This is a genomic window from Microbacterium sp. Leaf288 (assembly GCF_001422925.1).
GTDB lineage: Bacteria > Actinomycetota > Actinomycetes > Actinomycetales > Microbacteriaceae > Microbacterium.
Genome location: NZ_LMNI01000012.1, coordinates 571,432 through 627,955, shown reverse-complemented (window position 1 = coordinate 627,955; position 56,524 = coordinate 571,432). Strand labels below are relative to the sequence as shown.

At 70.6% G+C, this 56,524-nt stretch carries 52 protein-coding genes and 1 tRNA gene (2 of these 53 running past the window's edge); 27 read left to right on the top strand and 26 right to left on the bottom strand.

The features are described from left to right. The 3 genes from ASF40_RS16425 to ASF40_RS16415 form a co-directional block, all read left to right on the top strand. Positions 1–174, top strand: the 3' end of a protein-coding gene (locus ASF40_RS16425; RefSeq protein WP_056370950.1) for an IlvD/Edd family dehydratase. It extends 1,563 nt beyond the left edge of the window; only the last 174 of its 1,737 coding nucleotides appear in the window; the start codon falls outside the window, past its left edge; its stop codon occupies positions 172–174. Beyond that, entirely contained in the window at positions 161–916 is a 756-nt protein-coding gene (locus tag ASF40_RS16420) for an SDR family oxidoreductase (RefSeq protein WP_056370948.1), read from the top strand. The genes ASF40_RS16425 and ASF40_RS16420 overlap by 14 nt, the downstream gene beginning before the upstream one ends. 129 nt (positions 917–1,045) lie before the next feature. Next, positions 1,046–2,395 carry an MFS transporter gene (locus ASF40_RS16415; protein ID WP_056370947.1) on the top strand — a complete coding sequence of 450 codons (1,350 nt, stop codon included), beginning with the start codon at positions 1,046–1,048 and terminating at the stop codon, positions 2,393–2,395. A 271-nt stretch (positions 2,396–2,666) separates the two neighbouring features. Here ASF40_RS16415 and ASF40_RS21170 read toward each other — a convergent pair. Next, positions 2,667–2,742, bottom strand: a tRNA-Met gene (locus ASF40_RS21170). A 187-nt stretch (positions 2,743–2,929) separates the two neighbouring features. Between ASF40_RS21170 and ASF40_RS16410 the strand changes: the two genes are divergently transcribed. From ASF40_RS16410 to ASF40_RS16390, 5 genes are all read left to right on the top strand, one after another. Beyond that, positions 2,930–3,754 (top strand): DUF4397 domain-containing protein, encoded by an 825-nt coding sequence (locus ASF40_RS16410; protein WP_056370945.1) that lies wholly within the window; start codon positions 2,930–2,932, stop codon positions 3,752–3,754. A gap of 11 nt (positions 3,755–3,765) precedes the next feature. Beyond that, on the top strand, positions 3,766–4,413 hold the full coding sequence (locus ASF40_RS16405) for a class F sortase (RefSeq protein WP_056371578.1): 648 nt from the start codon (positions 3,766–3,768) through the stop codon (positions 4,411–4,413). A gap of 37 nt (positions 4,414–4,450) precedes the next feature. Then, positions 4,451–5,002, top strand: coding sequence for an RNA polymerase sigma factor (locus tag ASF40_RS16400; protein WP_200919506.1), 552 nt, complete (start codon positions 4,451–4,453; stop codon positions 5,000–5,002). After that, positions 4,989–5,765, top strand: coding sequence for an anti-sigma factor (locus ASF40_RS16395; protein WP_056370941.1), 777 nt, complete (start codon positions 4,989–4,991; stop codon positions 5,763–5,765). The genes ASF40_RS16400 and ASF40_RS16395 overlap by 14 nt, the downstream gene beginning before the upstream one ends. Before the next feature lie 169 nt (positions 5,766–5,934). Next, a complete protein-coding gene (locus tag ASF40_RS16390; protein WP_056371576.1) occupies positions 5,935–6,525 on the top strand; it encodes a fasciclin domain-containing protein in 591 nt (196 codons plus the stop codon). Positions 6,526–6,615: 90 nt separating this feature from the next. On the opposite strand, the gene ASF40_RS16385 is transcribed toward ASF40_RS16390, so the two are convergent. Next, positions 6,616–7,149 (bottom strand): hypothetical protein, encoded by a 534-nt coding sequence (locus ASF40_RS16385; protein WP_056370939.1) that lies wholly within the window; start codon positions 7,147–7,149, stop codon positions 6,616–6,618. Beyond that, on the bottom strand, positions 7,146–7,553 hold the full coding sequence (locus ASF40_RS16380; protein WP_056370937.1) for a DUF4383 domain-containing protein: 408 nt from the start codon (positions 7,551–7,553) through the stop codon (positions 7,146–7,148). The genes ASF40_RS16385 and ASF40_RS16380 overlap by 4 nt, the downstream gene beginning before the upstream one ends. Positions 7,554–7,718: 165 nt before the next feature. On the opposite strand from ASF40_RS16380, the gene ASF40_RS16375 reads away from it, so the two are divergent. Beyond that, on the top strand, positions 7,719–8,708 hold the full coding sequence (locus ASF40_RS16375; RefSeq protein ID WP_056370935.1) for an NADP-dependent oxidoreductase: 990 nt from the start codon (positions 7,719–7,721) through the stop codon (positions 8,706–8,708). Positions 8,709–8,790: 82 nt separating this feature from the next. Here the strand turns inward: ASF40_RS16375 and ASF40_RS16370 are convergent, their stop codons facing one another. Further along, positions 8,791–10,398 carry a flavin monoamine oxidase family protein gene (locus ASF40_RS16370; protein ID WP_056370933.1) on the bottom strand — a complete coding sequence of 536 codons (1,608 nt, stop codon included), beginning with the start codon at positions 10,396–10,398 and terminating at the stop codon, positions 8,791–8,793. Between the two features lie 307 nt (positions 10,399–10,705). Here ASF40_RS16370 and ASF40_RS16365 point away from each other — a divergent pair, with 307 nt between their 5' ends. Together ASF40_RS16365 and ASF40_RS16360 are read left to right on the top strand one after the other, a co-directional pair. After that, entirely contained in the window at positions 10,706–11,344 is a 639-nt protein-coding gene (locus tag ASF40_RS16365) for a Rid family hydrolase (protein WP_056370931.1), read from the top strand. 236 nt (positions 11,345–11,580) lie between these two features. After that, on the top strand, positions 11,581–12,498 hold the full coding sequence (locus ASF40_RS16360; RefSeq protein ID WP_056370929.1) for a DMT family transporter: 918 nt from the start codon (positions 11,581–11,583) through the stop codon (positions 12,496–12,498). Positions 12,499–12,553: 55 nt separating this feature from the next. On the opposite strand, the gene ASF40_RS16355 is transcribed toward ASF40_RS16360, so the two are convergent. Beyond that, a complete protein-coding gene (locus tag ASF40_RS16355; RefSeq protein WP_056371574.1) occupies positions 12,554–13,753 on the bottom strand; it encodes a saccharopine dehydrogenase family protein in 1,200 nt (399 codons plus the stop codon). A 163-nt stretch (positions 13,754–13,916) separates the two neighbouring features. Between ASF40_RS16355 and ASF40_RS16350 the strand changes: the two genes are divergently transcribed. After that, positions 13,917–14,810 carry an aldo/keto reductase gene (locus tag ASF40_RS16350; protein WP_056370926.1) on the top strand — a complete coding sequence of 298 codons (894 nt, stop codon included), beginning with the start codon at positions 13,917–13,919 and terminating at the stop codon, positions 14,808–14,810. 1 nt (position 14,811) lies between these two features. Here ASF40_RS16350 and ASF40_RS16345 read toward each other — a convergent pair whose 3' ends face one another. The 6 genes from ASF40_RS16345 to ASF40_RS16320 form a co-directional block, all read right to left on the bottom strand. After that, complete coding sequence (locus tag ASF40_RS16345) at positions 14,812–15,339, bottom strand: DUF1697 domain-containing protein (RefSeq protein WP_056370924.1); 528 nt, start codon at positions 15,337–15,339, stop codon at positions 14,812–14,814. A 27-nt stretch (positions 15,340–15,366) separates the two neighbouring features. Then, positions 15,367–16,692 (bottom strand): glycosyltransferase, encoded by a 1,326-nt coding sequence (locus ASF40_RS16340; protein WP_056370922.1) that lies wholly within the window; start codon positions 16,690–16,692, stop codon positions 15,367–15,369. Beyond that, on the bottom strand, positions 16,689–18,881 hold the full coding sequence (locus ASF40_RS16335) for a glycosyltransferase (protein WP_056370920.1): 2,193 nt from the start codon (positions 18,879–18,881) through the stop codon (positions 16,689–16,691). The genes ASF40_RS16340 and ASF40_RS16335 overlap by 4 nt, the downstream gene beginning before the upstream one ends. 124 nt (positions 18,882–19,005) lie before the next feature. Next, positions 19,006–19,869 carry a helix-turn-helix transcriptional regulator gene (locus ASF40_RS16330; protein WP_442922706.1) on the bottom strand — a complete coding sequence of 288 codons (864 nt, stop codon included), beginning with the start codon at positions 19,867–19,869 and terminating at the stop codon, positions 19,006–19,008. Positions 19,870–19,911: 42 nt separating this feature from the next. Further along, positions 19,912–20,859 carry an SDR family oxidoreductase gene (locus ASF40_RS16325; RefSeq protein WP_056370917.1) on the bottom strand — a complete coding sequence of 316 codons (948 nt, stop codon included), beginning with the start codon at positions 20,857–20,859 and terminating at the stop codon, positions 19,912–19,914. Positions 20,860–20,966: 107 nt separating this feature from the next. Beyond that, positions 20,967–21,458 (bottom strand): heme-degrading domain-containing protein, encoded by a 492-nt coding sequence (locus ASF40_RS16320; protein ID WP_056370916.1) that lies wholly within the window; start codon positions 21,456–21,458, stop codon positions 20,967–20,969. Between the two features lie 174 nt (positions 21,459–21,632). Between ASF40_RS16320 and ASF40_RS16315 the strand changes: the two genes are divergently transcribed. Next, positions 21,633–23,057, top strand: coding sequence for an HNH endonuclease signature motif containing protein (locus tag ASF40_RS16315; RefSeq protein WP_056370914.1), 1,425 nt, complete (start codon positions 21,633–21,635; stop codon positions 23,055–23,057). An 81-nt stretch (positions 23,058–23,138) separates the two neighbouring features. Here ASF40_RS16315 and ASF40_RS16310 read toward each other — a convergent pair whose 3' ends face one another. Next, positions 23,139–24,869 carry a cation:proton antiporter gene (locus ASF40_RS16310; protein ID WP_056370912.1) on the bottom strand — a complete coding sequence of 577 codons (1,731 nt, stop codon included), beginning with the start codon at positions 24,867–24,869 and terminating at the stop codon, positions 23,139–23,141. 184 nt (positions 24,870–25,053) lie between these two features. Next, a complete protein-coding gene (locus tag ASF40_RS16305) occupies positions 25,054–26,076 on the bottom strand; it encodes a helix-turn-helix transcriptional regulator (protein ID WP_056370910.1) in 1,023 nt (340 codons plus the stop codon). Positions 26,077–26,138: 62 nt separating this feature from the next. Between ASF40_RS16305 and ASF40_RS16300 the strand changes: the two genes are divergently transcribed. Both ASF40_RS16300 and ASF40_RS16295 read left to right on the top strand, forming a co-directional pair. Further along, on the top strand, positions 26,139–27,197 hold the full coding sequence (locus tag ASF40_RS16300) for an ATP-binding cassette domain-containing protein (protein ID WP_056370908.1): 1,059 nt from the start codon (positions 26,139–26,141) through the stop codon (positions 27,195–27,197). After that, on the top strand, positions 27,194–28,000 hold the full coding sequence (locus ASF40_RS16295; RefSeq protein ID WP_235560261.1) for an ABC transporter permease: 807 nt from the start codon (positions 27,194–27,196) through the stop codon (positions 27,998–28,000). The genes ASF40_RS16300 and ASF40_RS16295 overlap by 4 nt, the downstream gene beginning before the upstream one ends. 112 nt (positions 28,001–28,112) lie before the next feature. Here the strand turns inward: ASF40_RS16295 and ASF40_RS16290 are convergent, their stop codons facing one another. Beyond that, positions 28,113–29,459, bottom strand: coding sequence for a sensor domain-containing protein (locus ASF40_RS16290; RefSeq protein WP_056370906.1), 1,347 nt, complete (start codon positions 29,457–29,459; stop codon positions 28,113–28,115). A 235-nt stretch (positions 29,460–29,694) separates the two neighbouring features. Here ASF40_RS16290 and ASF40_RS16285 point away from each other — a divergent pair, with 235 nt between their 5' ends. Next, a complete protein-coding gene (locus ASF40_RS16285) occupies positions 29,695–30,135 on the top strand; it encodes a MarR family winged helix-turn-helix transcriptional regulator (RefSeq protein WP_056370904.1) in 441 nt (146 codons plus the stop codon). 7 nt (positions 30,136–30,142) lie between these two features. On the opposite strand, the gene ASF40_RS16280 is transcribed toward ASF40_RS16285, so the two are convergent. After that, positions 30,143–30,421, bottom strand: coding sequence for a hypothetical protein (locus ASF40_RS16280; RefSeq protein ID WP_056370902.1), 279 nt, complete (start codon positions 30,419–30,421; stop codon positions 30,143–30,145). 224 nt (positions 30,422–30,645) lie between these two features. Between ASF40_RS16280 and ASF40_RS16275 the strand changes: the two genes are divergently transcribed. From ASF40_RS16275 to ASF40_RS16265, 3 genes are all read left to right on the top strand, one after another. Further along, on the top strand, positions 30,646–31,395 hold the full coding sequence (locus ASF40_RS16275) for an EAL domain-containing protein (RefSeq protein ID WP_056370900.1): 750 nt from the start codon (positions 30,646–30,648) through the stop codon (positions 31,393–31,395). Between the two features lie 15 nt (positions 31,396–31,410). After that, on the top strand, positions 31,411–34,443 hold the full coding sequence (locus ASF40_RS16270; protein ID WP_056370898.1) for a hypothetical protein: 3,033 nt from the start codon (positions 31,411–31,413) through the stop codon (positions 34,441–34,443). A 94-nt stretch (positions 34,444–34,537) separates the two neighbouring features. Beyond that, positions 34,538–35,056: a hypothetical protein gene (locus tag ASF40_RS16265; RefSeq protein WP_056370896.1), complete on the top strand. Its 519-nt coding sequence runs from the start codon at positions 34,538–34,540 to the stop codon at positions 35,054–35,056. A gap of 154 nt (positions 35,057–35,210) precedes the next feature. Here the strand turns inward: ASF40_RS16265 and ASF40_RS21510 are convergent, their stop codons facing one another. Both ASF40_RS21510 and ASF40_RS16255 read right to left on the bottom strand, forming a co-directional pair. Further along, entirely contained in the window at positions 35,211–35,573 is a 363-nt protein-coding gene (locus tag ASF40_RS21510; protein WP_235560260.1) for a hypothetical protein, read from the bottom strand. Next, the gene (locus ASF40_RS16255; RefSeq protein WP_056370894.1) at positions 35,570–37,189 is read right to left on the bottom strand and encodes a PspC domain-containing protein; all 1,620 of its coding nucleotides are present in this window, start codon (positions 37,187–37,189) and stop codon (positions 35,570–35,572) included. Before ASF40_RS16255 ends, ASF40_RS21510 begins: the two co-directional genes overlap by 4 nt. A gap of 115 nt (positions 37,190–37,304) precedes the next feature. Between ASF40_RS16255 and ASF40_RS16250 the strand changes: the two genes are divergently transcribed. Together ASF40_RS16250 and ASF40_RS16245 are read left to right on the top strand one after the other, a co-directional pair. After that, the gene (locus ASF40_RS16250) at positions 37,305–38,660 is read left to right on the top strand and encodes an ATP-binding protein (RefSeq protein ID WP_082497175.1); all 1,356 of its coding nucleotides are present in this window, start codon (positions 37,305–37,307) and stop codon (positions 38,658–38,660) included. Continuing rightward, the gene (locus ASF40_RS16245; RefSeq protein ID WP_056370892.1) at positions 38,653–39,333 is read left to right on the top strand and encodes a LuxR C-terminal-related transcriptional regulator; all 681 of its coding nucleotides are present in this window, start codon (positions 38,653–38,655) and stop codon (positions 39,331–39,333) included. Before ASF40_RS16250 ends, ASF40_RS16245 begins: the two co-directional genes overlap by 8 nt. Positions 39,334–39,407: 74 nt before the next feature. Here ASF40_RS16245 and ASF40_RS16240 read toward each other — a convergent pair whose 3' ends face one another. Further along, entirely contained in the window at positions 39,408–40,097 is a 690-nt protein-coding gene (locus tag ASF40_RS16240) for a GntR family transcriptional regulator (protein ID WP_200919504.1), read from the bottom strand. An 8-nt stretch (positions 40,098–40,105) separates the two neighbouring features. Then, positions 40,106–40,495, bottom strand: coding sequence for a YccF domain-containing protein (locus ASF40_RS16235; protein WP_056371560.1), 390 nt, complete (start codon positions 40,493–40,495; stop codon positions 40,106–40,108). Between the two features lie 198 nt (positions 40,496–40,693). Here ASF40_RS16235 and ASF40_RS16230 point away from each other — a divergent pair, with 198 nt between their 5' ends. Then, complete coding sequence (locus tag ASF40_RS16230; RefSeq protein WP_056370890.1) at positions 40,694–41,575, top strand: CHAD domain-containing protein; 882 nt, start codon at positions 40,694–40,696, stop codon at positions 41,573–41,575. 79 nt (positions 41,576–41,654) lie between these two features. Continuing rightward, complete coding sequence (locus ASF40_RS16225) at positions 41,655–44,114, top strand: ATP-dependent helicase (protein ID WP_056370888.1); 2,460 nt, start codon at positions 41,655–41,657, stop codon at positions 44,112–44,114. Positions 44,115–44,121: 7 nt separating this feature from the next. On the opposite strand, the gene ASF40_RS16220 is transcribed toward ASF40_RS16225, so the two are convergent. Further along, positions 44,122–44,736, bottom strand: coding sequence for a MerR family transcriptional regulator (locus ASF40_RS16220; RefSeq protein WP_056370886.1), 615 nt, complete (start codon positions 44,734–44,736; stop codon positions 44,122–44,124). Between the two features lie 79 nt (positions 44,737–44,815). Here ASF40_RS16220 and ASF40_RS16215 point away from each other — a divergent pair, with 79 nt between their 5' ends. The 3 genes from ASF40_RS16215 to ligD all read left to right on the top strand — a co-directional run bounded on the left by ASF40_RS16215 (position 44,816) and on the right by ligD (position 47,587). Next, positions 44,816–45,232: a hypothetical protein gene (locus ASF40_RS16215; RefSeq protein ID WP_056370884.1), complete on the top strand. Its 417-nt coding sequence runs from the start codon at positions 44,816–44,818 to the stop codon at positions 45,230–45,232. A gap of 43 nt (positions 45,233–45,275) precedes the next feature. Further along, entirely contained in the window at positions 45,276–46,463 is a 1,188-nt protein-coding gene (locus ASF40_RS16210; protein WP_056370882.1) for an SseB family protein, read from the top strand. Positions 46,464–46,543: 80 nt separating this feature from the next. After that, entirely contained in the window at positions 46,544–47,587 is a 1,044-nt protein-coding gene (gene ligD, locus ASF40_RS16205; protein WP_056370881.1) for a non-homologous end-joining DNA ligase, read from the top strand. 42 nt (positions 47,588–47,629) lie between these two features. On the opposite strand, the gene ASF40_RS16200 is transcribed toward ligD, so the two are convergent. The 6 genes from ASF40_RS16200 to ASF40_RS16175 all read right to left on the bottom strand — a co-directional run bounded on the left by ASF40_RS16200 (position 47,630) and on the right by ASF40_RS16175 (position 55,950). Beyond that, on the bottom strand, positions 47,630–48,802 hold the full coding sequence (locus ASF40_RS16200) for a serine hydrolase domain-containing protein (protein ID WP_056370879.1): 1,173 nt from the start codon (positions 48,800–48,802) through the stop codon (positions 47,630–47,632). A gap of 98 nt (positions 48,803–48,900) precedes the next feature. After that, positions 48,901–49,947 carry an ATP-dependent DNA ligase gene (locus ASF40_RS16195; protein WP_056370876.1) on the bottom strand — a complete coding sequence of 349 codons (1,047 nt, stop codon included), beginning with the start codon at positions 49,945–49,947 and terminating at the stop codon, positions 48,901–48,903. A 111-nt stretch (positions 49,948–50,058) separates the two neighbouring features. Then, the gene (locus tag ASF40_RS16190) at positions 50,059–52,998 is read right to left on the bottom strand and encodes a helix-turn-helix transcriptional regulator (protein WP_056370874.1); all 2,940 of its coding nucleotides are present in this window, start codon (positions 52,996–52,998) and stop codon (positions 50,059–50,061) included. 96 nt (positions 52,999–53,094) lie between these two features. Further along, on the bottom strand, positions 53,095–53,289 hold the full coding sequence (locus tag ASF40_RS16185) for a hypothetical protein (protein ID WP_056370872.1): 195 nt from the start codon (positions 53,287–53,289) through the stop codon (positions 53,095–53,097). Between the two features lie 205 nt (positions 53,290–53,494). Further along, positions 53,495–54,649 (bottom strand): AI-2E family transporter, encoded by a 1,155-nt coding sequence (locus tag ASF40_RS16180; protein WP_056370871.1) that lies wholly within the window; start codon positions 54,647–54,649, stop codon positions 53,495–53,497. Positions 54,650–54,711: 62 nt separating this feature from the next. Continuing rightward, positions 54,712–55,950: an acyl-CoA dehydrogenase family protein gene (locus ASF40_RS16175; protein WP_056370867.1), complete on the bottom strand. Its 1,239-nt coding sequence runs from the start codon at positions 55,948–55,950 to the stop codon at positions 54,712–54,714. A 145-nt stretch (positions 55,951–56,095) separates the two neighbouring features. Here ASF40_RS16175 and ASF40_RS16170 point away from each other — a divergent pair, with 145 nt between their 5' ends. Further along, positions 56,096–56,524, top strand: the start of a protein-coding gene (locus ASF40_RS16170; protein ID WP_056370864.1) for a hypothetical protein. The gene runs 510 nt beyond the window's last position; 429 of the gene's 939 nt are visible here — the first part of the coding sequence; its start codon is at positions 56,096–56,098; the stop codon falls past the right edge of the window.

The following is a 56,524-nucleotide window of genomic DNA, read 5'->3' as shown; positions in this document are numbered from 1 at the left end:
GAACTCGACGACGAGGAGTGGGAGCGACGACGCCTCGCATGGAGGCCGCCGACGCTCGAGGAGCGCGGCTACGTCGGGCTGTACCGCCGGCATGTGCAGCAGGCTCATCTCGGTGCCGACTTCGACTTCCTGCGGGGCACACGCGGAGACGAGGTGCGCGGTGACAACCACTGAGCCCGCCCGCGTCGCCGTCGTCACCGGCGGCGGGTCCGGCCTCGGCAAGGCCTTCGTGCGAGAGTTACTGGATGCCGGATTCCGCGTAGCCGCGCTCGGCAGACGACCGGACGCCCTTCACCGCAGCTTCGAGGCAGCGCCGGCCGCGCAGGCCATGGTGGTCCTCGCGGACGTCACGGACGAGGCATCCGTCGACGAAGCCATGCGGCAGGTCGTCGCCCGCTGGGGGCGCATCGACGTGCTCGTGAACAACGCGGGCGTTCTCGGCCCCGTCGGCGAGATCGACGAGGTGAGCCTCCCAGACGTACGCAACACGCTCGACGTCAACGTCATGGGAGCGGTGATCTGCTCACGCGCGGTCTTCCCCATCATGAGGACCCAGCAGCCGCCCGGCGGTCGCATCATCAACAACGGGTCGATCTCCGCGCACGTGCCCCGTCCGCACTCGACCGCCTATGCGATCACCAAACACGCCCTCACCGGCCTGACCCGCTCACTGGCACTGGACGGCCGCAAGTTCCAGATCGCCGTCGGTCAGATCGACATCGGAAACGCCGCCACCGACATGACCGGGTTCACCGAGCACGCGCTCCAGGCGGACGGCAGCCACCGCACCGAGGCGACGTTCGACGCCCACGACGCGGCTCGTGCCGTCAGACTGATGGCGAGCCTTCCGCTCGATGCGAACGTGCTCTCGCTCACCCTCACGGCGACGACGATGCCCTTCGTCGGCCGCGGATGACCCGGTGACATGAGAGTTCACATCGTGTACCGATGATCGGAACAAACCCGTCGCGATAGCGACCGAAGCGGAAGAGGCTGAAGGGGTCGCGATGTCGCGGCGACTTCACCCGGAATCAAAGGAGATGGCGTGTCGAAGACGAACGTCCCCTCGCTGAAAGCGGCCGTCGACGAAGCGGTCGTGATCAAGAAGGTCACCCGCAAGCTGCTGCCGTTCATCGGCCTCTGTTACATCGTGCTGTACCTGGACCGCACCAACATCGGCGTCGCTGCGCTGCAGATGAACGACGAGCTCGGGATCTCGGCATCCATGTTCGGCTTCGCCGCCGGGGTGTACTTCTGGAGCTACACGCTCAGCGAGCCCTTCAGCAACTACATCCTCACCCGCGTGGGCACCCGTAAGTGGATCACGCGCATCATGATCACCTGGGGCATCGTCACGATCGCGACCGCCTTCGTGAACGGCGCGCCGATGCTCATCGTCGCGCGGATCCTGCTGGGCTTCGCCGAGGCGGGATTCTCGCCCGGCATGCTCTTCTTCGTGTCGCGCTGGTTCCCGGCTGCTCGCCGGGGCGTCGCGATGTCGTGGATCGTGACCTTCATCTGCCTGTCGGGTCTGCTCACCCCGATCTGCACGGGGATCCTTACCACGTTCGACGGTGTCGCGGGCATGTCGGGCTGGCGCTGGCTCTTCATCCTCACCGGCATCCCGGCCGTGGTTATCGGCTTCATCTTCTACGCGATCATCCGCGACCGGCCTGCCGACGCGAAGTTCCTCACGCCGGCCGAGCGCGCGTGGCTTCAGGGCGAGATCGATCGAGAGGATGCTGCGACCCCGGCGTCCACTCACGGCTTCGCCGCCGGCGTCCGCAGCGGCCAGACCTGGGTGCTCATCGGGGTCTTCATCTGCGTGACCTTCTCGCTCAACGGACTGCAGCTGTGGTTCCCGCAGATGCTGCAGGCGCTCGGCGCCCCCACCGCGGCCATCGGCTGGATCGCGGCGGTGCCCTCGCTCATCGCCATCGTGCCGCTCATCCTCTGGAACCGGCACTCCGACCGCACCGGCGAGCGACCGCTGCATTTCATCGCAAGCGCCAGTGTCGCGGCCGTCGGATTCCTGATCGCGGGCCTCGCCGTCAATCAGCCGGCGATCGCCATCGTCGGGTTCTGCATCGCCGGAGTCGGTCTGTACAGCGCGCTGGCGATCTTCGTGACGATGCCGAGCACCTTCCTGTTCGGCGCAGCCCTCGCCGCGGGCTTCGGCATGATCAACGGACTCGGCAACATCGGCGGCTACCTGGGCCCGCAGGTGACCGGCTGGATCAAGGAGGCGACCGGCAGCTTCACGCCCGCCGTGCTCGTCTTCGGCGGGGCGATGGCCCTGGCCGCGATCGTGACAGCCGTTCTCCGGGCATACGGGAAGCGGCGCGGTGCCGCCATTCCCGCGAGCACCGAGGCCCGGCAGCCGGTTGGTTCATAGTCCACCACGACCAGAGTGGTGAGGAACGATAACGTCTCGACCGTCCGCTGGTGCGAGCAGCGGGCGGTCGGGAAGAGGCGTCGGCCCTCGCGGACTGGCTTGTTCAACATCGACGTGGTCTGCAATTCACTACGCCGGACTCACGCTGTTCACTACCTGGCCATCAACGAGCCGGCACATCTGTGTCCGATCTGTGTCCGGCGACAATGGCCGCTGACGTCGGAGCAGCCGGGGACTCCAGTCGTTCCAAGGGGAGCGCCCACCACAGCGTTGGACACGGCGGCGGGAGTCGAACCCGCAACGCACCCGGGTATGAGCCGGTGCCCGGGACCGCCCGGATCGCCGCGATGACCCCACGGTAATCGCCGCGGGCACGGATCGCTCGTCGGTGTCAGAGCGTGTCCGGCGATGACGAGATGTGACACCACTGCACAACTGACAAGAATCCATCCCCGCCTGCATCCGAACCTCCCCTCCTGCCGGAAGAACTCTTCATACACGCGGCGACCGGCCGCTCAAAGAAGGAGGAAGACCGTGCGAAAGAAGGTTCTCGCGGCGATCGCCGTCGGCATTGCCGCCGCGCTCAGCGTGGGCGTCCCCGCGAACGCATCCACCGCAAGCAACGCCGTGCTCTCTGTCCTGCACGGCATCCCCGACACGCCCGTCGACGTCTACGTCAACGGTGCGCTCACCCTCGACGACTTCCAGCCGGGTGACCTGGCGGGTCCGCTGGATCTGCCCGCCGGCGCCTACGAGGTCGCGCTCACGGCACCCGACGCCACCGACGCCGGCTCGCCCGTGCTCGGCCCCGTCACGCTCACGCTCGAGGCCGGCAAGAACTACACGGCGGTCGCCCACCTCGGCGCATCCGGCTCGCCGACGGTGACTCCGTACGTCAACGACACGTCGCCCACGGCGGCGGGGGAGGGACGCCTCACCGTGCGCCACGTCGCGGCTGCGCCCGCCGTCGATGTGCTCGCCGGTGGATCGGCTGTCATCCAGGGGCTCGCGAACCCCGATGAGGCATCGCTGGACCTGCCCGCCGGAACGATCGAGGCTTCGGTGGCCGCGGCCGGCACCACCGATCCCGTGCTCGGCCCGGCGCCCGTCGACGTGCAGGAGGGCGTGCTCACGATCGCCTACGCGTGGGGCAGCCTCGAGGACGAGAACCTCGAGCTCGCGGTGCAGACGATCACGGGCCTGCACTCGGCGCCGGACGGTGTGAACTCCGGGACGGGCGGCCAGCTCGCACAGCGCGACATGTTCCAGCAGTGGATGTGGGCGATCGGCGGCCTCGCGGTCGCGGCGGCGGTGGCGGCATCCGCTCTCGTCGTCGCGCGCAGCCGGGCGCAGCGCTGAAGGGTCACAACATGGCTAGGGCGATCGCAGGAGTCGGAGCATCTCTTGCGATCGTCCTCGCGCTGACGGCGTGCGGCTCGCCCCCAGGAGCCGCCCCGTCGGCGTCGGCACCCTCTGCGACGGCGACGGCGACGGCGACGGCGACGGCCGACCCGACGCCCGCCGTCGAGGTGCCGGTCGCGGCGGCCACCCCGTCTCCGGCCCGGCGGCCCGTGCCGCCGGTGAGGGTGGTCGCCGCCTCGATCGACGTCGACGTGCCGGTGGTGCCGGTCGGCGTGGAGGCCGGAGGCTTCATGGAGCTGCCGGCCGACCCCGCGATCGGCGGGTGGTACCGGTTCGGCGCCGACCCCGCGGCATCCGACGGCAATGTCGTGATCTCGGCCCACGTCGATTCTCCGGCGTACCCGATCGGCCCGTTCAGCCGGCTGCGCGACCTCCCCGTCGGGGACGTCGTCGAAGTGACGGATGCTGCGGGCGACATGCGCAAGTACGCCGTCGAGAGCGTCACCTACTACCCGAAGGCCGAGCTGCCGGTCGATGACCTGTTCGCACGCTCGGGCGCACGCAGCCTCGTGCTGATCACGTGCGGCGGCGAATTCGACTCCCGCACGGGCCGTTACGCGGATAACGTGGTCGCAATCGCGACCCCGATCACGTGAGCCGGCGATGGCGCCGGACGAGACGAGGGGAACCAGCGTGGACGACGAGGAAGAGCGCGAGCTGTGCGGCCGTTTCGCCGCCGGTGACGAGCGCGCCCTCGAGCAGATCTACCGACGATGGTCGCCGATCGTGTTCACGCTCGCGCTGCGGGTGCTCGGCGACAGGGGGGATGCCGAGGACGTGACGCAGAAGACCTTCGTCTCGGCGTGGACCTCGCGGGCCTCGTACGACCCGGCCAAGGGTCGGCTCTCGACGTGGCTCGTCACGATCACCCGGCGACGCATCGCCGACACCCTCGATGCGCGTCGCCGCGTGCGTGAGCTGCAGGAGAAGCTGCAGCGCTTCGCCGTCACCGATGAGCCGTTGTCGTCCGAGATCGATCTCGGAGACCGGATGCTGCTCGCCGACGAGATCGACCGCCTCGAGCCCGATGCGCAGCGCGTGGTGCGGCTGGCGTTCTACGACGACCTCACCCACCAGCAGATCGCGACGCGCCTCGACATGCCGCTGGGTACCGTGAAGAGTCACATCCGCCGAAGTCTCACCCGCCTGCGTGACCGATTGGAGGTGTCTCATGTCACACCTTGACCCCGAGCGTCTTGCGCTGGTCGCGGTCGGAGAAACGCTGACGGATGCCGAGCAGGAGCACCTCGCGACGTGCGACGTCTGCTCGATCGAGCTGGCCGAACTCGAGCACACCGTGGCGGTCGGCCGGTCCACCGTGACCCTGGGCGAGCTCGAGACGCCGCCCGAGCGGGTGTGGGACCGCATCCTCGATGAGGTCCGGTCGCAGCAGCCGGCGGCACCCGATGCGGGCGTCGCCGCTCCTGCCGCCTCCGCGCCGCCTGCCGCCCCGTCGGCCTCTGCTCCCGCGGGCGCGCCATCTCTCGCAGACGAACAGCCGAAGCGCCGCGGGCTGCGAGGCGGACGGATGCTGTTCGCCCTGGCGGCGAGCATCGCCGCCGTCCTGGCGATCGTCGGCGTATGGAGCTTCGTCAGGGCGCCGCAGTCGGTCGAGATCGCGTCGGCGACCCTGGCCGCGTTCCCCGATCACCCCGGCGCCGCCGGCACCGCGCAGGTGATCGAGCTCTCGGACGGGGAGCGCACGCTGACAGTGAACGTCGAGGACTTCGACGAGAGCGACGGGTTCCGCGAGGTCTGGCTGATCACCGCGGACGCCTCGGCACTGGTGAGTCTCGGCGAGCTCGACGGGAAGAAGGGGACGTTCGTGGTTCCGGCCGACGTCGATCTGCGCGAATACGTGCTCGTCGACGTCTCGCAGGAGCCCCTCGACGGAGATCCCACCCATTCCGGCGACTCGATCGTGCGCGGGCCGCTCGAGTTCAGCTGACCCGGCGCCCCTCGGCGGGGCGCCGGGGTGGGATGTGCGCAGCGGTGCGCGCGCGAATCCGGAGCGAAACTTCCGGCCGCTGCATCCGTAGCCGAGTCTTCGGGCGAATACCTCTACGGCACCCTTCGTTCGGACGGTGCCGGGAATCGCATCGAAGGAGATCGGAACCATGAAGAAGTCTCGCCTGGCCGTTGCGGCGGTCGCCGCCCTGGCTCTCGTGTTCAATTCCACGCCCGCGCAGGCTCACGGCGGCTCCGCCCCCGCCGGCACGATTGTGGATGTCGCCGTCGCCGCATCCGGCGGTGGCGCCCCCGACGCCAACCCGTGGGACTACGACATCCTCGTTCAGGCGGTGCTGGCCACGGGGCTCAACGGCGCGCTCGCCGACACGAGCCAGACCTACACGGTGTTCGCACCGAACGACCGCGCATTCCTGCGCCTCGTGACCGACCTCACGGGCACGGCGCCGGCCAGCGAGGCTGACGCGCTGGCCGCCATCACGTCGACGTTCACCACCGAGCAGGTCTCGAACATCCTGCTGTACCACGTGGTCGCGGGTGAGAAGCTCGGCCCGGTGAAGGTCCTCACGGCGCGGTCTCTCACCATGGCCAACGGCGGTGTCGTCAACCCCCGCGGAATCAACCTGCGCGATGAGACCCCTGCCCTCAGTGACCCGCGGCTGGTCTTCTGGGCGATCAACATCCCCGCGACCAACGGCGTGATCCACACGATCGATCGCGTTCTCGTTCCGGCCTCCTGACGGCGGACGGCGGGCCGTGGTGGACCTCGATCGACGCAGGGAAGGCCACCACGGTCGCGCCGCCGAAACCGGCTGCGATGCGGCATCCGTTCAATGTCCCTCGTGGGTGATGACGGGAAGCACGGTGCCGTCGACGTTCAGGAGTGCCGCGCCCTGGCAGGCGCCGAGCGCGGGCACCACCACGACGGTGACCAGCGCCGCCGCAGCGACCAAGCCCCACAGGCTCGACCGCGGGGACGGATGCCTCGTCCCTCGCACGATCCCGCAGGCGGCCGCGACGCCGAGCGCCAGCAGGAGGGCCACCGCGAGGATGCTCGCGCGCCCCGGCGCGGTCGCGAGCAGCGCAACGGCGACGCCCATGCCGACGAAGAGTCCGGAGACGGCCACTCGAGGGAGCGGGGTGCGGTCGAGCCAGAGGCGCGCTGCACCCCATCCGAGTGCCCCCAGTCCCACCCCGACCGAGAGTCCTCCGAGGACCCGGGACAGCGCGTCGGCCTGCACCGCCACGATCGCGGCCGCGCCGAGCGCGACCGCGACGAGCCCGAACCCCCACGCGGCGACCGGCACCCACGACGGCGCGCGGCTGACGCGCTCCGCCGTGGGTTCCCCCGTCGCCGCGATCATGCGGTCGCGACGCGCGATGTCCGCTCGGCGGCCAGGCCGACGCCGAGCAGCACGATGGCGCTCGCGAGGTGCAGGAAGTGGTCGGGCGCGTTGAGCGCGAGGATGTTCGCCGGCGTGCCGACGAGGAAGAAGCCCACGACACCCAGCAGCAGGTACGCGGCGCCGACCGTGACGTTCACGATCTTGGCCGGGCGCGCACCGGCGATACCGGCGATCAGCAGCGCCGCTCCGATGAGCAGGTGCGCGACGTTGTGCAGCGGGTTGACCTCGAAGATCCCCAGGAGCAGCCCACCCTCGGTCGCGATGAAGCTGATGGGACCGGTGACGAAGAACCCGAGAAGCCCGACGAGGAGGTAGACGGCGCCGAAGACCGTGGCGACGATGCGGTTCGGTGACGAGCCCATGAGAGACCTCTCTTTCCCGCGGCGATCTGCCGCGCTGTGAAAGGTCTTCGGGGCGGGTGCCGAATCGGATGGGATGCTGCGGCTGCATCCATGACCGCCCATCGGTCGGAATACATCCTCGAGGCTCGATGACGAGCCTCACGGGAACGGCAGGAGGGGATCGCGATGCGAGCACCGACGGAGGCATTCACTTACCGCTACACCCACTACGGCGACGCAGACGTACTCAAGCGTCATCAGTACCCGATGCCGGCTCCCGGGCCGGGAGAGGTGCTGGTCGAGGTGATCTCGACGGCGATCAACCACATGGACGCCTTCCTGCGCAACGGCAAGGAGGACACCTGGCACGACGACCCGTGGCCGAGGTCGTCCGGCAGTGACTTCGCGGGGATCGTCCGCCGCTGCGGCGAGGGTGTGACCGCGCCGCGGATCGGCGCGGACGTCGTCGGGCACACGCGGACCGGCGCTCACGCGAGCCACATCGTCGTGCCGGCGGACCAGCTCGTGGCCAAGCACGGCGCGATCGAGTGGGAGGTCGCCGGCGGTCTCTTCCTCGCGGGCGCCACCGCGTTGGAGACCCTCGACGACCTTCGGATCGGCCCCTCGGACACCGTCGTCATCTCCGCGGCGGCGGGGGGCGTCGGCAGCATCGAGGCGCAGGTCGCGAAGCACCGCGGCGCCCGGGTGATCGGCACGTGCGGCGAGCGCAATTTCGACTACCTGCGGCAGCTGGGCATCACGCCGGTGAAGTACGGCGAGGGAATGGCGGAGCGGATCCGGCGTGCCGCGGGCGCACCGGTCACGGCGTACATCGACAACTTCGGCAAGGACGGGCGGGAGGTCGCGGAGGCCCTCGATGTTCCTCCCGAGCGCTATCGCTCGAGCGCCGACAGGCGCCAGATCGAGCTGCGGATGCTCCGCGACGACGCCGAGTCCGTCTCGCATGCGACGCAGGTGCTGCAGCGCGTGGTGGACCTCGCCGGCGCAGGGGCGTTCCGCCTCCTCGTCTCGGGCCTGTACCCGATCGAGGACATCGTGGACGCCTTCGACGACCTGGCCAAGCTGCATGCGCGCGGGAAGATCGTGCTGGCCACCCGTCCGGTCACGCGGGCGCGCACACTGCGAGCCCGGGAGGTGTTCGAGCGGATGCCCTGACGCGGGCTCCTCATGGCGCCGACCGAGCGGGGGACTCAGACGATCTCAGGACCGCCTGAGTCCGCCCGCGCGAGGGGTGGGCTCAGCCCGCCATGACTCGGGCGTGAAGAGCCTGCACCGCGTAGCGCGCCGACCAGAATGCGCCGTGCTGCCAAGCGGAGATCTCCGACATCCAGTCACCCGCGAAGTACACGTTGCCGGCGCCGGTCTGGAGCTTCTTGAAGCCCGCGGAGCTCGTGTTGGGGAACGCCCACGCCCCCTCGATGTAGGGCACTCTGTGCCACGCGATCGAGAAGGACTGCTCGAGCTCGGTGCGGTACTTCTCCCCGTGGATCTTCACACCCTGCGCCACCGCACGGGCCTCGCGGTCGCGTGGGCTCAGCGTCGCGTAGGTGCGAGCGGCGTTGCCGGTGTTGTAGTAGCCGACGACGAGACCCTTCTTCTCGCCGTATCCGTACGACGGGTACCAGACGTGCTGCAGGTCCATGTCCGTCTCGGTGATCCCGCCGTAGATGCGGTGGTCGTTCTCCCACCACCGCGAGCGGTACTGCAGGCCGATCTTGCCCGCCGGCGACGCGGCCGAGAACTCGCCGAGCGCAGAGTCGATCTCGGATCCCCAGTTCGACTTCCACTTGCGCATGAGGTGCGCCGGCGCGCTCACGATCGCGAAGTCCGCGTCGATGACCCGCGCCGGGCCGTTCGGCGGCTGGTACGTCACAGACACCCCGGACGCCGTGTTCTCGATGCCGCTGACCGGGGACTGGAGGAGCACGTTCTGCTTGCCTATCGCCTTGACGAAGTAGTCGTAGATCGAGTCCATGCCTCCCTTCGGCTGGAACATCAGCATCGCCTGCTCCCAGTTGATCTCGAACGGGAAGTAGTTGCCCATCCTCGTGCCGAGAACCTCCGAGATCGTGCCAGGGCCGGGCAGGGGAGTCCCGTGCTCGTTCCAGGCCGACGGGTAGACGGAGTAGCCGCGGTTGGAACCGCCCTTGTAGGTGCCGTCAGCCTGGAGAGAGCCCCAGCGGGTGAGGAAGTCACGCAGCCGCTCCTTGTCGGCCGCCGTGATCTTCTGGTCGAGTGCACCCTGATCGGTGGCATGCCGGAGGAGCTCCGAGGTGTAGCCGAACCAGTCGGCCTTGGCGGTGCGGTAGCGGGTCGGATTTCCCGGAGTCGAGCCGGAGTTCTCGTTGTAGAGGTAGGCGTCGGCGTTCGCGTTGGTGAAGACCTCGAAAGGCACGCCGAGCTCGCGGATGTAGTCCATGGTGACCATCCACTGCGCGATGCGTCCCGCGCCGGCATTCATGTAGATGCCGTTGTCCCAGTTCGCCGTCTGCGTATTGCCGTCGAGGTCGGTCTCTTTGTCGCCCGGCCGCAGGGTGAGGGTCCGCCCACCCGCACGGTGGCGCGCCTCGAGAACCGTGACCTTGTAGCCCGCCTTCTGGAGTTCGTACGCGGAGGCGAGGCCCGCAGGGCCGCCGCCCACGATGACGACCTTCTTCGAAGAGCGCCCCGTCAGGGAGAAATCGCTTCCGCTGGGCGGCGTCCACGCCATCTGGGCGGCCTGGGCCTCGGTCGGCGCGAGGCCGAGCGCTCCCATCGTCGCCAAGAGCACGCCGGCGCTGGAGCCTGCACCCACGGCGTGCAGAAAGCTGCGGCGGGAGACGCCGGCCGTTTTCAGAGTTTCCACGTATTGCCCTCTCGATCTCGCGCACCGCCCCGCGACGACAGCCGCCCTGCGAGGCATGATCAGCGCTTCATGTGCACCCGTGGGCAATATGTCACTCCGGTGAATCGCGGCCATTTCCTCGCGTTGCCGCGATGTAAACGCCGCTGGTTCCGGCATGTCACCACGCCGCTCGAATTTCTCACTTCGTGTCACCTTGGGGACTTTCCGATGACATCCACGGGAAACAAGTGAATGCGAGGCTTCAGCGCCATGACGCAGGCGCCGGCACGGCTGGTTCCTTGCCTGGAAACCCGAGGAGACGACCCCCATGAAGACCCGCACCAAGCTCGTACTCGCAGTGGCCATCACCGCGGGGATCGCCGTCCCCAGCACTGCGGTGGCCGCCGACGGGCTGTTCAGCCCGAAGCCGACGGAGGCCTTCACCTTCGTCACCGGTGAGACTCCGTCGATCGCCGACGGCGTGGCGATCGGCAAGAATGTCGCGTGGTACAAGTCCTCGGGTCTCGGGCCCTCCGCTCTCAACACCGCTCCCGGAGTGTCGGCCGAGGCCCGCTACATCCCTGCTGACGTGTTCCCTGGCGGTGTGCTGCCCGCGGGTGTCACGATCACCGAGGCGCAGTCGATCAACGTCCTGATGAGGATCGGCGAGAACCTGAAGAAGGCGGGCCTGTCGTATGAGGACGTGACCTCGATGCGCGTGTTCCTCCAGAACCCCGCCGGCGAGCAGGCGGCGGACTTCGCCGGCTGGAACCGCGGCTACCGTCAGTTCTTCGCGAACACCAACCTGTCCACCGGGCAGCCCCTGCAGGTTCAGCTGGGCACCGCGGTCGGTGCGCCGAAGGTCGTGAACCCTGCGCGTCCGTCCCGGTTCACGATCGAGGTCGAGAACCTGCCCGTGAACGGATGGCTGGTCGAAGTGGAGGTCGACGCCGTCTATTCCGAGTGAACGCACGGCGTGCATTCGCCGTGCCGGCTGCGGCCGGTGTGACCGCGAGCTTTCCGCAGCTGAGCGAAGAGCTCGAACGCGTCGCCCGGCCCGGTCGGTAAGGTCGCGGTCGCGGCGGCCAGGACGACCGCGTCGCCCACGGCACTCACGAGGTTGGGCGACTGGATCGTCGCCAGCAGAGCCGCTCACCGACGACCTCTCTGTGTAGCGTGAGAGCACTGCGGAGAGGGGGACCGGTGCCGTCGACGATCGCGTCGTTCCCTGTGCTGGGCATCGTCCTGGCCGTCGCCTCGGCCGCCGCGCTGGCGCTGGGCAACATGATGCAGGCGCGCGGGGTGCGCAGCGCCGCCACCGGGCCCTTCGGCGCCAAGCAGTTCTTCGCCCTGCTGCGCAACGGCCCGTGGGTGATCGGTGCGCTGCTGATCGGGGGCGCGATCCTGCTCCAGCTGGCGAGCCTCACGTTCGCTCCGCTCATCGTGGTGCAGCCGGTCGGGGTCGTCGCACTCGTCTTCGCTTCGCTGCTTACTGCGCGCGCGACGCATACGAAGCCCTCCGGCACAGAGATGCGTGCCATCGCGACGAGCGTCATCGGGGTGGCGGGGTTCGTCACGGTCGCCGCACTGGTGAGCACCCAGCGCACGATCCACGACAGTCAGCTCATCGCCATCCTGCTCGCGCTCGCCGTCGTGCTCTGCTTCGCGATCATCGTGGCCCTCGTTCAGCGCGGACGCCGCGGGCCCGCCGTGCTGATCGTCATCGCCGCCGGGGTGTTCTCGGGCTTCGTCGCGACGCTGGGCAAGACGGTGATCCTGCGGGTGCAGACGGTCATCACCGAGCAGGATTACAGCTTCGACTCCTCGAACCTGCTGACCCTGGCGTGCCTGATCGGCATCGCGATCTCGGGCGGCCTCTCCATCTACCTGGTGCAGCGGGCCCACACCGTCAATTCCCCGGAAGTCGTCGTCGGCGGGCTCACCGTCATCGATCCCTTCGTGGCCGTCGTGCTCGGCATCACCATCCTCGGCGAGGCGACCGGAGCGCCGTTCTGGTCGCTGCTCGTGCTGGCGGCTGCCGGCGCGGTGGCGGTCTGGGGGGTGATCGATCTCGCCCGGGCGCAGCAGCGGAGCGCGAGCGACGCACCGCTCGGAGGCTGAGTCCCGAACGGATGCTGCGGGCCGAGGTCGCTCGTCGGTCGGGGGCGAGGGGGCGTCAGTGCAACGCTCCTGCAGTCAGGGTGAAGCCGTTGGCGCGGAGCCGTTCGGCCAAGTGCTCACCCATCGCGACCATCGGGGTCAGAACGCCCGCGCGGTCGGGGAGGTCGTCGAGCGCGAGGCTCAGCGCGGACTCGGCGAGCATCACGCCGGTGCCGCCATAGCCGGGATCGTACGGCGCGGCGACCCGCGTGCGCACCGGCTGGCCCTCGACCGGGTACACGTCGACATCGAGGACGAAGCGACCGTGCTCGATCGCCTCAGCGCTGGGTCCGCTGCCTGGAGACGGCAGCACCCGGTCGACGACGGCGCGCGTCGGCGGAAACGCCAGCGCACCCACGAGACCCGCCGTCCCGAGAGCGATCCCCATGGCGCGCGCGAGTCCGGCAGGGCCGCGCCCGGTCGCCACCACCTCCCGGTACTGCATCAGCTGGCCGTAGCTCCACCCCGTCAGGTAGTTGCTGCGCTGCACGATCTGCTGGTTGTACGAGCCCATGACGAACGGCGCCTGCCAGGTTCCGCGCACCTTGCCCCAGCCATTGCCGGCATGGCCGGGCAGACGCACCGACGGCCCCGGCGTGAGCGCGTAGGGGTTCGCGAGGAGGCGGCGGGCCGAGGCATCCGTCTTCGTCTCCTTCAGCTGCTGGCGGAGCGAGTCGATCGTGCCGCCGCTGATGCCGCCGCGCAGCGACCGCACCTTCAGGGTCGCCGCGACGATGGGCACACCGCCGGCGGCGGTGTGGGCGAGCCCGAGGCCGAGGTCAGACGGGATCGAGTCGAACCCGCACGAGTGCACGATCATGGCGCCGGTGGTCTCGGCGACGGCGTGATTGCGCTCGATGCTCCGCGCGACGAAGATGCTCTCGCCCGACAGATCGGCGTACGACGTGCCCGCGCTCGCGCAGGCCGAGGCCACGCCGGCGCCGTAGCGCAGGTAGGGTCCGACGGTCGTGGCGATGACGGAAGTGGATGCTGCGACCCGGCCGACGGCGGCATCGTCCGAGGTGTCGACCTCGATGATCGGCCAGTCGACGCCGAGTTCGCGCGCGACCTCCACGAGGCGTCGGATGGAGCGGCCGGCGAGGGCGATCCGCACGCTCTCGGGGGCGGATCGTGCCAGGTGCCGCGCGGTGTATCTGCCGACGAAACCCGAGGCGCCGAGCAGGACGATGTCGTGGTCGCGGTCATTCGTGCCCATGCTCGGAGCGTAGGCGCGGTGGAGTCGATGCGACACGGGGTTGCTCGTTGGTCCGAGGCGTTTCGGCTCGCAAGCTCGCTCAACGACCGAGGGTCGGGGTCGGGGAACCCGGGGGCGGTGGACTGGGGAGTGGCAGGCTGGGGGTATGCGAGAAGGAGATGCGATGAAGCAGCGCACGCTGGCAGGGCGGCAGGTTTCGGCGATCGGGCTCGGGGCGATGCCGCTGTCGATGAACAACGACAAGGTGTACCCCTCGTTCGACGATGCGGTCGCCAGCGTGCACGCGGCACTGGACGCCGGCGTCACGCTCATCGACACCGCCGACATCTACGCGCCGGACGGCGAGGAGATGGGGCACAACGAGCGCATCGTCGCCGAGGCGCTGCGCACGTGGGACGGCGACTCGTCGGGCATCTTCGTCGCGACGAAGGGCGGGATCACGCTCGGTGAGGACGGCTCCAAGGGCCGCGACGGTTCGGAGGCGTACCTGCGGTCGGCGGCCGAGAAGTCGCTCGACATCCTCGGCGTCGATCAGATCGAGCTGTACCAGTACCACCGCCCTGACCGCTGGCTCGTCTACGGCGACATCATCGCCGGGTTGAAGGCCATGCAGGACGACGGCCTCATCCGCGCGGTCGGCATCTCGAACGCGAGCGTCGAAGAGATCCAGATCGCCATCGACGTGCTCGGCGAGGGCAACCTCGCGAGCGTGCAGAACGAGTTCTCGCCGAAGCATCCGGGAAGCATCGACGAACTGCGCTTCTGCGAGAAGCACGGCATAGCGTTCCTGCCGTGGAGCCCGCTGGGCGGCACGGGCGGGGGAGCGCGCCGGGTCGGCGACCGGTTCTCGGCGTTCCGCGAGGTCGGCGAGGATCATGGCGTGAGCCCGCAGCAGGCGGTGCTCGCGTGGGAACTGGCGCTGGGCTCGCACGTCATTCCGATCCCGGGAGCTCGGCGCGCAGCATCCATCACCGACTCGGCTCAGGCGGCGAACCTCGAGCTCAGCGCGGACGAGGTCACGCGGCTGTCGGAGTCGGTGGGGATCTTCGACGACTGACTCACCCGGATGAGCTGAACCGGGCGACCAGACGGAGGATCGTCGGCAGTCCGCGGGAGGTCGCCCGGTCGCCGGTGAGGCGCTCGAGCACGGGGGTGGCGTTGCCCTGGCCGTCGACGTCGTTGCGCACGAGCGCCCAGCCGGGTCCGGCATCGACGATCTCGCAGCGGGCACGCGTCATGATGCTGATCGCGTCGGGTGCCTGCGTATCGACCGTTCCGCCTCGGTGGAGGGTGAACTCGTACCCGCGGGACTCGTGGGCCGCGCCGTGTTCGCCGATGATCGCCACGAGGTCGGCAAGCGCGATCCAGAGGATGTCGCGCTCGTGGCCCGATCGGGCGGCGATCGCTTCTTCTGCGCCTGCGACGACCTCTCCGGGTTCGTCGGAGTCGAACAGGATCGTGCCGTTGCTCTGGAAGGTCTGAACGTCGGGGCAGCCGGCGTCGGCGAAGCCGGCGACGATGTCGACGGTCGACGGATGGCCGCGCTGACCCTGGTTGACGTTCCGCATGAAGGCGACGCAGCGCATACGCCGAGAGTACGTGCGATGCTCCGGCTACCGGGAGATGCCGTTCTCGACCGCGTCGGCGCGCGAGGCGGCCAGGGCGGCGAAGGCCAGGGTCGGCCCAGGGCGCTCGTGCTGCGCGGCTGCTTCTGTGCGCAGCGCCTCGCGGCCCGGCCACGTGGGATCAGCGAGAGCAGCGATCGCCTCGCTGAGCTCGTGCTCGGTCGCGGTGTTCGGCGCGAGGGCCAAGCCGGTGCCGGAGCGTTCGACCGCTGCGGCGCCGGCGAACTGGTCCGTCGAGAACGCAAGCACGAGAACGGGCACACCCTGCCCGACCGACTCGGTCACGGAATTGTTGCCGCCGTGGGTGACCGCGGCGGCCGCGCGGTCGAGCAGGCGCACCTGCGGCAGGTATTCGCGCACCAGCCAGCCTTCGGGAACCGGCCCGAGAGCGCTCGCCGGAGTCGAGCCGATCGCGATCGCCGCGCGCAGCCCCGTCCGCGCGATCGCCGCCGCCACGCGCGCCAGCACATCGCCCCGCACCGACAGGAAGCTGCCGAAACTCACGTAGACGAACGGCGTGACGTCGCGAAGGAACTCGTCGGTCTCGGGATCCTCGCGCTCGTCGCGGCGCGTCGAGCCGAGGAAGACGTGGGGCGGCAGCATCCGTCCGTCGTCCGCCAGAATGGCGGGGTAGTTGTACAGCACGACGTCGCCGTGAAGGGCGAACGCATCGGCGACCTCGGCGGCTCGCGGATCGAGCGCCCGAGCCGCGGTGTTCCACTGATGCGCGAAGCGGTCGGACACTTCGACGCAGAGTCGGCGCAGCTGCGCGAGCTCGGCGGGGTCGGGGGCGAACACGCGTGGCCAGGCCGGCGGGAAGCCGTAGACCTCGCCTTTCACGGGCAGCGCGGAGGGATGACCGAGCACCACATCCGCGTAGTCGATGCCGGCGGTGTGCAGCGCGAGGCGGGCGCTGAACGCGAGGTGGTCGACGAGGATGGCATCCGGGCGCACCCGATCGACGACCTCGAACGTCGCTCGCGCCCGCTCTTCGGGCCGCCACATCAGGTCGGTCAGGCGCTCGCGGGCCTGGTACATCAGGGTGGGAATCATCCCGCGGCGGGTGGCGTCGAAGAAGCGCTCGAGAGATGCCGCCTCCGCCGTCTGCTGCTCTCGCGTGCGCATCACACCCGCGTTCGCCCCTCTGCCCAGCGGCAGGTCGGCGCGCTCCAGGCCGAAGTCGGCGACGATCGGCGCCGTCGCCGAGCCGGTGGCGACGACGACGCGCTCCCCGGCGTCGCGCCACGCGGTCGCGAGCGTCGCGAGCGGCAGGAGGTGCGAGGCGTAGTCGGGACTGATGACCAGGAGCGTCATGCGAGCTGCTTCGTCGCCTGCGCGAACTCGGCCTCCTGCGCGACGACCGAGGCGTAGATCGGGGCGAGGGTGGCAGCCATCGCCTGGATCGTGAACTTCGATGCGACGACCTCGCGTGCCCGCACCGCGCGGTCCTCGTCGGCGTCGGCTGCGCGGTCCAGGGCCGACGCGATGGCGCGGGAGAGACGGTCGGCGTCCCACGTCGCCGTGAGGAATCCGGTGTCGCCGTGGTCCACGTAGGTCGCGGGCCCGCCGCCGTCGGGTGCGACCACCACGAGACCCGTGGCCATCGCCTCGAGCACCGCGAGGCCGAACTCCTCCTTCAAGCTGGCGCACACGTACACGCCGCCGACGGCCGCGAGCCGCGGCATCCCGAATCTCGCCGCCGCCATCCAGCGCGCGGCGACGTCGTTGGGGCGATGACCGGGAAGAATCAGCCCGCGGCGCGCGCGTTCGTGCGGGGGTACCGCGGCGGCGATGCGATCCAGCTCGCCCTGCTCATCCCGGGACGGATTCTCGAGGTCGCCTCCGATGATCAGCAGGTTCGCGCGATCGGCGAGGGGCGATCGGGCCCACGTCTCGACGAGAGAGGCCATCCCCTTCACCCGGTGCAGACGCCCCACCGAGACGAGTAGCGGCAGTCCGCGGCGATCTGCGTCGAGGCAGCCGAGCAGCGCCTCGAGTTCGGCGAACGCATCGTGGGCCGGCGTCGCAGCCGGACCGGCCGCTGTCCGCGCCTGGACGACTGCCCTGTCGATGACCGCGAGATCGACCCCCTCTGCGACGACGGTGTGTCGCTCGCTGCGCGACGTCATGTCGATTCCCACGAGTTCCCGCATCTCGTCGACGAGGTTCGGGCGCGGAAAGAACACGGTGTGAGACGCCGATGCCGCGAGCTCCTTGACCAGTCGGACCCGGAACCAGAAGTGCTCGTGAAGGTCGGCCTCACCGAACCCCGCGCGCGTGAGGACGCCGGAGTCCTGCAGTGAGTGGATCACGCTGTGCGGATCCGGGGCGACGGTGAAGATCGTCGGGATGCCGAGCTCCCTGGCGACGTCCGCGGCCGCGAGGCTTCCCACGTCGGCCATGCGCAGGTGAAGGACGTCGACGTCACCCGCGGCGCGGAGGATGCGACGGATGCCGCGCCGCGCAGCGACCCGGTACGGCCACGCGGCCGCGGACGCCACCGGCTCATCGGGGAGAGGGATGTGCCCGTAGAGATGGCCGGTCCCCGTGCCGGCGAGCTGGAGCAGATCGACGGTGCTCTGCCCGAGCCGGCCGCGAGACAGCGTGAGGACCCGCGTGACCGGGCTGTCGTCGGCCGCGATCAGCGCATCGCCGAGGCGCACCAGCAGGGTGGCGATTCCGCCGTTGTCACCTGCTCCGGCTGCCGAGAGCGCGGGGTCGATGTCGGCATGCAGGAAGAGCTGCGCGACCGTGAGCGTTCGCGGCATCCGGTCCGGGGGTGAAGGGCGGAATGCGGGCGGGGCGGTGCTCGCGCTGGGGATGGGGTCGAGATCGATCAGTGCGAGGCGAGCGATCGGCGCGAGAGGACCGCCGGTTGCCAGGAGTGCACCGAGCTCCTCCTCGAGGCCCGCAGTGTCGCGGCGCTGCCCGAGTGCGGCGATCGCGGTCGCGCGCACAGCATCGTGCTCCGAGGGATCCGACGCCACTTCGCGCAGCAGGCGTGCAGCGACCGGTTGAGGCACGAGCCCGAGGGTTTCGACGAGCGCCGCTCGGGGTGCAGCATCCGTGATTCCCAGCAGTGCTGCCTCGATGCCGATCGCGATCGTGTCGCTCGCATGGCCCGACCACCTCTCGATGGTGTGCTGGGCCAGCATGCCCGTGAACCCCCCGGCGGCGACCAGCGCGAGCAGGCGTCCCACGGCCTCTGGCCGGGGCAGACTCTGGCCGAGCGCCCATGCGGCATGCTCTCGGATGAACGGCCGCTCGTCCGACAGCAGGCCGGCGAGCTGACGCTGCGCCTCGTCGTCGTGCATCTCCGCAAGTGCGTGCACCGCCGCGATGGCGGCGATGTCGTCGGTGCCTGCGAGCGCCGTCGACAGCACCCGCAGAGTGCGGACGCTGGGGTCGCGGCCGGCTTCGAAGGCGAGATCGTCGGCGGCGAGCAGCGCCTTGACGATCGTCGGGGCGTCGAGAACGTCGTCCATCGCGGTGTGCACGCCCACGTTCCACCTCACTCACCGCACGGGGCGTCCGTGCTGTCGAAAGGCTATGCCTCCCGCGGGACGCGGACGGGTGCTTGACAAGATGGACGGGCCGGTGCAGGCGAACCAGGCGACCGGCGCGATCTCAGCGGCCGGCGGCGATCTCCTGCGTGCCGAGCACCGAGAGCAGCTGCAGCCGCTCGTGGCTCGGGGTGCCGGGCGTCGCGGTGAGCACGAGGAGCGTCTGTCCCTGCTCGGGGTCGATGAGGAACTGGCACTGCATGTCCATCACGCCGACCTCGGGGTGCTGCAGGCGCTTCTCGCGCGCGTGCGTCGAGCGCACCTCGTGCTCGGCCCAGAGCTCGGCGAACTCGGGGCTCTCCTGCAGCAGCGACGACACCATCGCCCCGGCGCGGGAGTCGGCGCCGAACTTCGCGTAGGCGGTGCGGATCTCGGCGGCGAACGCGCGCGAATGCATCGGGTGGTCCTCGATCGGGTACACGGTGCGCGCCGACGGATCGGTGAACCAGCGATAGCCGACGCTGCGGGCGAACCCCTCGAAGCGCGTCTCGTCGCCGAACAGCGCGCGGGCCGCCGGCGTCTGCGCGAGCGTCTCGCCGAGCTCGGTCATCACCTGCGCGGGGGTGTCGGCGAGGCGGTCGAGGATGCGCATGAGGCCGGGCGAGACGTGCTCGCTGCGCAGTGCCCGAGCCGGTGCCGTGTGACCGGCGAGCCGGAACAGGTGGTCGCGCTCGTCGAGCGTGAGCCGCAGCCCGCGGGCGATCGCGGCGAGCATCTGCTCCGACGGCTGCGGACCGCGCGCCTGCTCGAGCCGGCTGTAGTAGTCGGTCGACATGTCGCAGAGCACCGCGACCTCCTCGCGCCGAAGACCTGCCGTGCGGCGCCGAGACCCGCGCCGCAGTCCGACGTCCTCGGGCTGCAGCGCCTCGCGGCGGCGACGCAGGAAGTCGGCGAGCTGTGCTCTGTCCATCACCTGAGTCTGCGGCATCCGTCACTCCTCATCCAGGGCGTTCCGTCTCGCTTCGCGCGCTCACCGACCGGGGGTCGCCACCTGCACGCCGGTGAGCTGTTGGGAGAGCTCCCACACGCGTCGGGCGTCGGCCTCGCTCCGCACACGCGAGTACAGCGGCTGCTCCGCGGGCAGGCCGCGCAGGTGGCGGAAGCCCTTCGGCCCGTAGAGGTGGCCGCCGCGGGCGTCGGGGCTCGTGGCCGCGTACACCGCCGACAGCGCCGCCGACGACGGGGTGCCGAACAGGATGCCGCGCCGTGACATCGCGCGGATGAACTTCACCGCCGTCGTATCGGTGGACCGCCCCATGCCCGGCTGCGCGGCGAGCAGGTTCGTCGGAGTGATGCCGGGATGCGAGAGGGTGCTGCGGATGCCCCAGCCCGCCGCATCCGATCTCCGCTGCAGTTCCATCGCGAACAGGCCGAGCGCGATCTTCGACGAGCTGTACGCCTTCATCGGGTCGTAGGCGTGCTCCCAGTTCGGGTCGTCCCAGTTGACCGCGCCCTGATCGGCGGCGATGCTCACCTGGCTGGTGATGTGCGCCTTCGCCTCGACGAGCAGCGGGAGCAGCTCGGCGACGAGCGCGAAGTGACCGAGATGGTTCGTCGCGAGCTGCAGCTCGAACCCGTCGACGGAGACCTGTCGGGTCGGCGGGTTCATCACGCCGGCGTTCGCGATGAGGAGGTCGATCGGGCGGCCCTCGTCGTTCAGCTGCGCGGCGAGGGTTCCGACGGAGTCGAGCGACGCGAGGTCGAGGGGGAGGACACGGATGCTGTGGGCTCGGGTCTGCTGTCGGAGCTGGGTTGCCGCCGCCTCGCCCTTCTTCGGATTGCGGACGGGCATGAGGACGTCGGCACCGGCGCGCGCGAGGCGCGCGGCGATCTCGAGTCCGACGCCGTCGCTCGCGCCGGTGACGAGGGCGAGCTTGCCGGTGAGATCGGGAACGGGGATGTCGAGAGGCTTGGGCATGAGGGGCTCCTGTGGTGTGGTGCTTCTCATGCTGGACGTGGGCGGGATCGGGATTCAGGGCGCGGTCATCCAGGGATCGGGGATCCGTGGCTACCGCCCGGAGCTCGTCACGCGTCGGCGCGCGAGATGTCGGCGAGCCAGGCGCGCAGGTGCTCGACGACGAACGCGTGGTCGTCGGCCTGCGGGAGGCCCGAGACGCCGACGGTGCCGACGACGCCGACTCCTTCGATCGAGATCGGGAACACACCGCCATGCGCCGCATACCGGGTGGTGTCGAGGCGGCCGTCGGTGTCGAAGTCGCCGCCGGCGGCGCGGAACGCGAGGCCCACTCCGAACGAGGAACGGCCGTAGCGGCGGGCGACGCGCGTCTTGCGCTCGAGCCAGCCGTCGTTGTCGGCGCTCGATCCCGGCAGCGCGGTGTGGAACACCCGCGCCTGGCCGAGGGAGATGCCGATCACGATCGGCAGGCCCAGGGCAGCAGCCTCCTCGCGCATGCGGGAGCCGAGAGCCCAGGCATCCGTCACATCGAAGCGGGGGAGGATCACCTCGGCTTCGTCGGCTTCGACGCGGGCGAGCAGGACGGCGATGTCGTCGGTCATGGGACGAACGTACCCGCTGGGCCGGGCGGTGGCGGCTGAGCGAGGCGGGGTCGCGGCGCCGATTCCTCCCCAGGCCGTGATGATTCAGGTCTCTTCGGGGTTATCCACAAAAGCTACTCGGATCTGCGGTTTTGAGGCGCCGGAATGTCGGAGCCCCTCGGCAGAATCGAAGGTATGAACTTCCCGCTGACCGACCTCCGGGGCATCGCCGATCTGCTCGGCGACACCCTCGCTCCGGCGCTCGGCAGCGACGCGTCGCGGGGTCTGTCGCACGGTGAGCTGGTCGACGCGTTGGGCGTCGTCGAACAATTGGGGCGGATCGCGGATGCTGCCCGCCTGGCGCTCGCCGGAGAGGTCGGGCGGCGTGCCGACTCCGAGTTCGGCGACGACCGGATCACCGCGCAGTACGGGTGCGGGTCGGCGCAGGAACTCGTGGAACGCGCCACGCTGGTGTCCGCGGCGACCGCGCGGGCACGGCTGCGGGACGCGAAGGCGATCACGAGTCGGGTGACGCTGACCGGGCAGACCCGCCCGGCACCCCTGGAGCACGCCCGGGCGGCGCTGGCATCCGGGCGACTCAGCGCAGACGCGCTCACCACGATCGTCGACGCGCTCAGACCGCTGCTGGGCCGGTGCACGGTCGACGAGATCGAGGCGGCCGAGGGCGAACTCGTCGCCGCCGCAGTGGGGGACGCCGGGGAGCCGGCGTGCGGGATCCATGAGCTGAAGGTGATGGCGACCACCTGGGCGCTGTACCTCGACCCGGATGGCACGCTCCCGGACGAGGAGTACGCGCAGCGGGTGCGGGGGATCCGGATCAGCCGGCGGGCGCACCGGGGACTGCGGCGGATCTCCGGGGATGTCACCGACGACGTCGCGGCGCAGTTCGATCGGCTGATGGACGCGCACCTGAATCCGCGGGTGCAGGACCGCAGACCACGGTTCGTCGATGACGAGGCTGACGCCCGGGCCGGCGAGGCGGCAGAGCGGGTGCTGGATCCGCGGACCGCGGACCAGAAGCGCCACGACGCGTTCGCGTCGATCCTCTCCGCCGCGGCGGGCGCAGTCGCGACGCCGACGCTGGGCGGGGCCGCGCCGACCCTGATCGTCACCACCACCGTCGAGGACCTCGCCGACCCCGACGGAGTGGCGTTCGTGGAGTCCGCGGGTGGTCCCGTTGCGATACCGGCCTCGTTCGCGCGGCATGCCGGCTGCCACGGCACCATCCACCGGCTCACCCTCACCGGCACCGGCGCCATCAAAGCGCTGGTCGTCGAGGACCGGGTGTTCAACCATTGGCAACGCAAGGCGATCGGCGCCCGTGACGGCGGCTGCATCATCCCCGGCTGCACCGTTCCCGCGGCGTGGTGCGAGGTGCATCATGTCGTCGACTGGGCCAAGGGCGGTGCGACCTCGGTCGACAACGGGGTGCTGCTGTGCTGGCACCATCACCACGGCATCGAGACGAGCGGATGGGAGATCCGCATGGTCGACGGTGTGCCGCACGTGCGACCACCCGCCTGGGTCGACCCGCACCGACAATGGCGCGGACCCAACCGGCTGCTGCTGAACGAACTCAGACGCGCCAGGTCCGCATAGACCACCCCGCACACTCGAACCCACCGCCGACCCCGTCGGAAGCAAGCTCGCTCGACGTACGGGGAGGAGCGTGGGCGACCGTCAGTGGTCGCCGGAGTGGCGCGACAGGCGGGTCTCCTCGAGGTCGAGCATGGCCTGCGCCTCGGCCAGCACGCGTGAGGAGTAGACGCCTTGGGCACGCAGTTCCAGCAGGCGCTCGCGCTCCGCATCGACGACGGCGAGGCGCAGCTCGCGGTACCGCTGATGCGGCATCTCGCCGGGTTTGCGCACCACGCGTGCGCGCTCCCATGCGGCCTCGGTGCTGAGGAAGGAGGCCCGCCTCACGCGTTCGATGACATCGGGGTCTATCGGGGCGGTGGTGGCAGCATCCGTCTCGATCTCGCTCAGTGTCTCGAGGCCGACGTTGCTGATGTCTTCGAGGAGGGACGCGAGCTCCCTGCGGTCCTCATGGGCATCGATGCCCTGCACGTTGAGCAGGCGGATGAGCCACGGCAGTGTGCCGCCCTGCACGACGATGCTCACCACCGCGACGGTGAACGCGATGAGGATCAGCTGCGGCCGGTACGGGGTGTTCTCGGGCAGCGACTGCGCGGCGGCGAGCGTCACGACGCCGCGCATGCCCGACCAGCCCAACACGATCCCGCCGCGCCAGTCGATGTGCTCCTGGCGCTGCTGCTCGAGGTCGGCACGCCGGCGCTCGTAGTCGCGCTCGAGGCGATCCCGGGTGCGGGCCTGCCGGACCGTGCTCACCGGGTGACTCCGGTAGTAGTACAGGGCGAGAAGCGCGTGGTACGTCCGCTTCTCGGTACGCTCCTCGCGCTTGCCGAGGGCGTAGACCATCGGTCCGATCCAGAGGAACCGGATCACGATGAGTGCTGCGGTCGCGAGCAGGCCGATGAGGATCGCGTCGCCGGCGCTGAGAACCGTCGGGTCGACGTGATCCACCAGCGTGCGGATCTCGAGGCCGATGAGGAGGAACACGCCGTTCTCGAGGAGGAACTGGATCGTCCGCCAGTTGATGCGGTCACTGATCCTCGCCTGCGCGCTGAACTTGGTGGGGGCCGCGTGGCCGGTGTAGAGGCCGGCGACGACGACCGCCATCACGCCGGATGCGCCGAGCGCCTCCGCCGGGGCGAAAGCGACGAACGGGACCGCGATCGACAGCGCCGTGTCGAGCACGGGATCGGTGAGCTTGGAGCGCACGAACACGGTGACGTATCCGGCGACCAGGCCGATCACGACCGCGACGACGACGGCGTAGACGAAATCGACGACTCCGGCCCACGGCGTCGTGAGGCCGCCCACCGCCGCGGCCGCGACAGCCGAGCGCAGCAGCACCAGCGCCGTCGCGTCGTTGAGGAGGCCTTCGCCCTCGAGCACGGTGAGCAGCCGCGGCGGAAGGCCGAGGCGCCGGCCGATCGAGGTCGCCGCCACCGCGTCGGGTGGGCTGATGACTGCTCCGAGTGCGATGGCCGCGGCGAGGTTGAGGTCCGGCAGCAGCGAGAACAGCAGGAAGCCCGCGGCGAACGCGGTCACGATCACGAGCACGACCGACAGGCTCGCGATCGATCCCACGTTCCGGCGGAAGTCGGTGATCGGCACACTGATCGCGGCGGCGTACAGGATCGGCGGCAGCACCCCGTCGAGGATGATCTCGTGCGGCACCTCGATGTCGGGCACGCCCGGCAGATACGACAGCCCCACCCCCACGACCACGAGGATGATCGGCGCCGCCACTCCGAGCTTCTTGGAGAACGCGGCGACCGCCACGATGACCGCCACGGCGATGACCGCGTAGATCCCCAGCTCCATGGGCTCAGCCTATTGAGCGACTGTCCGGTTCGAGGGGTCGTGTGCCGATGGGTGAGAAGGGGAACGGATGCTGCGCTCCTGGATGGTGCCCCGAGCTCCGGCGTTTCGACTCGCAAGCTCGCTCAACGACCGAAACCCTGGCCCCCGGTCGGCGCCGGAAGTCGAAACGCGACGGGTCTCCGAGCTACGCCGGCAGCTGCCGCTCCCTCGCCGACACCCGCTCGGGCGGCACCGGAGGGGCCGGCGCGTCCAGGGCGCGCAGCATCCGTTCGAGCGTCTCCCGCAGCTCCTCCCGGGCCGGGGAGGCGAGGTCCGTCGTGTACTCGACCCCCGCAGGAATCCACGACAGGCCGTACATCGTCTCGCGGAAGTCCGAACCGCCCACCGGCCACCGCGTGTGCGTGGCGTCCTCCGCCGAAGCCCCCTGACCCCACTGGCCGAAGTACTCCCGCATCTCGTCGAACGGCAGCTCCATCACCGCGTCCGCCTCCACCGCCTGGCGCACCCAGGAGCGCGCGACGAAGATGAACTCCTCGATCTGCTCCGGCGTCAGGGGCTTCGGCTCGAAGAGCACGCGGGTGTGCGCGACGTCCGCCAGCCGATCCACGCGGAACGTGCGCCAGTCGTCCTTGTCGAGGTCCCAGCAGAGCAGGTACCAGTGCCGGTCGGCGGGCGCGAGGGCATGCGGCTCGACGCGACGATGCGTGACCTCGCCCGACGCCGCCGTGTACGTGAACCTCACCCGCTCGTGGTCGCGGGTGGAAAGCGCGAGCTCGCCGAGCACCTCGCCCGACACGGCGGCGCCGGCGTTGAGTCCGGCGGGCTGCACGGTCTCGGCCAGCGCGGCGACGCGGCGGCGCAGGGGAGCGGGCAGCACCTGCTCGAGCTTCGCGAGCGCGGTGATGGTCGTCTCGGGACCGCTCACGAGGCGCTGGGATGCCGCCACCCGCAGCCCGATCGCCATCGCCACGGCCTCTTCATCGGTGAGCAGCAACGGAGGCACGGCACTGCCGGCCTCGAGGCGGTAGCCGCCCGCCGCGCCAGGGATCGACTCGATGCGGTAGCCCAGCTCGCGCAGTCGCTCGACGTCGCGCCGCACGGTGCGCTCGGTCACGCCCAGCCGATCGGCCAGCTCGGAACCCGGCCAATGCCGGTGAGTCTGGAGCAGGTTGAGCAGCGACAGGGCTCGCGTGGTGGTGTCGGCCATGCGAAAAGAATCTCATGCATCGCGGACAAGATCTGTCCGCATCCGCTCGTAGCTTGGGGGGCATGGCGAACGAATCGATCATCCAAGCGCAGGGTTTGACCAAGCGCTTCACTGTGAAAGGCAAGACCGTCGAGGCCGTCACCGAGCTCGCGTTCGAGGTGTCGCGCGGCGAGCTCGTCGCGTTCCTCGGACCCAACGGCGCCGGCAAATCGACCAGCCTGCGTATGCTCACGACCCTCATCCCGCCGACATCGGGCACCGCACGGGTCGTCGGGTTCGACATCCTGAAGCAGCCCGCCGAGGTGCGCGCCCGCATCGGCTACGTCGGCCAGCTCACGAGCGGCAGCTTCTCGCAGCGCGCCCGCGACGAGCTGCTGAGTCAGGGCGCGTTCTATGGCATGTCGAAGGCCGCGGCCCGCGCGCGGGCCGACGAGCTCATCGAGTCCCTCGACCTCGCCGGCTTCGCGACCCGGTCGGTGCAGCAGCTGTCGGGCGGCCAGAAGCGCCGACTCGACGTCGCCCTCGGCCTCATGCACGCGCCGCCGCTGCTGTTCCTCGACGAGCCGTCGACCGGACTCGACCCGCAGAGCCGCGCCAACCTCTGGCAGCACATCATCGATCTGCGCGCGCAGTACGGAACGACGGTCTTCCTCACGACGCACTACCTCGAGGAGGCCGACCGCTACGCCGAGCGCGTCATGGTCATGGACAGGGGGCGCGTGATCGCCGACGACACCGCGGCGCGACTGAAGGCGGAGCTCGCGGGCGACGTGCTCACGTTCGGCTTCAGGGGCGAGACGGATGCTGCGGCCGCCGTCGCCGTGGTGCAGCGGCTCACCGAGCGCGAGGTGCGGCGGGTCGAGGCATCCGTCGTCCTCACCGTGCCGGAGGGCGACGCGCTGCTGCCCGCCGCGGTGCGCGCGCTCGACGCGGCCGGTCTCATGGTGCGGACCGCGACCGGTGTGCCTCCGACGCTCGACGACGTGTTCCTGGCGCTCACCGGCCGCACGCTGCGCGAGGCCGGCGAAGGCGAGGGCGAACCCGACGAGAACGCGGAGGCGTCGGCCGAGGCATCCGGAACCGCCGAACAGGTGACCGAGACGACAGGAGCGAAGCGATGACCGACCAGATGCAGACTCGGATCGAGGCCCGGCCCGACACCGCAGTGCGGGCGAACCCGGCGCGCGACACGTGGAACGTGCTGACGCGCGAGCTGAAGCCGGTCGTGCGCGATCCGTTCACGCTGATCTTCAGCCTGGTGCAGCCACTGGTGTTCCTCGGGCTGTTCGCGCCGCTGCTCGTCGGCTCGTCGGGCGCGCCGGTGGGCGAGACCCTGCAGTGGTTCGTGCCCGGCGTGCTTGTGATGATCGTGCTGTTCGGCACCGGCGCGACCGGGTCGAACCTGCAGTACGAGATGATGACGGGCTCGCACGAGCGCACGCTGGTCGCGCCGCTCGCGCGATCGTCGCTGCTGGTCGGCCGTGCGCTCAAGGAGATCGCGCCGATCGTCGTGCAGGCGCTGATCATCGTGCTCATCGCGTGGCCGTTCGGCTTCACGATCAACGTGCCCGGACTCGTGATCGGGCTCGCGCTGCTCGCGGTGTTCGGCGTGGGGCTGGGGTCGCTGTCGTACACGCTCGCGCTCAAGACCAAGGACCGCGAGTGGCTCTTCTGGGGTGTGCAGCAGACGCTGATCTTCCCGCTGCTGATCCTGTCGGGCATGCTCCTGCCGCTCGACGAGGGGCCGGCCTGGATGCGCGCGGTCTCGACGGTGAACCCGGTGAACTGGGTCGTTCAGGCCGAACGCGCGCTGTTCGCCGGCGACCTCGGCGCGATCGAGGTGCTGTGGGGCTGGGTCGCGGCGATCCTGCTCGCGGTGGTCGGGCTGGCCGTCGGGATCCGCGCGATGCGCAAGAGCAGCTGACGCGGGACGGATGCCTCGGGCCGGCGCTGCTCGCCGGTCCGAGGCGTTTCGTCTCTGCGTTTCGACGCGCTTCGCTCGCTCAGCGAGCGGGGATCGGCGTCGGCAGCCGGGCTTACTGGAGGACCGGAGTCGAGGCGGTGCGGGCGACGGCGACGCGGTCCCCGCCGGCCATCTTCGCCTCGTACATGGCGTGGTCCGCGGCGCGGATGAGCTGGTCCATGACCGGGGCGCCGTCGTTGCCCACCGTCACCACGCCGACGCTCGCCGTGATGGACAGCGCGGGGGGCAGATCGTCGTAGGGCTCGGCGATCGCGGCGCGGATGCGATCGGCCAGCGCTGCGGCGTCGCCGACGCTGTCCACCGCGGCGACCGCGATGAACTCGTCTCCACCGAACCGCCCGAGCACATCCGACTCGCGGATGACCCCGCGCAACCGCTGCCCGATCTCTCGGAGGAGGGCGTCACCGGCGGCGTGACCGAGCAGGTCGTTCACGGCCTTGAATCCGTCGAGATCGATGAAGATCACGGTGAGTGCGGAGTAGTCCTGGAAGAGCGTGCGCGTGACGTCCTCCTCGATCAGTCGCCGGTTCGGCAGTCCGGTCACCTCGTCGTGCATCGCTGCGCGGCGCAGCGTGTCTTCCAGGCGGACCCGCGCGATCGCCTGGGCCGCCTGATTCGACAGTGCCTCGGCGAGCGGAACGGCTTCTTCGTCGAACTCGCGCGGGTGGTCGAAGAAGCAGACCATCGCACCGACCGCGTCCCCGTGGGACCGCATCGGCGAGGCGATCGCCGCGTGCACGCCGCCCGCTCGATAGATGTCGCTCATGCCGACCCCGGGCACGAAGGAGTCCGCATGCTCGGGGGAGCGCACGATCAGCACCTGCCCGCCGAGGAAGGTCGTCGTCCCGGCCGGACGGAGGCCTGCGGGCCAATAGGCGGCGAGCGGATTCACCCCGGCGACCTGGATCAGCCCGTCGGGCCCGCCGATGTGCACGCTCACCGCGCTCGCGGAGAACGCCCGTTGCGCCACGTCCACCAGGAGTTCTGCCGCATCGGTCTCGGTTCTCACATTGCCGAAGCCGACCGCCGCGTTGAGGAGGATCTGCAGTCGCTGCCGGCCGCGTTCCGTCTTCGCCTCCGCACCCTGGAACCCCAGATTGAAGGATGACCGGGGCGACACGTCGTAGACGGCGATGCGCTCCGCACCTCTCTCGTCCTCACCGAGGGATCCGACCACCACCGGGCGGACGACCCCTGAGACACCATGGAGAGTGGCATCCGTCGGGCGCATGCCGCCCTCCTCCGCGAGCGGCATGCGCAGAGTGAGCAGAGCTTCGAGCGGCTTTCCGATGACGTCCTCACCGTCGGAGCCCAGCCACTTCAGCACTTGCGCGTTGGCATCGAGAATCGTCGACTGACGGTCGACGGTGATCAGCCCGCAGATCGCGAGACCTAGCACGGCTGGCTCGTGGCGTGCGGGCTGGTCGGATCGGGGCATTCGGTCGGGGCAACTCCGTGGGTCACGGTGGCCTCCTGGCTTCTGTGTCGAGGCGGCGGGTCTTGGGAACGACGAGTGACGTCGCCTCAGCGGGTGGGTTCAGTCTAGTCGATGCTTCGAAGACTTAGGTAAATATCTTAAATATTTGTGGATCTGAGCTATTCTGATCCCCACGCGGCTGAGAGAGAATGACGGCATGGCGAACGACACACCGGCGCTGACCCTCGGGGTGGCGTTGCGCCGGTACCTCGATGCGCGCAATGCAGCAATGGTGACGGCGCGCGCCAGTCTGGGCATCAGCGATATGGACGCCCGGGCGTTGCTGTTCGTGGTCGGCAATCCGGGGACGCGGCCGACGGCGCTGCGTGAGTATCTGGGCATCACGTCGGCCGGCGTGACGACATTGATCGATCGGCTTGTCGGCCGATCTCTCGTGCGACGTGATGTCGACCCGGCCGACAGGCGCGTGAACCGCATCACCGCCACGATCGACATCGCCGAGGACCCCTGGTCAGCCCTCAACCGATTCGACGACGACTTCGACGTCGCCGTCGATGCTGCGGATCCGACGATGGTCGAGAACTCGACAGTCCTCCTCGAGGCCCTGACCGCGGCGGCAGTGGGGGCGCGGCGATGACTCGCAGTCAGGCGACGTCGGTGCCCTGATACGCGAGCGACTTCGCCTCGAGGAACGCACACAGTTCGGAGACGGCGGCCAGCTCTGCCGACAGTTGGAGCACCCCGGATGCATCGAGGACGAGGTTCTCTTCACGCGGCTCCATGGTCGCGACCCATGCGGTGGCGTCCGGCGTCGCAGGCTGGATGAAGACGCCGGTCGGAGCGTGACCGAGCTGGAAGACCACGAGGCCGGTGTTCGCGCCGCCGTCGCCGTCCTGCACCGTGACGCGTGCAGCGTCGGCCATGGGCTTTCCCTGCGCGCGATACTCGGCGAGCCAAGACTCCAATGTCTCCCGATTCCGAAACGCCATCGCGATCCTCCTGCTACCTCTGCGACGAGAAAAGTATAGGTATCCAGGGATCCTTCATCGATACTCCGACCAGGAGCGTGGCAGGGCGGACTCTAGCCGATCGTCGTGCCCTGCGCGTCAGCTTGCGGCGGCGCTGCCGCGCAGGGCTGACTTGAGGGGTGCACACCACCCCCGGAGACCTCGAGGATGATCTGGCCGCCGCCGTCGGCGGCGCTGAGATCTTCGCCGTCTACCAGCCGCAGGTGTCGCTGGAGAGCGGGTCGATCGTGGCCGCCGAGGCGCTCTGCCGCTGGCGGCACCCGCGCCTGGGCGACATCGATCCGGTGACGATGATCGGTGTCGCCGAGCGCACCGGGGTGATCCATGCGCTCGGTCGGCGGATGCTCGACGAGTGTCTCGCCACGCTCGCCGGATGGCGCGAGACGGGCCGTGACTGGGCCGTCGCCGTCAACGTGTCGCCGGTGCAGTTCGAGGACGGATCGTTCGCCGGTCACGTCGCCGGCGAGTTCCAGCGACGTGCACTCGCTCCCGGTTCACTCGTGTTCGAGCTTCCCCACGATCTGCCGCCGGTCGACGATGGTGCAGTGCTGTCGCAGCTGCACATGCTTCGCGACATCGGTGTGGAGTTCTCGCTGGCAGGTTTCGGTGACGAGCCCCCGTCGCCCGACCTTCTGCGGGGCCTGCCGGTCGCCGAGGTGAAGCTGCCGGGCCACCTGGTGCGGGCCGCCGAGCGGCCTGCGCCGGCATCGCTGCGCGATCGGGTCGGGGTCGCCCATGAACAGGGGCTGCGTGTGGTGGCGGAGGGGATAGAGACCCTCACCCATCTCGACATCGCCGTGGAGCTGGGGTGCGATCGCGCGCAGGGGTTCCTCATCCGGCAGCCGCACGAAGAGATCACGTTCCCGTAGATCTAGGATCAAGGGATGACGACGGCGCGACGGCGAGGCATCCTCGCTGTCGTCACCGCGATCATCCTGCTGGCGCTCGGCGCCGGCGTCGCGTTCGCCGTCGGAGACGCCCTCGGAATCCGCACCGAGCCCTCGGCCCAGATGGAGCCGCAAGCCCCTGTCGTGCCCGCGGTCGCCGACCCGGTCCTCCCGCCTTCGTTCACGTTCGACGCCCCCGAGACGGAGCGCGTGTCGGTCGCGCTGGAGGAGTTGACGGATGCTGTGACCGCAGCATCCGGAACCTCCGGCGAAGCCGTGCTCACGGCGCGGATCGACCCGACCCTCGTCGCGACCGACGACGCGTACGCCATCGAGGGGGATGCCGCCGCGCTGCTCGTCCGCGCCGGAAGCGAAGACGGCGTCACGCGCGGCATCTACGACCTCAGCGCCCAGGTCCGCGCCGCGGCGCCGCTCACCGACCTCGTCGGCGAGCACGCGGCCTCGCGGCTGCCGCTGCGCATGACCGACCTCGGCGCGGTCGGCGTGATCCCGGATCCGGCCGAGTGGGAGTCCGGCGACGACTACTCGCACGCGTCGAAGGCGTTCGCCGCGGTCATGCAGCCCGAGCCGCCGTATGTCGACCAGACCGCACTCGCCGCCGCGTTCGACGACTTCGACGCTTTCCTGCGGCACTCCCTCGCGAACGGGTTCAACGCCGTCGCGTTCCCCGGGTTCGTCGAGTACGTCACGTTCGACGGGGCGCCCGACGGCCCGGTCTACGCCGACGGTGACGACCATCGCGACAAGGCCCTCGCCCTGCGCGACGCGTACGCGCCCTTCTGGGAACGCGCCGACGAGCTGGGCATGAAGGTGTTCCTGCGCACCGACATGCTCGCGCTCACCGGTCCGCTCGAGCAGTACCTCGCCGGCGAGTTCGGCTCGCTCGACACCGAGAACCCCGAGCTCTGGAACGTCTACACCGCCGGCCTCGACGAGCTGTACGACGCGGTGCCCGCGCTCGACGGCGTTCTCATCCGCATCGGCGAGGCGGGTCCGGTCTACGACGTCGGCGGCTGGGACTACTACTCCGCGCTCGAGGTGACGTCGCTCGACGCCGTGCGCACGATGCTCGAGGCGTTCACGGCGCAGGCCGAGGCATCCGATCGCGAAGTGATCTTCCGCACGTGGTCGGTGGGTGTCGGCGCCGTCGGCGACATGCACACGAACGCGGAGTCGTACGAGGCTGTGCTCGGTGGCATCGACTCGCCGGCACTCATCGTGTCGACGAAGTACACGCTCGGCGACTTCTACACGTGGCTGCCCCTCAACGACACGCTCGAGCAGGGCTCGCAGCGGCGCATCGTCGAGTTCCAGAGCCGGCGCGAGTTCGAGAACTTCGGTGCGTTCCCCAACGACCTCGGACCGCAGTATCAGTGGGCGCTGCAGCAGCTGCTCGCCGCGAACGACCAGGTCGAGGGCATCTGGGTCTGGACCCAGGACGGCGGTCCGTGGCGCGCCGGACCCATGAGCCTGTACCTGAAGTCGGGGTTCTGGCAGCTGTACGAGCTGAACACGCAGCTCGCAGCATCCCTCGCTCAGAATCCCGAGGCCGACGTCGCCGGCACCACCGCGGCGTGGGCTCGGGAGTACTTCTCCGAAGACCCCGCCACGGTCGAGGCGATCGTCGAGGCGATGACGCATTCCCGCGACGCGATCGCGCAGGGCATGTACGTGCCGCAGTTCGCCGAGCAGCGCGTGTTCGCGATCGGGCTCGAACCGCCGCCCATGATGTGGATCTTCGAGTGGGACATACTCACCGGCGACTCCGCCGTGCTCGACGTGCTGTATTCGATCGTGCGAGACAGCGGGGCCGACGGCGTCGAAGCGGCGATCGGCGACGGCGCCGAGGCGGTCGTGGCGGTCGAGCAGATGCGCGAGCTCGTTTCGGAGACGGATGCCGCGACCTGGCGCTCGCCCGAGATGCGGGCCGCGTTCCTCGACACGCTGGACTACGAGCTCGACACGCTCCGGCTGCTCGAGTCGTATCGCGCGATGATCCTGCATCAGGGTCAGTGGCACGACACGCTCTCGCCCGAGGCGCATGCGCGGTGGGATTCCGACCGCGTCGCGTACGAGGAGCGCGCGGCCGAGCACCTCGCGAAGTACGGGGGCAACCTCGACTACCCCGCCTTCAACCTCACCGCCGCGCAGCTCGGCGTCGAGCGCGCGATGCGCGACGAGCCCATGGCGTGGGTCGCCCGGGTGCTGCTCGTGCTCGCTCTGGCCTGGGTCGTGATCGGCATGCTCGCCGCACGCACGAGGCTGGTCGCGAAGCCGGGCGCTGCGGCGGCGCGCGCGACGTGGATCGCGTCGACGCGGCCGTGGCGGGCGCGCGAGTCCACCCTCGGCATGCTCGAGCTCGACCGGTGGCTGCTGCTGATCGTGCCGGCGGGGCTGCTCGTCGCGACGCGCGCCGTGCAGACGTCGTTCCTGTCGTGGACGCACCTCGCCGTCATCGTCGGCGCCTGGGTCGTGTTCGCCCTCGTGCTGCGCCTCTTCGTCTGGGAGCGCTCGCCGTGGCCGGTCATCGCCGCCGTCGGCGGGGTCGTGGTGCTGCGCTGCATCGTGACGCTGTTCGCCCTCTCGTTCACGGGCCCGGGAGGGTACTGGTTCGCGTTCTGGACCGACCCGCTGCTGCGTACGGTGTACATCAGCATCGCGTTCGCGCTGTTCGTCTGGGTGTTCGTCGCCGCCGGCTGGGCGCTGTCGGCGCAGGTGCGCGCGCGGCGTGCGACCGGATACGTGCTCGCCGCGGCCGGCGCGGGACTGCTCGTGCCCGCGGTGGCCGTCGGGGCGATCGGCCTCGAGACCGCGCTCACGCTCTGGAACGACGAGATGGGTCTGCTGCCCTGGGGTCTCGCCCGCATCCTCGGCATCACCACGTACCTCGAGATCCCCTCCGTGACCCCGTGGGCGGCCGCCGCATTCGGCGGCGCGCTGCTCGTCGTCGGCCTGCTGCTCGCGGTGCCGTGGCGACGGCAGCGGGGGGCAGCATCCGGTCCCTCCTGAAACGGGGGAGTGCACCGTTCGCGCGTGGTCGGACCACACGTGTCGGAGGAGTACTTTAGAAACATCCCCGAAACAATTCGAAGAGGTATTCACCATGCGCTCACGAAGCACAGCACTCCTGTCCATCGCCGCCGTCTCCGGCCTTCTGCTCGCCGGCTGCGCGTCCACCGCCAGCCCCGAGCCGACGTCCTCGTCGGCCGCTGACTCCGTCGTGACCTCGTCGGTCACCGAGCCCGCCGCCGCCGGTGAGCGCGTCGGCGCCGACGGCACCGAGCTCGAGGTGTGGAGCAGCATCGTCCCCGACGAGAGCGCCGCCGCCACGCTCGACGAGCCCGCCGAGGGCAACCAGTGGGTCACCGTCAACGTCGCCCAGTGGGTGTCGGAGAAGGGCCAGTCCGACGTCGATGTGGCGCCCGTCCTGCGCTCGACGACGGACGAGTCGTTCTCGGCCGACGCGGTCTCGCAGCGCTCCGTCGAGGTGCCGATGACGCCCGAGAAGTCCTACACGTTCGTGTGGAGCTTCCAGGTTCCCGAGGACCTCGTCGACGCCGAGACCCTCGTGGTCTGCGTCGGCTCGGGCGACGAGGGCTGCAGCAGCCTCGTCGCCGAGTGATCGTCAGGCGTCGGCCGCCCCACGGCCGGCGCCTGATCCACCGCGTTCGCGCCGTGTGCCTTCGGGCGCACGGCGCGTTCGCGTTCGCGGGCGCTCAGGCCGCTCACCTGTCACGAATCGCCGGGTGAGTCGGCGCTTCGTGACAGGTGAGCAGTCAAGCGGTCGGGGGAGCGGTCGCTGCGCTGCGCGGCCCGCGCTGCAGGCGACGGGCGATGCCGACCAGGCCGCCCACGAGCGCGATCGCGCCCGCGGCGAGCAAGAGGTACGCGACGATCGCGGGCGGGGAGAGGGAGACGACCCAGTCCGCCACGGCGTCGCGACGGCCCGCGTCGACGGTGACCCACAGTGCCGTCGCGGAGATCACCGCGAAGACCAGACCCCAGATGATCGCCGCCCAGCGCGTGCGCGGCGCCGCATCAGCCGCAGCGCCGGTGACGGGCTGCTGGTCAGGCGTCCCGGCGGATGGGGCGAACACCAGGGACTGCGTCAGGTCGAGGGTGGGGTTCGTGTCGGTCATCGCTCTTCCTCCGGCTCATAGACGGTCACGTAGACGGAGCCGAGCCCCTGCTCCAGCACGATCTTCTGACGGGTGGCAGCGTCGGCGTCGGCGGTGGTGTTGCGGGTGGACCACGACCACTCCGACGTCCCCTCTTCTCCGGGGCGCAAGGTGACGGGCACGTCCTCGACGGAGTTCGACCGCGGGTCGAGGCGCTGCACCTCCACTCGGCCGGCGCCCAGCCGCGCCTCGATCTCCACGGCGGTGCCCGGGTTCACCGTGATGTAGGTGACGCCGGTGCTCTTGCGGATCGTGATGGTGCCGGCGTCGACGTTCTCGTCCTCCGAGAGGGGCAGCACCGTGATGTCCGTGCTGCCGAAGGGCTGCACGATCGTGGTGGGAACGGTGCTCGTACCCAGATCCACGTTCCCGAGCACGAAACTGCGCGGGCCCGAGGCGATGGCCGTCACGACGCCGATGGTCACCAGCACGATCGCGACCGCGGTGAGGAAGCCGCTGCGGCGACGCGCGATGCCGGCGACCACCATCGCGAGGCTCACGACGATCGCGGCGGACAGGATGCCGATGGCGGCCGCGAAGCCGGCCAGCGCCGGGTCGCCCAGGGTGATCAGCACGGTCAGTGCTCCGGCGACGATCGCGGCACCCAGGGCCGTGACCACGAACACGAAGCTCGTGCGCGGGCGGGTCGCACGGCGCACGCGGCGACGCTCTTCGGCCTCGGCGGCGTACGCGGCGCCGTGCGCGTGTCGTTCACGCCGGGCCTGTTCGCGGGCGGCGCGGGCGGCGTCCTGCTGACTGCGACGCCACGCGTCGTTCTGCACCCGCCACTCTTCCTGGCTCGCGCGCCAATCGGCGCGCCAGTCCGCCGCCGCGACATCGGCGGCGTCGGGAGTGGGAGCGGGGACCGTCTCCGATCCTGTCGCGGATCCGGCCGGCGCCCGACCGGCCGGATCCGCGATGCCCGCGGCGTCGGCCGCGAGAGGAGAGGCCGCGTCGACACCCGAATGCGACGCGACCGGGGCGGGCGGCGCGGAAGCCGTCGGCGCGCCCGCCCGGGAGGGCCGGCCGGCCTGAGCCGCCCGGACGATGAAGTAGACGGCCGTGCCGATGAGCGCGAGGGCGAGGATCACGCCGATGCCGCCGAACGGAGAGCCGAGGTCCCAGATGCCCGAGCCGTCCCAGGCCCACGGCGCGAACCCGGTGAGCGCCCACAGCGGCCACATCAGGATGTTGCGCAGCCACGGCACGACGGGGACGAACCCGACGACGGCGAGGATGAAGACGCCGGTCATCGCGGCGTCGTAGCGGCCGTGGAAGAGCTCGCGCAGGTGGATGCGCCCGCTCGTGTCGGGAAGCAGCGCCCACGCGATCGCGTAGACGAGCAGCGCCGGGAACCCGAAGAGCGCCACCACGACGAAGATGCCGCGCACGATGATCGGGTCGATCCGCAGGCGCGCCGCGAGGCCGCCGCACACGCCGCCGAGCCACCCGTCTGCGCGGACGATGCCGAGGCCCTCCACCCACGAGAAGAACCGGTCCGTGCCGGTCGGCAGCCCCGGAGGGGCGGTCGGCGGCGGTCCCGGATCGGTGGGGGGAGCGGAGGTCGTGTCGGTCATGCATCCACCCTGGCGGCCACGGCGAGGGGCTCGCTATGGGGTGATCCCCTGACGCGTCCCTGATCTCCGCTCTGCATCGTGGCTCGGGGTCGGGCACGATGATTGGATGGTCGGCATGCCCTCCTCCACGACTCCGACGCCCGCCGTCGCAGACGTGGTGCGGCCGGCGCCGACACCTCCGGGCCGCCCGCCGCTGCGTCGTCCGCGTGACTGTGCCGTCTCCGGAGTCTCGGCGGGTCTCGCCCGCCATCTGGGCTGGCCCCTGTGGCTCCTGCGCACAGCGTTCGTCGCGCTGACCGCCGTGTGGGGTGCCGGCGCGCTGCTGTACGCGTGGCTGTGGGTGTTCGTGCCGTGGGACGACCCGCGGCCTCCCGGGGCCGCTCCGGGCACAGCCGGCGCGGGCGACGCGACGAGCGCCTGGAAGACGGATGCTGCCACCGAGGCCGCACGCGCGCACGACGTGCCGACACGTCGGGTGCCCGTGGCCTGGCTGCTCACCGGGGCCGCGATCGCGGTCGCGCTGGTGACGATGGCTGCGATCGCCCTGTTCGGGGCGACCGGCGTCGGAGGGACGTCGCTGCCCGGATGGGTGGGAGGCGTGGTCCTCGCGATGGCGCTCGCGGTCGCGGCCGGCGCCTGGGCGACGCTCGTCGATCGGCGCGACCCCGCGCGCGGCCCGCGGCACGAGAACGTCGTGCGCATCGTGGTGACCGTGGCCCTGATCCTGCTGCTGCTCACGCAGCTCTCGGCCCTGCGGCAGACCGGCGTCGCGGGGTTCGTGATCGCGCTGGTGCCCATCGCGGGCATCCTGCTCGTGTACTCGTCGATCCTCGTGGACCGCTGGCGCGAGCTCTCGGGGGAGCGCGTGCGGCGCATTCGCGAGGAGCAGCGCGCCGAGATGGCTGCGCACCTGCACGATTCAGTGCTGCAGACACTTGCCCTGATCCAGAATCGCGCGGGTGCATCGAGCGAGGTCTCACGCCTCGCCCGCGCCCAGGAGCGCGAGCTGCGTGCCTGGCTCTACGACGGCGACGCCCCCGCCGACAGCGACCTGCCGACCGACCTGCGCGACTACGCCGCCGCCCTCGAGCTCGATTACCCGGTGCGCATCGACGTCGTCTCAGCGGGACTTCCGGCCGAGCGCGCGAGCGGCGAGGTCGCGGCGGCCTCACGCGAGGCGATGCTGAACGCCGCCCGCCACGCCGGCGGCGACGTGTCGGTCTACATCGAGGGCAACGCGAACGCCGTCGACGTGTACGTGCGCGACCGCGGCCCCGGGTTCGACCTCGACGACATCCCGGACGACAGGCTCGGCATCCGTCAATCCATCCTCGGCCGCATGCGCCGGGCGGGCGGCTCGGCGACCATCCGGCGCGGAGCCGGCGGCGGCACCGAGGTGCACCTGCGGTTCTCCACGACCCCCTCGCCCGACACGGGGTCTGCATACTCCCGGGAGGGGAGCCGTGGCTGAACGCACCGTGCGGGTCGTGATCGTCGACGACCACTCGATCTTCCGCTCGGGTCTGCGTGCCGACCTCGACGCGTCGGTCGAGGTCGTCGGCGAGGCGGCCGACGCCGCATCTGCGATCGCGATCATCGAGGCCACCGCGCCCGACGTCGTGCTGCTCGACGTGCACCTGCCGGTGGGCGCCGGCGCGGCGTCGGGTCCTGACGCCGCCGGCGGGGAGGCGGTCATCCGAGGCGCCGCGCCGGCCGTTCCCGCGACGCGCTTCCTGGCGCTCAGCGTGTCGGATGCCGCGGAGGACGTGGTCCGGGTCATCCGCGCCGGTGCCCGCGGCTACATCACGAAGGGCTCGTCAGGTGCGGAGGTCAGTCGAGCCGTGCACGCGGTCGCCGACGGCGACGCCGTGTTCTCGCCGCGCCTCGCGGGGTTCGTGCTCGATGCCTTCGGTGCCGCCGTCGGCGAGACCGCGACGACCAACGACGAACTCGACCGCCTCTCGTCGCGCGAGCAGGAGGTGATGCGCCTCATCGCCCGCGGCTACGCATACAAAGAGGTGGCGGCGGAGCTCTTCATCTCCATGAAGACCGTGGAATCGCACGTGTCGGCGGTGCTGCGCAAGCTGCAGCTGTCGTCCCGGTACGAGTTGACAGCCTGGGCCTCGGCGCGACGACTTCTCTGAGGAGATGGATACTGCGTGCCCGCGGCTCGGTCCACGCGGCCGGAGGCTCGGTGGAGACCGTCACGGCCGCCGTTTCAGTCCTCGTCGCCGAACATGATCTCGTGGCAGAGGGCGCGGCTCGTGTCCACATGGCGCAGCGCGACATCCGCAGCCCTGTCGGCGTCGCGCTTCGCGAGGGCCTCGACCAGCTCCCGATGCTCGGCGAGCAGGATCTCGGGTGACCGGTTCTGGCGGAGCACCCAGTGGAGCCGGCCCTCGAGCGGCTCGATGGTCGACGCCAGGATGCGGTTGTGCGCCATGCGCGGAAGGGCGTCGTGGAAGGCCTGGTTCAGCTCGGCGATCGCACCGAGGTCGCCCCGCGCGAGCGCGGCGTCGGCTTCGTCGGCGATGGCGGCGAGCGCCTGGATCTCCGCATCCGTCGCCCGCGCGCTCGCGAGGCGCGCGCACTGCACATCGAGGGCGACGCGCACGTCGAAGAGATCGTCGACGTCCTCCTTCGCCAGCACCGTGACGATGACGCCGCGACGCGGCACCTCCTGCACGAAGCCCTCGCCCTTGAGGAGGGTGAGCGCTTCACGGACCGGGACGCGCGAGACACCCATCTCTTCAGCGAGCACTCGCTCCACCAGGCGGTCGCCGGGCACGAAATCGCCGCGCACGATCCGGTCGCGAAGGAGATCCCGCACGCGTTCGCGCAGCGGTTGATGCGTCGCGCCGATCGTGGCGTCGGCCGCCGTGCCGGCGGATGAGGGCTGGGCAGTCACGGGCAGACTCAGACCGGCTGCAGCGTGCGGCTGTCGACGATGACCTTGCCGAGGGGCATGAGCGAGATCGGGACGAGCTTGAAGCTCGCGACGCCCAGCGGAATGCCGATGATCGTGATGCACAGCGCGATGCCGGTGATGATGTGACCGATCGCCAGCCACCAGCCGGCGAGGATCACCCAGACGACGTTGCCGAGGAACGAGCCGACCCCCGACGTCGGCTTGTCGACGATGGTCCGGCCGAACGGCCAGAGGGCGTAGAGGCCGATGCGGAACGAGGCGACGCCCCACGGGATGGTGAGGATCAGGATGCACAGCACCACCCCCGCCAGCATGTAGCCGAGGAACATCCAGAAGCCCGACAGCACGAGCCAGATGATGTTGAGGAGGGTGCGCATGAGGTCCATCTTGCCCACTCGCGCCTGAAAGCTCTCCCCGGCCAGCCCCCGAGTCTTCCACCGGCCACGCGGGTGATTCGGGCGGAGGGGATGTGAGGAGCGGAGGACGGATGCTGCGCCCCGGGCCCTCCGGCGGCCACATCTCCTCCGCTGGTCGCCGATCTTCCCCGCCGCGTGGTGCGTCCCTAGGCTCGGGGGATGCGCAGGTCGCGGGAGAGCCCCACCGTCGGGGACGTGCTCGGGGAGATCCTGCGCCGCGCGGCGGCCGAGGTCGAGCAGAGCGCCGCCGCAGCCCTGGCCGACGAGCCCGACGGGGTGCATCAGCACCGCGTGCGGGTGCGGCGTCTGCGCAGTGTGCTCGGGGGGTTTCGCGAGGCGCTCGACGCGCGGGCTGCCGAGCGGGTGCGGGTCGCCTACGCCGAGTGGGGCCGCGAACTCGGCGTCGTGCGCGACATCGAAGTGCGCGCTGACGTCGCGGAGCAGCTGTTGGAGCGCGCTGAGATCGACGACCCGGCGGTCGTGCATCGGCTCGTCCAGAGCCAGCGCGAGGCCTACCCCGCTGCGCACGAGCGACTCGTGGAGCTCGCGCGCTCGCCGCGGGCGGAGGAGCGCGCGCGGCTGCTGCGGGAGTTCGTCGACCCGGCGGTCGTCGTCGAGCCGGATCGCCCCGCAGCCGCCGTGCTCGCCAGCGTGCTCGCAAAGCAGGCGCGGCGCGTGGAGAAGGCCGAGGGCCGACTCGACGGCTCGGACGAGGCGTACCACGAGCTGCGCAAGGCCGCACGCCGCACGCGGTATGTGGCAGAGGCGATCGCCGACGTGGCGCCGGACCTGTTCCCCCCGCAGGTCGAAGCCATCACGGACGCCGGCGAAGACCTGCATGACGTGCTCGGCGCGCACCGCGATGCGATGCTGCTCGCGCGCCGGGTGTCCCACGAAGGCGCGCTCGCGGGCCGGGCGGGCGAGCCGTCCGACGCCTACGAGACGATCGCCGACCTGCTGCGCGACGAGGCCGAGGAACGGCTGAAGGAGGTGTCGCCGGCGCTGAAGCTCCTGAAGGCGGCGGCATCGCGGCTGCCGTGAGGCGCAGCATTCGTCCGCTCCATCCGTCGGGCGCCGCGGCGGTGTGGGTGTCGGCGTGCGCGCCTAGACTTGACGGGCAATGACGGACGCCAGCACCCCCATCATCGTCGGCAGAGACATCGGCCCTCAGGCCCCCGGCGCACGACCCGACGAGGACCTGCTCGAAGGGCTCAACCCGCAGCAGCGGGAGGCCGTGACGTACCGCGGGCAGGCACTGCTCATCGTGGCCGGCGCGGGCTCGGGCAAGACCAGCGTGCTGACGCGGCGCATCGCGTCGCTGCTGCGCGGCCGTGAGGCGTGGCCGAGTCAGATCCTGGCGATCACCTTCACCAACAAGGCCGCCGGTGAGATGCGCGAGCGCGTCGAGCAGCTCGTGGGCGACTCGTCGCGCGGCATGTGGATCTCGACCTTCCACTCGGCGTGCGTGCGGATCCTCCGGCGCGAGGCCGAGCAGTTCGGCTTCACCAAGTCGTTCACGATCTACGACTCGGGCGACTCGCGCGCGCTCATCAAGCGCCTCGTCAAGGAGCACGAGGCCGACGCGTTCGGCCTCACGCCCGCCGCCACACAGTCGAAGATCTCACGGCTCAAGAACGAGCTGGCGGATGCTGAGTCCTACGCCCGCACGGCCAACATGAGCGATCCTGCCGAGCGCGTGTTCGTCGAGCTGTTCGGCGCCTACCAGCGTGAGCTGCAGAAGGCGAACGCGTTCGACTTCGACGACCTCATCGGGCAGACGGTGTTCCTGTTCCGCGCGTTCCCGCAGGTCGCCGACGTCTACCGGCGTCGCTTCCGGCACGTGCTGGTCGACGAGTACCAGGACACCAACCACGCGCAGTACGCTCTGATCCACGAGCTGACGCGTCCGCCGGGATCGGATGCTGCACCCCTCGCCGGCTCCGGCGGCATGATGATCTTCGAGCCCGAGCCGGCCGCCGAAGAGGGTGCGTCGCTCACCGTCGTCGGCGACTCCGACCAGTCGATCTACGCGTTCCGCGGCGCCGACATCCGCAACATCAGCGAGTTCGAGAAGGACTATCCGGGCGCCAAGGTGGTGCTGCTCGAGCAGAACTACCGGTCGACGCAGAACATCCTGTCGGCCGCGAACGCCGTCATCAGCCACAACTTCGACCGCAAAGACAAGAAGCTGTGGACCGACGTCGGCGAGGGTGAGCAGATCGTCGGCTTCACGGGCTACTCGCAGCACGACGAGGCGCAGTTCGTCGCCGACGAGATCGAGGCCCTGCGCCGGGCCGGCGTGGACTACTCGCAGGTCGCGGTGTTCTACCGCACCAACTCGCAGTCCCGTGCGCTGGAAGAGATCTTCATCCGCTCGGCGCTGCCCTACAAGATCATGGGCGGCACCAAGTTCTACGAGCGCGCCGAGATCAAGGACGCCCTGGCGTACCTCGTCGCGGTCGCCAACCCGGCCGACGAGATGGCGATGCGCCGCATCATCAACCGCCCGCGCCGCGGCATCGGCGACGTGACGATCGAGACGATCTCGCGGTACGCGGCCGACCAGCAGATCACGTTCCGCGACGCGCTCGCGAACTCGTCGGCGCTGGGCGTCGGGCCCAAGATCCAGGCGGCCATCGCGCATCTCGACGCGGTGCTGGCCGAGGCATCCGAGATCATGCTTCCGACGACGGGCGAGCTCGCCCCGCCGACCGCGGTCGCCGAGGGTCTGACGCTGCTGCTGAACAAGAGCGGCTACTACGACGCACTGCGCGCCAGCAAGGACGCGCAGGACGAAGCGCGTATCGAGAATCTCGACGAGATGGTCGCCGTCGCCCGTGAGTTCGCGCGGAACAACCCCGAGGGCACCTTGCTCGACTTCCTGACCGAAGTGGCGCTCGTATCCGATGCCGACGACCTCGAGGACGCCTCGGGCTCGGTGTCGCTCATGACGATGCACACGGCGAAGGGACTCGAGTACGACGCCGTGTTCGTCACGGGGGTCGAAGAGGACCTCATCCCGCACCGCATCTCGGCGGGGGAGCCCGGCGGTCCGCAGGAGGAGCGCCGGCTGTTCTACGTCGGCATCACGCGGGCGCGCAAGCGTCTGTACCTCTCGCTCGCGATGACCCGTGCGCAGTTCGGCGAGGTGACGGTGGCGATGCCGAGCCGGTTCCTGCAGGAGATCCCGGCCGAGCTGCTGCACTGGCGCCAGTCGCCGGGCGACGTCAACTCGCGTGGCGGCACACAGTCCCGCGCACTGAACGCGCGGCGAGGTTCGGGGTCGGGCTCCGGCTTCGGCGGTTCGGGCAGTCGGCGCTACGGCGATGACCTGGTGCCGCTGGCGCGGCGCGAGCCATCGGGCAACCTCGAGCGGTTCGCGAACAAGATCCCCGCCAAGGTGCGCGACAACGGCGACCTCGAGCTGGCGCCCGGCGACCGCATCCGTCACGACGACTTCGGTGAGGGCCGCGTCGACGCCGTCACGGGCGAGGGCGCGAAGCGCGTCGCCCACGTGCGATTCGACTCGGCCGGCCCGAAGAAGCTGCTGATCAAGATCGCCCCGATCTCCAAGCTCTGACGCGGGCTCAGCCGCCGGGCGCCCCGTCCTCGACCAGCAGGTGGTGGTGGGCCAGGCGGCGGAGGGCGAGCATCACCGGCTCGTAGAGCGCGGTGCCGAGCACCGCGTAGGGCACCGCCTCGGCGCGCGACATGCCGGCCATCGGGGCCAGCTCTTCGGCCGCGACCTGGCGCATCGCGTCGCTGTAGCGGCGGAGCACGGCGGGAGAGGCATCCAATCCCGCCGCTTCCAGCGCCCGCAGCGCCTCGTCGAGCTGGGGAACCGCGGTGAAGTCGGGGTCGTAGGTGAGGCCGAGTTCGCCGATCGCCTCTCGCGCGCGGGGGTAGTCGTCGCGGTCGGACTCGACGTACGGCGGGAGGGCGCCCACCGCACGCCCCAGGGTCGCGATCGGGTCGTCGTCGGGGGCGTCGATCAACGCGAGGATGTCGCGCACACGAGACAGGGGGAGTCCGCGCACATCGGCCAGTGCGCCGATGAGTGTGAGGCGAGAGAGGTGCTCCTCTCCGTACTCCGCGCGCGTCGTGGAGAGCGCCTCGCCCCGGGGGAGCATGCCCTCGCGGATGTAGAACTTCACGGTGGCCACGGGAACCCCGCTGCGCTCCGACAGCTCCGAGATCTTCATGATGCGGCCCCTTTGGTGTTGACATTGGATACTATAGCTATCCAATATTGGAGAGCGAAACTATCCAACGGAGGCCACGATGGACCCGATCCTCACGATCGTCGCCGGCGCGACGATCCTCACCGTCATCGGCATCATGTCGGGCGGCACCTTCCTGCTGCGGATCGCGACGCGCGGTCTGCCCTTCAACGGGCTGCAGAAGACCTTCTTCCGCGCGGGGCACGCACACGCCGGCGTGCTCGTGATCCTGGGGCTCGTGAGCCTCCTCCTGGTGTCCGCGGTCGGCGTCCCGATGCCGTGGCAGTGGGCATCGGTCGGCGTGCTGGCGAGCGCGCTCCTCATTCCCGGCGGGTTCTTCCTGTCGGTGCTGGGACGCGACCCTCAGCGCCCCGGTCGCGCGATCGCGCTCCTGTGGGCCGGGGTCGTCGTGCTCGCAGCATCCCTTCTCGCCGTCGGTGTCGGAGTGATCGCCGACGGGGTATCCGCGCTGGGGTGAGGTTCGCGGCGTCGGCGCCGCGCGGGCGGGTTAGGCTCGCACAATGGCCTTGTTCTCGCGCCGTCCGAAGAAGCCCGCCGAGCAGCCGTCGACCTCCCCCGAGCCCGCACAGGCTGAGGGCGTCGCGGCCGAACTCGCATCCGCCGGGGCGGCCGCTCCTTCCGCCGCTGCGGAGGCTCCGGCAACGGATGCGCCCGCTTCGGAGACGGATGCCGCCGCCCCGGCGGCGGAGTCAGCCGCAGCGCCCGACGCGCCGGCGGAGAGTGGAGAAGGCGTGGGGACGGTGTCCATCTCCGTCTCGTCGTTCGGCGGGCTCGGGGTTTCTCCCGCGGCGTCTCAGCCGGTTCAGCCGGCCGAGCCGCGCGAGCCGCAGGTCGGCGAGACCGTCCCTCCGGGACCGCAGCCGCGCATGGGTGTGCGGGAGTGGATGCGCACGGCGCCCGAGCAGACCGAGACGGTGCCGGGGCTGCGCGACAATGTGCTGCTGCGCGCCGCGCTCGGGCGGATCGGCGACGCCCCGGCCTCCCAGGCGCTGCTCGATGTCGCGCGGCAGCTGATGCAGGGGCATCTGTTCCTGCGGGTCAAGGGCGACGCCCGGGCGCTCCTCGCCGAAGGGAAGGGTCTGCCGCTCGCGATCGCGAACTCCGGGGAGCGCACGTTCGCCCTGGTGTACTCGAGCGGCGCCGCACTTCAGGCGAGCGTCAAGGCCGACGGCGACGTCGAGACCTCGGCGATGGGTCAGCCCGTGCTCACGGTGCTGCGGCACGTGTTCGCCAGTGCCTACGACGGGATCATCATCGATCCCGCGTCCGCGCCGTCCCGCGCGGTGCTGCCGAAGGAGCTGCTGGAGCGGGCCGTCGAGCAGGCCGATCCGCAGCTGACCGTGAAGACCCTGCTCGCGGCGGAGCGCACCCCCGAGATGAACGGCAAGGTGGCCGAGGCGCTCACCCGCGCCCCCCTCTGGGTGGCGGTGGGGGTCGCGGAGAACGGCGCGCCTGGTCTGGCGGAGGGGCGAGACGCGGAGGGGCGTCGCTTCCTCGAGGTGTACTCGCACCCGCTCGAGATCGCTGTCATGGGCCGTGGCGACAACGCCGGTCCGATCACCGGCGCACAGCTCGCGAAGGCGCTGCGCAGCGACGACGGGATCACCGGTGTGGTGGTCGACCCCGCGGGGCCGTGGATCCGGCTCAGCCGCGAGGACCTCGCACCGGTGCTCGCTCTCGCCGACTGAGGGTTCCCGCTGGGCGCGACGGCCGCCGCTTCCGCGGTGAGCGGGTGACGAATGTCGCGCTCCCCGCTAGCGTCTGATCCATGGCGTCCCCGCGGATCACCCTCACCGTGCCCGGCCCCGACGGCGATCGCGAGGTGGGGATCTCGAATCCCGACCGGGTGATCTGGCCGGAGGTCGGCATCACGAAGCGCGAGCTCGCGGAGTACCTCATCGCGGTGCAGGAGCCCTTCCTCGCCGCCAACGGCGACCGCCCCGTCTCGCTCGAGCGGTTTCCCGAGGGCGTCGACGGCGAGCGGTTCTACTCGAAGAACCCGCCGAAGGGGGCGCCGGCCTTCGTCGAAGCCCAGACCGTCACGTACAACAGCGGGCGGCGGCATCCGCAGATCATCCTCACCGAGATCGCCGCGGCGGTCTGGGCCGTGCAGATGAACACGATCGTCTTCCACCCGTGGGCGTCGCTGACGGCGAACACCGACAACCCCGTCGAGCTGCGCATCGACCTCGATCCGCAGCCGGGAACGGATTTCACGGATGCTGCCGCCGTCGCCCCCGCGATGCGCGACGTCCTCGCCGAAGCGGGTCTGACGGCGTTCCTCAAGACCAGCGGCAATCGCGGCATCCACGTGTTCTGCCCGATCGAACCCGAGTGGGAGTTCCTCGACGTGCGGCACGCGGTCATCGCCGCCGGCCGCGAGCTCGAGCGGCGCCTCCCCGACAAGGTGACGATGAACTGGTGGAAGGAGGAGCGCGGCGAGCGCATCTTCATCGACTTCAACCAGGCGAACCGCGACCGCACGATGGCCGGCGCCTACAGCCCGCGGGCGCTGCCGAACGCGACCGTGTCGACGCCGCTCACGTGGGAGGAGCTGGAGGCCGGGACCGACCCGTCCGCGTTCACGGTACGGACGGTTCCGCAGCGCCTGGCCGACGTCGGCGACCCGTGGGCGGACCTGCTCGCGAAGCCGGGGCGCATCGACACGCTGCTGGAGTGGTGGCAGCGCGACCTCGACGACGGGCTCGGCGAACTGCCGTTCCCGCCCGACTTCCCCAAGATGCCCGGCGAGCCGCCGCGCGTGCAGCCGAGCCGCAAGAATGAGGCGAACTGGCCCAAAGACGACGCCTGAGCGTGCGGGTGGCGCGACGGCACGCGCCTCCGAGGGCGGAACTCACCCCGAGTCGGCGGACAGGTTGGCGAGGAGCAGACTCGCAAGTCCCACTGCGGTCGCACTCGCGTAGCCGTGGTTCCCGCGCACATCGTCGATCGTGACCTCGGAGGCGATCACCGCGACGGCATCCCTGGCAGGATCGACGACGACTGCCGTTCCGCCCTCGCCCTGGACGTAGAACACGTCGCGACTGGGGTCGATCCACCACTGGTAGCCGTAGCTGATGTCGCCGTAGCCGCTCGTGGCGACGACAGGGCTGGTCGCCTGGACGGCCCAGGTCGCCGACACCACCTGCTCCCCGTCCCACACGCCCTCGTCGAGGAAGAGCTGGCCGAGGCGCACCAGGTCCATCGGGCGAAGCCGCAGGTGCGTGTAGCCGAGGTTCACCCCCTGCGCGTCGGCGGGCCAGGCGACCTCCGCGTCCTGGTAGGCCTGGAGCAGCGCCTCGGGCTGGCCGGGCGTGAAGCGCTCCTCCCACCAGGGGTCGGTGTCGATGCCGAGCGGACCGAACAGCGTCTGCTCGGCGAACCGGAAGGGCGACATCCCGGTCGCTTCGGCGACGACGGCGGCGAGGATGTGCGTGCCCATGTCGGAGAAGAGGAACACACCGTCGCCCGGCCCGCGCGCCGCCCGGTCCGCGAGGATCGAGGCGACCCAGTCCGTCTGCGCGTACAGGTCGGCGGGGCCTCCCCGGATGTCGCGCTCTTCGGACGTCGGCGCGAAGTTCGCCGTGTGCGTGAGCACGGACTTCAGCTGGATCGCGGCCGTTTCGGGCGTGAGGGCGGCCGCATGGTCGGGAAGCAGCTGACCGAGGGTGGCGTCGACGCCTGAGATGAGTCCGCGGTCGATCGCGATGCCGACGAGGGTCGACGTCACCGCGCGGGTGACGCCGCGCACGTCCCACGTATCGTCAGCGGTCGATTCCTCGTACTGCTCGTACACGAGTTCGCCGTGTTGCTGCACCAGCACCGCGCGGACCGCATCCTCGCCGTAGAGGGTGCCGAAGACGGAGTCGATGTCCTCACGGATCGCGTCGGCCGGCGGCGTCGGCTCGGGGAGTGACGACGACGGGGACGAGCATCCCGACACCAGCAGCGCCACGATCGCGACGCACATCGACCCGACCCGCGTGCCGTAACGACCGCGAGTGCGCCGGTGGTCGAGGCGGGCCATGGGATGCCTCCGTCAGCAGTGACCCTGACCGCACCGTACACCCGCCCCGGGCGGGCGAACAGACCACGGGCCGCAGCATCCGTCCGCCGCCGAAGGCGTCAGACCAGGACGTCGGCCAAGTCGTACGCGGCGACCACCTCGAGCTGCTCGTACGTGCACGAGCGCGGGTCGCGGTCGGGGCGCCAGCGCTCGAACTGCACGGTGTGGCGGAAGCGCCAGCCTTCGAGCTGGTCGTAGCGCACCTCGAGCACGCGCTCGGGGCGCAGCCGCACGAACGACGAGTCGGCCCGACCCGCCTGGAAGCGCGACTTCTCGCCCTCGCCGCGCAGCGCCTCGCCGTCGGCGTCGCGCTCGACGAGCGGGGCGAGCTCGTCGATGAGCTCGAGCCGGCGGGCGTTGCTCCAGGCGGCCACGCCGCCCACGGGGTAGAGCGTGCCGTCCTCGCCGTACAGGCCGACGAGCAGCGAGCCGACGCCCTCGCCGGACTTGTGGATGCGATAGCCCAGCGCCACCACATCGGCCGTGCGCGCATGCTTGATCTTGAACATCGTGCGCTTGCCCGGGGCGTAGGGCTGATCGAGCGGCTTCGCGACCACGCCGTCGAGCCCGGCACCCTCGAACTCGGCGAGCCAGCGGCGGGCGAGATCGGGATCGTCGGTCGTACGCGTGACGTGCACGGGGTCGGGCACGTCACGCAGCAGATCGACGAGCGTCTGCCGCCGCGTCTCGAACGGTTCGTCCTGGAGGTCGCGGTCGCCGACGGCCAGCAGGTCGAACGCGATGAACATCGCCGGGGTCGTCTCGGCGAGCATGTTCACGCGTGAGGCAGCGGGGTGGATGCGCTGCGACAGCGACTCCCAGTCGAGCCGGCGTCGCCCGTCGCGGTCGACCGGCACGACGATCTCGCCATCGAGCAGGCACGGCTCGGGCAGGAGCCGCGCGAACGCCTCGACGAGCTCGGGGAAGTACCTCGTCAGCGGCTTCGCGCCGCGCGACCCGATCTCGACGTTCTCGCCGTCCCACGAGATGAGAGCGCGGAACCCGTCCCATTTCGGCTCGTAGCTCAGCCCACCCGTCACCTTCGCCGGTTCGGGAACGTCGGGGACGGACTTCGCGAGCATCGGCGCAGGGATCTCGTACGGCATGCGTCTCATCCTGCCGTTCCCCGCCGACACCCGACACCCCGGCCCGCATCCGCGGGGATGGATGCTGCGGCCCGGCGTCCACGCCGAGGTCGGGCCGACGCAGACGCGGGTTCAGGCCGACGTCGAGGCAGACGCCGACGCGGCGTAGAGCGCGGCCGCCTCGGCGCGGTTGGCCGCCCCGATCTTGGCGAGGATCGCCGACACGTGCACCGACGCGGTCTTCGGGCTGATGAACAGGCGCTGCCCGATCTGCGGGTTGGTGAGGCCCTCGGCCACCAGCTCGAGCACCTGGAGCTCGCGCGGGGTGAGCCTCGCGATCACGCCGTCCTCGCTCACCTGTTCGGCCTCCGCGGCGGGCGCGAGCCGGGCACGCGCCGTGAGCTCGGCGGCCCAGCGGCCCACCCGGGCCGCCCCATCGCCCGACGCTGCGGCCCGGACCTCCGCCAGCAGCGCGGCGGCCGCGTCGCGTTCGCCGGCGTCGAGGAGGGCGAGGGCGAGACGGCAGCGGGCGAGATGCCGGTGCCACACCGCCAGGAGGTCGTCGGCCGGCCCGTCGACGAGTGACCGCCATGCGGCGATGCGGCGCTCGGGGCCGGCGCCGTCGGCGTCGACGAGGAGGGCGCGCACGAACTCGGCGTGCGCGTCCGCTGCCGCGTGATCCGGCCACGTCTCGATCGTCGCGGCCAGCCGGTTGCGGAGCTCCGCGTCGACCGGCCGGTCGGGCGCGAGAGTGAGAAGCGCCGCGGTCACCACCGCATAGCGGCGCCCCGAGTGCGTGCCCGTGTCGGAATCGGCGATGTCGAAGAGGTCGGCGAGCACGCCGGCGATCACGTCGCTCGTCGACTCCGCGCTCGCCCCGCGCAACGTGAGCAGCGCCTCCGCGCGCTCGACCGCCCACCACCCCCGCTTGTCGGGGAACCGTCGGCGCGAGTCCTCGATCGTGGCGCGTTCAGCCAGGAGGAGCTCCGCTCGCTCGGCGTCGCGGTCGTCCCAGGTCAGGTGCGAGGCCAGCATCCGGACGATGGACGCACCGTGCAGAGGATTCCTCATCAGTCGCCGCGCACGCTGCGCGTATCGTCGCGCGGCCTCGGGACGCCCGGTCGCGAAGAGTGCGGCTCCGAGCGCGTACGCGAGCCCGGAACCCGACCCCCGCTCGATGCCGGCCCGGGCGACGTCCTCATAGTGCTGCGCGCCGACGACGGCGGCCTCGTCGAACCGTCCGACGCGCAAGAGCATGCCGGTGAGGGCGGACCCCGCGTACGCGCGCATCGCCGGGTCGAGGCGCAGCGTCACCGCGCGCTCAAGGGGTGCCAGGGCTCGCACTTCGTCGTCTTCGTCGCCGGCGATGCGCCACGCCTCCACTGTCAGCGCGACGGCGAGCGCGGCGTCGTCGCCGGCCTCCTGTGCCAGGGCGATCGCGCGTGCGGCGTGCTCGGCGGCATCCGCTCCGTGCTCTTCGAGCGCGATGTTGGTGAGCACGCGCGACAGGAGGATGCGCGCCCGGGGCGCATCGATGCCTTCCAGAAGCGAGGCGGCCTTCTTGAGATCCTCGCCACTGCCGCGGTGCTCGGCGTTGTACGTCTGCACGAAGCGCTGCCGCAGCAGCGCTGCGCGCGTGATCGGGTCGTCGGGACACACCGCGAGGCCCTCATTCGCCGATCGCAGCGAGCGCTCCGCCTCGCCGAGATCGTGCCAGGATTGGGCGGCCGCGAGGTGCAGCTCGGGGAGGGTCGTGCCGGCGCGCGTCTCGGCATCCGGAACCTGCCCCCAGAGCTCGGTGAGACGCTCGGCGAGCTTCGCCGACGTGGCCGGCGAGAACCGTGACTTCGACTGCTCGAGGGCTGCGACGGTCGCGTCGAACGCTGCGGTGAGATCGCGGGCGGCGAGCCAGTGCTCGGCGGCCGCGGAGGCCGCATCGGGGGAGTCGCCGCCGTGGTCGCGCAGGTGCTCGGCATAACGGCGGTGCACGCGTACGCGCTCGCTGGGCAGCATCTCGCCCTCCACAGCCTCGCGCGTGAGGGCATGACGGAACCGGTAGCCCGCGCCGTCGGCGAGGATGACGCGCGTGTCGATCGCTGCGCGCACGGCGTGGTCGAGGGCCTCCTCGTCGAGCGCCGTCACGGCCGCGAGCACGTCGTCGTCGACGTGCATGCCGCCGGCTGCCATCGTCCGCACCGTCTGCTGCGCGTCGTCGCCGAGGCGCGCGTAGCGTGCGAGCACAAGCTCCCGCAGCGTGTCGGGCAGCGCGCGGTCGCCGAGGTCGACAAGTTCCTCGACGAGGAACGGGATGCCGCCGCTGCGCTCCGCGAGGGCGTCGACGAAGCGGGGGTCACGGCCGCCGACCAGCTGCGCGACCTGCTCGGCGACCTCGTCGGGGCTGAGGGGTGTGACCTCGACGCGGACGACCGAGCGGGTGCGGTCGAGCTCGGCGAGCAGCGGGCGGAGGGGATGGAAGCGATCGATGTCATCGGAGCGGTAGGTCGCGACGATGGTGAGGTGCCGCCCTCGGAGCGTGCTGGCCAGGGTCTTGAGCAGGGCCATGGTGGCGGCATCCGCCCACTGCAGGTCCTCGAGCACGACGACCACGTGGCGGCGCTGCGACAGACGCTCGAGCAGCACTTCGATGGCCTCGGCGAACTCGCCCGCCGGCTCGTCGGCCTCGGGAGACTCGTCCGCGATGCCGGGCACCAGCGCGGCGAGGCTCGCGATCGCGGCGGCCGAGCCCGCGGCCTCGCGCAGCGCGTCGGTGCCGACGGCGGCGTGCAGGTCGCGCAGCACGCGACGCACCGGGCCGAACGCGGCGCCGATGGGTCCGAGGTCGACGCACTGCCCGAACGCGATGACGGGTGCGTCGTCGGGGCGCGCGCCGAGAGGGTCGCCGGTCACGAGCGCGAGGAACTCCTGCACCAGTCGCGTCTTGCCGACCCCCGCTTCGCCGCGCACGACGACGGTGCGCGGGACTGCGCCCACGCCGTCGTCGTACGCCTCGAGCAGGGCGGCGAGCTGGGTGTGCCGGCCGACCATGCGCGGGCTCGAGGCAAGAGCGGGCATGGTCATATCGTGGCACTTCCCCCGTGCCGGCGGACCCTCATCGCGTGGAGATGCCCTCCTCGTCGCATGCGCGTCCTCAGATCTGTCGACTCCCGGTCAGTGGCCCGCGATGGCCGTGGCACCCGCACCGTGGTGCACAACCCCGCGGAACCAGGCCGCCAGCGGCAGCCCGGCAGGCCGAGCCGGCGACTGCCCGCGCTCGCGGTGGGCGCGCATCAGCTCGTTCTGGCGAGCGAGGTCGGCGGCGCGGTGCTGGTCGAGGATGTAGCCGGTGTACGTCGTGTCGTTCATGGGTCTCTCCTGTCTGCGGCGGAACCGTCGGAATCGGTTCCGGTTGTGCTGACAGGTACGACTTTCCTCGCTGAGGTGGGTTCCCCTCATCGGGCGATCGCCTTGTCTTGACGGCTGTGGGTACCTTAGATGCCGCATCGGGTGCCTTAGTGCGACGCCGGTGCCCGAGGTGCGCTCGTCCGGTCCTCGCCTCTCCCGCCCGGCGTCAGTCGGCGACGGGATGCTTCGGCCGCGCCCACCGTGCCGGCAGATCGGGCCCGTCCCAGACCTGCACGATGCCCCACGCGGCCGCGGCGATCGGCACCGCGAGCACCGCGCCGACGATGCCGCCGAGCACCGTGCCCACGGTCAACGCGACGAGGATCACGAAGGCGTGCAGCTTCATCGACCGGCCCATCAGCACGGGCTGCAGGAAGTTGCCCTCGAGCTGGTTGACCAGCACCACCACTCCGACCACGAGGAGGGCGTTCACCCAGCCGTTGGCGACGAGTGCGACGAGCGCGGCGATGATGCCGGCGAGCGTGGCACCCACGATCGGGATGAACGCGAGCAGGAAGACCAGCACCGAGAGCGGGATCGCGAGCGGCACCTGGAGGATGAGCAGACCGATCAGGATGCCGATCGCATCGACCGCCGCGACCGTCGCGGTGCCGCGCACGTAGGAGCCGAGCACAGTCGTGGTCTTGTCGCCGATGCGCCGCGCACGCAGGTAGTCCGCGCCGTGGAACGGCCGCAGCAGGAACTCCCACATCTGGGGCCCGTCCTTGAGGAAGAAGAACAGGATCGTCACCATCAGCACGAGCCCGGTGACGAAGTTGGCGACGGCGCTCACCCCGGCGAGGGCGCCGGAGCCGAACTGGGCGCTCGTGACGAAGTCGGTGAGCGTGGCGACCCACTCGTCGATCTGGTCCGGCTGCAGGAAGTCGAACGGCAGCGTCTGCACCCAGGCGAGGAGGCTCTGGAATCCGTCTTCGGCCTGGGCGTACAGGTCCTCCCACTGGTTCTGCACCGCCCACGCGATGAGCCAGCCGAGGAGGCCCAGCAGCACCACGATCGCGATCATCGTGATCAGCGTCGCGATGATCGAGGGGACGCCGCGGCGCCGCATCCAGCTCATCACCGGGTGGAAGGCGCAGGCGAGGATGAGCGCGATCACGAGGGGGATGGTCACGAGCGTCAGCGACTGGATCGTGAAGACGATCCCCGCGACCACCGCCACCACGACGATGATCTGGATCGCCCGGATGCCGAGCCTGCCGAATCCGTCGGCCCACAGGCTCCACGGCGCACGGGTGGCCTTCGGCTCGACATCGTGCGAATCGAGGACCACGCGCTGCGGGTCGTTGCGGAACAGTCCCATGTGCCGAGGGTAGGGGGCGCCGGGGCGAACCCGCGCGGGTTGCGCCGGAGTGCCGCCACGAGCTAGGCGAATGCGCTCATGCCCGTGATGTCGCGGCCGATGAGCAGCGCCTGGATGCTCTCGGTGCCCTCGTAGGTGTGGATCGCCTCGATGTCGGCCAGGTGCTGCATGACGCCGTTCTCGAGCAGGATGCCGTTTCCGCCGAGCATGTCGCGGGCGGTCGACGCGATCCGGCGCGCGGCGCGGGTGTTGTGGTACTTCGCGAGCGAGGCCTGCGTCGGCCGCAGCTCGCCGCGCTCCTCGAGATCGGCCATCCACCGGCAGTACAGCTGCATCGCCGTGAGCTCCTCGAGCATGTTCGCGAGGCGCTCCTGGACCATCTGGAACTTCGCGAGGGGCTTGCCGAACTGGATGCGCTGCTGCGAGTACGCGAGCGCCGCCTCGTAGCAGGCCGTCGCGTGGCCCAGCGCCGACCACGCGACACCCGACCGGGTCGAGTACAGCACGGTCGAGGCATCCTTGAAGCTCTTCGTGCCCGGCAGCACCGCATCGGACGCCACGCGCACGCCGTCGAGCACGATATGCGCCTGATGGATGCCGCGCAGCGACGCCTTGCCGGAGATCACGGTGCCCGTGTACCCCGGGGTGTCCTGCTCGACGAGGAAGCAGCGCACTGCACCGTCGAGCTCGTCGCCGAGCGCCTCGACGCGCGCCCAGACGAACGTGATGCCGCCCGAGGCACCGTTGCCGATCCACTTCTTCGCGCCGTCGATCACCCACTCCTGCGTCGCGGCGTCCCGGCGGGCCACGGTCTCGAGGGACACCGAGTCCGATCCGTGGTCGGGCTCGGTGAGGGCGAAGGATGCTGCGACCTCGCCGCGTGCGACCGGCACCAGCCACCGGGCCTGCTGCTCGTCGCTGCCGAACAGCGCCAGCGTGCGGAGGGCGAGGCCGCCCTGCACCGCGAGCACCGTGCCGAGCGAGCCGTCGCCGCGCGAGATCTCCATGTTCACGAGCCCCGCAGCCAGCGGCGAGAAGCGGGTGAGCGCCGGATGCACGATGCCGTCGTTGAAGAGGTCCAGCTCGCCGCCGCGCATCGCGATGTCGAGCGGGTACTCGCCGGTGTCCCATGCCTCCTGCATGCGCGTGCCCACCTCGTCGACGTACGCCTGCGCGCGCTCCCACACCTCGCGATCGGCGGCGGGGAGGTTGGCGAACACGGCGTAGTAGTCGGTGCCGCGCCGGCGGGTGACGTCGTAGCCCTCGACGCGCTGGCCGGGGCGGGGCTGGAAGTCGGTCATGATCGGACTCCTGGCGGTGGGTGCGGGTGGTGCGGTATCGGATTCTCGTGAAACTGAATCCCACGAACAATAGTACTCAGTGTCATGTGCGGTGTTCGGAATGTCCGCGTGCGCACCGCCTGCCCGCGCTGCTAGCTTCTCGATCATGGAACTGGTCCGGTTCTCGGCGCCCGCACACCTCGACGATGCGGGGCCGGGGTCGGACTTCCCCGATCAGTGGCACGACCTCGTGAGCGGGCTGATCGCCGCGTCGACGGAGGTGAGCGGGCGCGGCGCGTACGTGAACCCGGTGCTGCATCCCGTGCGACGCGATCGCGAGCGGGCGATCACCTGGACGGGGCTCTCGAGGCCGTTGCTCATGAAGCATCGCGACGATCGCCGTGCCGCGTACGCGGCGGCGGAATCGCGCGACGTGCAGATCGAGTACCTCGAGTGGCACGTCGAGAAGGTCGACGGCAGGATCGCGCGGGTCACCTTCACCACCGAGACGCCGGAGTATTGGATGCTGCTCGCAGCGGTGCACCCGGACGCCGTGCTCGCGCTCTACCGGCGACTCGTCTCGCCGGCCGTCGCG

Bases quoted from the DNA above. Each gene is read 5' to 3' on its own strand.
- ASF40_RS16190 (WP_056370874.1), bottom strand. From the start codon at position 52,998: ATGCCCGCTCTTGCCTCGAGCCCGCGCATGGTCGGCCGGCACACCCAG.
- ASF40_RS16310 (WP_056370912.1), bottom strand. From the start codon at position 24,869: ATGGAGCTGGGGATCTACGCGGTCATCGCCGTGGCGGTCATCGTGGCG.
- ASF40_RS16295 (WP_235560261.1), top strand. From the start codon at position 27,194: ATGACCGACCAGATGCAGACTCGGATCGAGGCCCGGCCCGACACCGCA.
- ASF40_RS21510 (WP_235560260.1), bottom strand. From the start codon at position 35,573: ATGACCGACACGAACCCCACCCTCGACCTGACGCAGTCCCTGGTGTTC.
- ASF40_RS16265 (WP_056370896.1), top strand. From the start codon at position 34,538: ATGCGCTCACGAAGCACAGCACTCCTGTCCATCGCCGCCGTCTCCGGC.
- ASF40_RS16210 (WP_056370882.1), top strand. From the start codon at position 45,276: ATGGCCTTGTTCTCGCGCCGTCCGAAGAAGCCCGCCGAGCAGCCGTCG.
- ASF40_RS16250 (WP_082497175.1), top strand. From the start codon at position 37,305: ATGCCCTCCTCCACGACTCCGACGCCCGCCGTCGCAGACGTGGTGCGG.
- ASF40_RS16225 (WP_056370888.1), top strand. From the start codon at position 41,655: ATGACGGACGCCAGCACCCCCATCATCGTCGGCAGAGACATCGGCCCT.
- ASF40_RS16185 (WP_056370872.1), bottom strand. From the start codon at position 53,289: ATGAACGACACGACGTACACCGGCTACATCCTCGACCAGCACCGCGCC.
- ASF40_RS16180 (WP_056370871.1), bottom strand. From the start codon at position 54,649: ATGGGACTGTTCCGCAACGACCCGCAGCGCGTGGTCCTCGATTCGCAC.
- ASF40_RS16320 (WP_056370916.1), bottom strand. From the start codon at position 21,458: ATGACCGACGACATCGCCGTCCTGCTCGCCCGCGTCGAAGCCGACGAA.
- ASF40_RS16405 (WP_056371578.1), top strand. From the start codon at position 3,766: ATGGCTAGGGCGATCGCAGGAGTCGGAGCATCTCTTGCGATCGTCCTC.
- ASF40_RS16380 (WP_056370937.1), bottom strand. From the start codon at position 7,553: ATGGGCTCGTCACCGAACCGCATCGTCGCCACGGTCTTCGGCGCCGTC.
- ASF40_RS16345 (WP_056370924.1), bottom strand. From the start codon at position 15,339: ATGCGCTGCGTCGCCTTCATGCGGAACGTCAACCAGGGTCAGCGCGGC.
- ASF40_RS16195 (WP_056370876.1), bottom strand. From the start codon at position 49,947: ATGCCGTACGAGATCCCTGCGCCGATGCTCGCGAAGTCCGTCCCCGAC.
- ASF40_RS16330 (WP_442922706.1), bottom strand. From the start codon at position 19,869: ATGCCGCAGACTCAGGTGATGGACAGAGCACAGCTCGCCGACTTCCTG.
- ASF40_RS16200 (WP_056370879.1), bottom strand. From the start codon at position 48,802: ATGGCCCGCCTCGACCACCGGCGCACTCGCGGTCGTTACGGCACGCGG.
- ASF40_RS16385 (WP_056370939.1), bottom strand. From the start codon at position 7,149: ATGATCGCGGCGACGGGGGAACCCACGGCGGAGCGCGTCAGCCGCGCG.
- ASF40_RS16175 (WP_056370867.1), bottom strand. From the start codon at position 55,950: ATGACCGACTTCCAGCCCCGCCCCGGCCAGCGCGTCGAGGGCTACGAC.
- ASF40_RS16270 (WP_056370898.1), top strand. From the start codon at position 31,411: ATGACGACGGCGCGACGGCGAGGCATCCTCGCTGTCGTCACCGCGATC.
- ASF40_RS16365 (WP_056370931.1), top strand. From the start codon at position 10,706: ATGAAGACCCGCACCAAGCTCGTACTCGCAGTGGCCATCACCGCGGGG.
- ASF40_RS16280 (WP_056370902.1), bottom strand. From the start codon at position 30,421: ATGGCCGACGCTGCACGCGTCACGGTGCAGGACGGCGACGGCGGCGCG.
- ASF40_RS16255 (WP_056370894.1), bottom strand. From the start codon at position 37,189: ATGACCGACACGACCTCCGCTCCCCCCACCGATCCGGGACCGCCGCCG.
- ASF40_RS16375 (WP_056370935.1), top strand. From the start codon at position 7,719: ATGCGAGCACCGACGGAGGCATTCACTTACCGCTACACCCACTACGGC.
- ASF40_RS16305 (WP_056370910.1), bottom strand. From the start codon at position 26,076: ATGGCCGACACCACCACGCGAGCCCTGTCGCTGCTCAACCTGCTCCAG.
- ASF40_RS16235 (WP_056371560.1), bottom strand. From the start codon at position 40,495: ATGCGCACCCTCCTCAACATCATCTGGCTCGTGCTGTCGGGCTTCTGG.
- ASF40_RS16315 (WP_056370914.1), top strand. From the start codon at position 21,633: ATGAACTTCCCGCTGACCGACCTCCGGGGCATCGCCGATCTGCTCGGC.
- ASF40_RS16395 (WP_056370941.1), top strand. From the start codon at position 4,989: ATGTCACACCTTGACCCCGAGCGTCTTGCGCTGGTCGCGGTCGGAGAA.
- ASF40_RS16300 (WP_056370908.1), top strand. From the start codon at position 26,139: ATGGCGAACGAATCGATCATCCAAGCGCAGGGTTTGACCAAGCGCTTC.
- ASF40_RS16285 (WP_056370904.1), top strand. From the start codon at position 29,695: ATGGCGAACGACACACCGGCGCTGACCCTCGGGGTGGCGTTGCGCCGG.
- ASF40_RS16220 (WP_056370886.1), bottom strand. From the start codon at position 44,736: ATGAAGATCTCGGAGCTGTCGGAGCGCAGCGGGGTTCCCGTGGCCACC.
- ASF40_RS16340 (WP_056370922.1), bottom strand. From the start codon at position 16,692: ATGACGCTCCTGGTCATCAGTCCCGACTACGCCTCGCACCTCCTGCCG.
- ASF40_RS16355 (WP_056371574.1), bottom strand. From the start codon at position 13,753: ATGGGCACGAATGACCGCGACCACGACATCGTCCTGCTCGGCGCCTCG.
- ASF40_RS16325 (WP_056370917.1), bottom strand. From the start codon at position 20,859: ATGCCCAAGCCTCTCGACATCCCCGTTCCCGATCTCACCGGCAAGCTC.
- ligD (WP_056370881.1), top strand. From the start codon at position 46,544: ATGGCGTCCCCGCGGATCACCCTCACCGTGCCCGGCCCCGACGGCGAT.
- ASF40_RS16215 (WP_056370884.1), top strand. From the start codon at position 44,816: ATGGACCCGATCCTCACGATCGTCGCCGGCGCGACGATCCTCACCGTC.
- ASF40_RS16390 (WP_056371576.1), top strand. From the start codon at position 5,935: ATGAAGAAGTCTCGCCTGGCCGTTGCGGCGGTCGCCGCCCTGGCTCTC.
- ASF40_RS16350 (WP_056370926.1), top strand. From the start codon at position 13,917: ATGAAGCAGCGCACGCTGGCAGGGCGGCAGGTTTCGGCGATCGGGCTC.
- ASF40_RS16230 (WP_056370890.1), top strand. From the start codon at position 40,694: ATGCGCAGGTCGCGGGAGAGCCCCACCGTCGGGGACGTGCTCGGGGAG.